Below are 57,671 nucleotides of genomic sequence, written 5' to 3' on the forward strand. Positions count from 1 at the left end.
GTCATCATGGACTGGCCCATTTCTTCCGCGCGCATCTGGCGCGGGCCGGAGAGCGTCTCGTCGCGGTGCATGCCCATGAGTTCGATGGCCACGTCCTGGGTCAGCGGGTGCGTGCGGCCTTCCTTTCGGCAGCGCACGGACGCGCGGATGATCGCCCGCGAGACGAGGTAGCGGTCGGCACGGCCCATGCGTGCGACCTCCTGTTTTTCTCCGCCGGTGACCATCATGATGGCGGCGATCAGCATCTCGCCCAGGAGATCGCGCCGCTCCGTCCCTTCGTCATCTTGGTCTTGTCCAGGCGTGGCCGTTGCGGCCTGGGTGCCCGAGGGCTCCTCATCCAATTCGCCGATCAGGATGTCGATGCCCTCGTCGTCCGGCACGCCGGCGTTGACCCGGGCCTGCTGCTCGGCCGCGTTGTAGGAGGACATGACATCGGGATCGTCCAGCAGCCGCAAGGCATGCACGAAGGGCGGCAGCGATACGTCCGCTTCGCTCGTGAGCGTGACATGGTGGGTGGAGAGGCCCATGCCCTTGAAGTACGCGAGCAGCAGCTCGAAGGAGCGGCCCGCGTCCACGATCACCAGGCGAGGCTTGTGGATGGCCATGGTCATCATGGCCAGGTAGTTCAGCGTGGCCGACTTGCCCGCGCCCGTAGGGCCCAGCACGAGCATGTGCGCGTTCTTCTTGCGGTCCCGCCGGTTCAGCGGATCGACCCAGAGCGGCTCGCCGCCGCGGTTCCAGAACCACATGCCCGGGTGGGGAGTCCCGCGCGCCCGTCCATACACGGGCAGCAGCGCGGCGGCGTGGGAGGCGAAGGTCAGGCGTGAGCGGCGCAGTGAACGGTTGTCGAATGCCGGATCGAAGTTGAAGGGCAGCCCACGCATGAAGGTGTCCAGGGGCACCAGGTCGTGCTTGGAATCGATGAACCGCAGGCCCGAGGGCACGAGCAGCGCATTGACCTGGGAGATCTGCTGCTCCAGGTCGGCGGTGTCGTGTCCGCTCACGTAGAGCGTCATCATCATGGGGTAGAGCTTGTCCCCTTGCACCATCCGGGCAAGGACCTGCTCGCACTCGCGGTGCGTCTCCATGGCTGCAGCGGACTTGGCGCGAGAGGCATCGCGGATGCGCTCGATGTGGCGCTCCAGCTGGTGCTGCGGTTGCACGGTGAGAGAGATGGAAAGCATGGCGCCGGCGGGCAGGCGGTCCAGGCGCGCGAAGCTCTCCTTGCCGCTTTGCAGTTCGGCCGAGAAGTGGCCGATCTGCGGCTGACTGCGCATGCTCTGCAGAGCCAGTGCCTTGACGGGCAAGCCATCGAACTCGAACGTGCCGGCCGCCAGGTCGGACTTCGGGGGCGAGAGGTTGAGCAGGTCCGACAGGTCGCAGCCGAACAGGGGCGCTTGGGGCCACCCCGTGCCCTCATCGGTGGGGTAGGGCGCCTGGCGCAAAAGGTCGGTGGGCGTGCTAGCCCAGGGCACGGCGCGGTTGAAGAACGGCAGCAGCCATTCGTACAGGTCGCGGCCGGTGCAGCGGCGCGCGGCGACACCCGCCTCGCTGAAGGTGGACATCAGGGTGATCGCCACCGACTCGATCTGCGCGGTGGGCGGCGCCGGGTCGTCGGCCAGCCCGGCGAAGCGCTTGTAGATGCAGCAGCGCACGCGCCGCACCTGGCCGCGCCAGACCTGGCCCGTGACCAGCGTGTCTGTGAACAGGCCCTGCGGGCGCGAGACCAGATCCAGGTGCCTGGACATCTCGGCCAGGACCGACTGGGTGAAGCGCGAGTCCAGGATCGCACGGCATCGCTCGGGGTAGTCCTTGTGCTGTTCGGCGATGTAGTCGCTCAATGCGCCCGCCAGCGGTCCCAGGTTGCGATCGTCGTTGGCGAAGAACTGCACGATCCAGGGCGATGCGTCCGATTCGGGCAGCGCCTGCAGGGCCTCCTGCACCTTGAGGGCATGCTCGGCCAGGAACTCCGCGGCCTGCGCCTCCGTGGGGATGGCCGACAGCTCGAACATCGCGCCGAGGGTGGCGCCATCCTTGAGTACGAACACCTTGTCCTCGCCCTGGTAGGCGACGTAGGGCAGCATGTCGGTGAAGGAGGGCGGGCGCAGGGCCATGCGCCGGCGTTGCCCCACCGTTTGGCCGTTGGATGGGGTGGTGGCGGCTGCGCCGCTGGCAGGTGGGCCTGGAGCGCGCTTGGGTCGGATGAAGTCAAGGAGCATCGTGCGTGGTTGTCGTGGGCTAAAGGCGTGATGTCAGCGAGAGGGACGGGTGCCGGCTTTACCTTGCACAGCGCTAACGGCCCGCAGGTCCTGCTCGACCTCTCCCGGCAGCGCGTAGAAGGTCTGCTCGTACATCGGGAACGTGGTCACATAACCCGGCACCGGGTAGGTGCCGCGAGCCAGATGCGGATAGACCACCATGACGAGATCGGGGTTGGGCACGCGGGCGAAGCGCTGGCGCATGGGCTCCAGGGCGGACCAGTAGCGCTGGGTGTCGGCATCGCCAGCGGCGATGGGCCTGGCGGACGACGCCTCGCGCAGGCGGTCCTGCGCGGTACGGGTGCGGGCGGTTTGGGCCCCCTCGTCATCCTTGGGCGAGGCCTTGCCGCGGTAGATGTCCAGCACGGTCGGGCTACCGCGGGTAACCTCGTTGATGGGCGATTCCCGGTTTCCTGTGACCGAGCAGCCGGTGCCCAGCAGGACCAGGGACAAACAGGCTGCAGGCATCAGACGTGATGTCGTTGGGATGAGGTCATTCGAGACCATGGCGTTCTCCTCGTGCGATTTGGGTGCCCCCCTGCTGGCGATGCACCAGGCGGCGGGCGTTGACGGCTTTGTCCAGGCGGATTTCCTGGTCCAGGTGGATGACCAGTTGCTTGCCGGACGGCACGATCACGGCATCGAAGCTGTTGCGAAGGCGCTGGAGCATCCACTGGGTCACTTCGTCGGTGGCGCCGCTCACGGCCTGGCCCATGGCAAAGCGCCCCCGGTCGCCCGTGATCGAGGAGGACGTCGATCCGTCGTTGTTGTTGCGCTGCGTGCGCTGCGCGTCGGCGAAGGCCTGGCCGGCCACACCGAGGCCGCGCAGCATGCTGATGTCGGTGAGGTAGCTCGCTGCGTTGGTCACGAACTTGCCCGGGATGCACGGGTTGCCGTGCAGGTCCGAGATGAAGCCGATGTCGCCGCCAGATGAACCGCCCGATCCGCTCCCCGTGGAAATCCCGCCGCCCCGGTTGCGGGAGGACACGGTGCGCACGGTGCCGTCGTTGAAGACGAAGGTGATCGAGCGCACCTTGCCTTCGGAGCAAGACAGCGCCATGTCCCCAATGGCAACGCCCGTCACGATCATGCCGGCGATGTCGGGCGGCAGCTCCCAGCCGCTCGCGGCGAGGTTGTCGCGCCCGACCATGGCCTTGAACTGCATGGGGTCCGTCACCCGGCCATCGATGGGCACCCGGCCGATGAGGCTGGTCATGGCGGTGACGCCCGCCAGCGTGGAGTTCTCGGGCAATGTGAAGAAGGGGATGTCCTCGGCTTTTTGCGCGGCGGCTCTTGCGGCCTGCGTGGCGGGTCCTGCCGGCCCTGCAATGCCGGCGTCGCCGCTCGCCTGCGTGGTTCGCACGAACCGCGTCGTGGCCACGGCGCCCGATCCGCGCGCCGGGTCCACGTGCGCGACGTAGCCCATGGGAGTCATGAGCTTGTACTGGACCACACCGGCGGCCGAATCGGCCTGGGCAGCGGCACCGGCATCCGACCAGCCCGCCGCACCGGCACGCGAGCCTGGCACGGCCTGCGATCCCGTGGACGGGCCGCGCGTGGTCGACGAGCTGGACGAACTTGGCGAACCAGGCAGGCCCTTCATGAGCGTGTCCGCAGCCTCTGCGGCGGTGTCGATCGCGTTGCCCAGGGCGGATTTTTCGGCGGAGGGGGGATCGATGGCGGTGGCCTGTGGTGCCGGAACGGAGGCGGCACTGGGGTTGTTGGCCTGCGCCGGGCTACCCGCACCTGCGTTACCACCCGTACCCCCCAGGCGCCGGTTCTCCTCGGACAGGCGGTTGTTGGTCTCGATGATCTTGGCCACGTCCTGGCGCAGCTGCGTATTGCTGGCCACCACGGTGGCGAGTGTCTCGGCCGGCGTGTCGTTGTCGGCGCCGGTCGCCTTGGGGAGGCCGGCCTTGGCCCTGGCGGGATCGGGGACGGCCTTCATAGGCGCGTCCGCCTTCGGCTGGGCGGGTCCGGAGAACTGCTGGTACAGCACGCCGATGATGACGGCGGCGCCGACGGTGCCCAGGACGGGAATGATTTTGTTGCTGGTGGTGGCCATGGGCTCGCTCTCCTGTTACAGGCAGGCCTCGAAGGCGCGCTCGCACACCAGGTACAGGGCGGTGGTATCCCAGTCGCTGCCGGCCGGGCCGATGCGCCCGTGCTGCGCGGTCGCGGAGATCCAGCGTCCCCGGAGGTCCTCCAAAGGCAACTCCAGGGGCGTCCTGGCGCGGTTGGTCACGCGCACGGCCGTCACGTACAGGTTGCCCGAACGCCATTGGCCCAGGGGCGCGGCCTCCACCTGGGCGCCACGCAGCAGGCCGGTGACGGGCTGCGTGCCCACCTCGACCTGGCGCACGCCGGGCAGGTCGTAGGCCAGGCGCCGCGGTGCATAGAGCATCCGCGCCGCATACCGGGTGAGCTGCACCATGTCGGCCGCGGGCTTCTCCGGCTCGGCCTCCTTGGCCGCGGTGACGCCCCCTGCGGCACCGGCGGTGGCGGTTGCCGCGGGGCCGGACTTGCCCGGCTCGACCACGAACACCTCCAGCTCGGAAGTGGCCGAAGCCGTACTCTCGCCCGCAACGAGATCCATCGGGATCTGCTGGCCGCTGTCCACCAGTTCCGCGACGATGCGCAAGGTGGTGAAGGGGACCAGGGCGGTCGCATACAGCGTGCGGTCGATCACCTCCAGGCGGGCCACCGACTCCATGTCGCGCGGGACATGCAGGGCAGCGGGCGCCGGCAGCGTGATGAGCCGCTCACGGCCCACGGGCAGGGGCACGGCGATGGGCGCGCGCTCGAAGACGGCGCGCTCCACGCCGGCGCGGGCGGCAGCGCCCGTGGCGGGTGGGCGGCGCGTGCGGGACGCGGACGACGATGTGCGCACGGCCTGGGCGGCTGCCCGTGCGGGCGAACCCGCTGCGGTTCCGAATGAGCCGGACTGCGCGCCGGCAGCCTCGGGAGACAGATCCTGACCCAGATCGACGTCGTTCCTGCCCGCTGGCTTGCCGCCACCTTGCGCACTGGCGTCGATCATGTCTGGCGGGACGTTGGCCAGGGAGAGTTGTCTGACCTCCTGCGCATGCGACAGGGAGGGCAACATCGAACCCGCCAGAACCGCGGCCAGCGCAGTGAGTCGGTAAGTGAATCGGTGCATGGTGCGTTGAAACTTCATTGGGAAGCGGAGGAGGATGAGTTGCTGGGCGCGCTGGACGAGGTGCTGGCAGGAGCAGACCCGACAGCGCCCTGGGCCTGCAGGGGCGTCGCCTGTGGACTGTTGGGGTCCGCGCGCTGGTCGGCCGTGCGCGGCAGGGCCGCGGGCGTGAGGGTGGTGGGCAGCTTGGGCGCGGCCTGGCCGCTGCGCACCGCCTGCACCTCGCTCATCTCCAGGCGCGCCGGACGGTTGGCGCCATAGCAGTCGATTGCCATTCGCCAGGGATTCTTCTCGCGGTCCACGTCGTAGCGGACGATGCGCAGCGGGTAGCGGATGAACGCATCCTTGACGGGCTGGCCCCGGAAACTCTCCATGAGCTGCATGTCCAGCAGCACGGTCCAGGCATCCGGGCCGTCCGCGACCACGCGCGCGCTGGAGTAACCGAAGCCGGGAATCTCCGTCATCTGCCGCGTGCGCGAGCGCAACTCGCCGCTGTTGTAGCGCGACTGCATGTCCGCTTCGAGTTGGGCCCGGCAGGCTGGCGTCACGAAGGCTTGCAGGGAGAATATCTGCGAGCCATAGTCCTTGGCGCCATCGGCCTGCCAGCGGTTGACCTGCTGCCAGATGTAGTAAGCGAAGCCATAGACGTTGGTGTCGGGCACGGGCGCGTTGCCACTCTCCACGTGCACACTGTCGCCGGCCTTGACGTTGGGCGCCAGGTGCAGGTCCAGGTTCTTGGGCATGGAGTGGGCGTAGTACATGCCCAGGGCGCCCATGGCTGCGACGATGAGGATCGCGTGGCGCAGCGTGGCGTTCTGTGCCCGGGCCGATGACAGGGCGTCGAGGTAGGGATTCATGGTGTCGGTGGCTCAGTTGATCGGGCGGATCAATCCGGTCGGTGAGGTGTGTCGGCAGGGGACTGGCCGTGCGGATCCCTGCGCACCTCCCTCGGTGGCCTCAAGGAAGAGGCGAGGGATCCCTCGAAGGAGCGCCCCAGGTCCCACCAGCCCTCGTGCCCGATGAAGCGGCACCGGACCCATCCCCGGCGAGCGGCCCACAGGTGCAGGTACTGGGTGTAGTAGCCATCGGGCCGGCCGCGCTTGATGCGGGCTAGCCAGGTCGAGGAGAACCACAGCACCGCCATGGGCCCGAAGATCGCGAGCATCAGCATGACCTGCCACAGGCCCGTGAACGTGGTGACGATGGCGCCCATGAACAGACAGGCAGCGAGTGCCGCGGCCGCGATCACCTTGGCCTCGGTCGTGGTCATCCCGTTGAAGATCGATGGCTCGACGTTCACGTGAGCGGTCAGCGGGGCCCCGCGCGAAGCTGCAAAGTGCTGCGGTGCGTCTGGATGGCTGTCGGGAGTGCGGGGCATTCAGCGCGACTTGCCGGTTCACTTGATGGTTTCCAGCGCGTAGGTCACCATGATCACCATGAACCCACCGAGTACGCCGGCCATGATGAAATACTCCACCAGGTCGGCTTTTTCCGCTTTTCCAGCGGTGTAGGCGCGCCATTTCGAGATCGCACCGGCAACGACATGGATGAATCCATAGCCCACGATGACGAGGCCGAGAATGATGAGGCCGGCCTTCATCAGGGCCCCCATGTTGCCCAGCCAGTCGCCCTCGGCGACCGTGCCGCCGCCGATGGCCTCGCCGGGCTTGGGCATAGTGGGCAGCGCTGCCAGGGCGGGAGTGCAGATCAGGGCCACGGCAGGAGCGAGCAATGCACGGGCTGCGCGGTCCCGGGCGAGGGACAGGGTGTTGCGGGCGAGCGCCTGGAGGCTTTGCAGACGGCGCAATGGGGACAATGGCATATGAATGGGTCCTTCAATGAAAGTGGGATGGAAAACGGTCGCGGCTAGACCACGACGTACAAGACGAGCGAGAGCAGCACCATGGCCTTGACGCCGGCGATGGTGGCCTGCACCGCGGTCACGCGCTCGTGGCGGTAGGCATCCATGAGCTGCATCACGATCCAGGCAAAGAAGGTCAGGACCACGGCGCTCACGATGAGCGTGAGCGTGGTCTTGAAGGTTGCGGGATCGGCGCCCGAGCCGGTGCGAAAGGCCTCGCGCATGGTCTGGTTCATGGGGGTGTCCGTGCAGTTGGTGTGCGGCAAGCAGGGATCACTGGCGGTAGTCGCCGCGCAGCGGCGCCACGGGCCGCGGCTGGCGAGGGGTGTCGGTGTGCCGCTCGATGCCCTCGCGCAGCATCTGCAAGTCGCTGGCCAGCCAGTCGTAGCGGAACTTGACGCGCTGGCCGGTGGGCGCATCCTGCGCGGCGGTGGCCACCATGGCCTGCACGCGCTCGATCTCGTGCGCGATGCGCGCCAGGTGCTCGCGCTCGGTGTCCTCGTCGCCGGCGTGCGCGGGAACGGTTGCGGCCGCGCCCGCCGCCAGCAGCAGGGCGATCAGCCAGGCACTGCGGCAGCGTTGGCCAGTTTCGTGGGAGGGCGGGGATTGCATCATGGTTCTCCTGATGGGTTCAGACATATTTCTTGAATGCCGCCACGGTGGTCGAGAGGGTGGCGGCGACGAGGACGGTGAAAACGAGGACCATGTAGGCGGGGTTGAAGCCGCCGAAGGGCCAGGTGAGATAGAGGCCGAAGCCGCCGGTGAGCGACCAGGCGGTGTAGCGCTTGGCGTGGTGATAGACGAAGGAGCTTTCCCGCCCGCCGCCCCAGCGGCGCAGATCGCGGCGCACCAGGCCATCGACGGCCCCCACCAGGCAGGCGAGGATGAAGGCGGGCAGGGCGAAGAGCGCCACCGACATGCGCAGCAGCACGTCCTGCGCGACGTACATCGACACCAGCGCCCATTGCGACAGGAGCTTGCCCATGGAGCGGCTGACCTGACCCACACCCTTGGACAAGGGACTGCCCTCCCGCGGATTGCCACCGACTGCGGCGGTGGCGTGCGATGGCGTGGGCTCAGGCGCCGCCTGCGGACCGTTGAAGCGCGCATACCAGCGCAGCACGCCGAGCCGCTCATAGGGCATCTGCACCCACCGCACGATCCGTTGGGAGAAAGCCACCGTGTCGGGCACCAGGAGGCTGCGCGGCGCGGCGGCGATGTATACCAGGTCCTGCTCCACCAGCGTGCGTGCATGGACCACTCCCTCGTCCTTCCACAGCAGGTACATCCCGCCGATCTCGATGAGGATGCCCACGAACCAGGAGAACAACGCCACGAAGGTCAGGCCGATGCCGATCTCCAGCACGAGTTCGACGGGGCCGCGCGTGCGGGGGCGCACCGGTCCCTTGGGAGGCGCGTCGCTCATGACAGCTCCTTCATGATCCGTGCCTCATGATCTGGCCCAGGGCCGTGCTGGTCATCGCGGCGTCGTTTGCCCCCGTTGCATCCACACCGTCTTCGCCTGCATCCGAGTCCTCGTGCGCCAGGTCGGTGGCGATCAGGTCCGCGGCCGCGGCGCCCAACGGCTGCGCGGCCATCCAGTCGCCCATCCAGTCCGTCTCCTTGGCCCATTGCTCGCTGGTGCGGTAGCGGTTGCGCATGTCGCTGGCCACCTTCTTGAGCGACTCGGGAACGAACGGATCGTTGGTGGAGTCCGCCAGCGGGATGCGAATCTTGAAGCGTCGGTTTCCCTCCAGCAGCGCGAACGCCTGGCCCTGCGGCAGGCTGAGAAGGTCGGCCGCCTCGATCATCGCCACCTTGGTGGTGGTCACGATGTCGTCGTTGCGGGACGTGAAGTCCACGCCCGTGCCCTGCGCCGCCGTGTCGGTGACGCCGGACATGGGCGTGAGGTGCACGACCTCCACTTGCGGCACCTGCTCGGCCAGCAGGTTGGCCGTGGTGACCGAACGCACCCGCAGCATCACCAGGTGATTGAAGTTGTCCAGGATCTGCCCGGCCTTGGCCTTGTCGCCCACGCGCGCCTCGATGTCGAACATCGACTGCGTGTAGGCCGTGATTCGAAAGCCCGACCCGCCCAGCTTGTTGACCATGGGTACGAATTCGGGGCCTGCGATCTCATTGACCTCATCGAAATGGCAGCACACGGTGGGCAGTTGCAGCTTGCCATCCGGGTGGTGCGGATCGAGCCCGGTCTTGTAGAGCTTGCCGCCCACGCTCACGAGGTCGGCCAGCATGGAATTGCCCACGGCCGAGGACACCACCGAGTCGGACAGGGCATCCAGGCCCACATAGACGATGCCGCCCTGGCGCATGACGGTCATCCAGTCGAAGACCGGCCGCTTGTCGCTGGCATCGAAGTAGTCCGGGGAGATCAGCTTGCCCACGGCTCCGGTGGTAAGTTTTTCCAGGAACGGCCCGAGGCTGGCGATGATCTTCTCGTAGAATGATCGCTCGTAGCTGAACGCGGCAGCCAAGCCTCGCAATACCGTGTCCTCGACCTTGGAGTCCCTGATCCAGAGGAACATCGCCACCAGATCGGGCGTGCGGTCGGCCAGGCTGCGCGGCACGGCCGGCCCACCCTTGGTGCCCACGACCGCTTCGAGGGCGGCAACGCGCTTTTCCCAGTCGGTGTGCTGCCCTTGCGCCGCCAGGCGCGTGAAGATCATGCGGGCGTAGTCCATGAACAGCCCGTCGATGCCGGTCACATCTTTGAGCAGCGTCTCGTAGGTCGGCACGCGCCCGAGCGCCACCTGGGCCTGCGCCACGATGTTGGTGAAGCGCCAGGAGAACTCTTTGAACGCGGCCGAGTTGCCGGAGGACGGCAGGGCATTGGTCGCGCGCGTGGCCACCTCGGTGATGCGCGCGAAATTGCCGATACCGTTGTATCGCGCGGAAATCTCGGGGTAGCCCAGATGGAACAGGTAGAACTGGTCCAGCCGGCCTGCGCGGGCGGCTTCCGCGTACAGACGCAGCATGAGTTCCGCATCGCCCTTGGGATCGATCACGATGGTCACGTGGCCGGCGTGGATGTCCTGGGTGGCGAACATTTCCAGCATGCGCGTCTTGCCCACGCGCGTGGTGCCCATGACGATCATGTGGCCGGAGCGCGAGGACTGGCGCATCTTGACGGGGCCTTCCTGCAGCGCACCCACGCCGTGCAGGATGGGCGAGCCGCCCAGGTCGGGATGGGAGCGCAGAGGATTGAACCAGGCCTCGCTGGACAGCGCGCCCGCCAGGGCACGCACCAGGATTGTGGGTTGGGAAGGGTGGGAAGGCCGGCCCAACTGGGAGGGCTGCGTGTGCAGCTTGGCCTGGAGTTCGGCATTGAGCTTCGTGCCCCAGCGGCGCCGGGCGATCTCGGAGGCGCTGGGTTTGACGAACGGCTCCGCTTCCGTGCGCGTGGCATCCCGCTTGCGCTGGGTGTGCAGTTGCGTCCACTCGAAGCCCTCGCCCAGGTAGTACTCGTCCTTGCCCACCGGAATCTTGGAGGGCGAGATGCGCGTGACCTTGTAGTACTTCATGAAGTGCTGGTAGCGCAGGATCTGCAGCGCCTGGCGCAGGCGCTGGTAGCCGAACGCGAAGGCGATCACTGCCGCCACCCAGCCCAGCAGGGGCGGCATCATGAGCGCCCAAGGCGCGACGACCGCCACCAGGGCCACGCCCCAGGCCATGGCCACGCTCCACAACTCGATGGGCGGGCGCAGCAGCGCCTCCAGGACCGCGTGGTTCTTCATGGCGTGCCTTTCCCGAGATCGTCATCGGCCCCGTCGAAGATGATCTGGCGTGCCCGGCCATCGAGGTCGATGAAGACCGGATAGACCGTTATGCCGGCCGCGCGCATGCGGGACTCCAGCCATGGGCTCTGCGCGGGCGCCACCGGCACGCCGGCTGCGGTGCGCTGCAGCGCCTTGAACTCGTCCTCGCTGCCGGCTGCGACGACCACCACCGAGGCGCCGAGCGCGCGCAGACGGTCCTGATGCAGATGCAGCCACTGCAGCGATGCCCAGTCGGTGCCCATCACCGCGATGGGTTGGGTCATCCAGCGGGCGTTGAACACGGAGATGCCCTCGATCGCCAGCACGCCCTGGCGCAGGCTGGAGCGCAGCGGAAACGTCATGCCCTGCATCACGCCTTGCTGGTCCTCGCCGCCCACGATCGCGGCGAGGTAGGGTGCCACCGGCACGGTGGCATCGCTGCCATGGATCTGTTGCAGTGCAGGCTGGCCGGCGTTCGCAGCAGCGGTCCACATCACTGCAGAAGCCAAAAGCATTGCATCAAGCCTGCGCATGCGAGCCTCCCAAGGCCAGACGTGGAGCGCTCTGCAGCAGAGCGGCCACGGGCACGCCCATGCGCCCCAGTCGCTGGAGCACCTGATCGGCATAGCGCGCGCCGCGCGAGAGGGTCTCGCGGGTGTTGTCCGAGCCCGTGTGATAGAGCGCGATGGCGCGGCGCCAGTTGCCGCCTGCCTCGAAGTGCCCGCGCAGGATCTGCGCGCCCACGGCGAGGTTGGGGTAGGGATCGAGGGCGCGCTCGGGCTGCTGGAGCTTGTCGCCATGCCAGTGCCAGTTGACCTGCATCGCACCGATGTCGATGTTGGTCACGCGGCGGGCGATGAAGCCCTTGAGCGCGGCCAGCGTCTCGGGGTAGTCGGCGTAGCGCAGTCCCTGGCCCCGCACGCACAGCGTCCAGGGGTAGGGCAGGGTGCGCTCGCCGAACTTGAGCTTGGATTCCTGCAGGGCGACGCCGAAGAGCAGCCAGGGCGGCACGCCCATGCGCGCTGCGGTGACCGCGTAGGCCTTCGGCGGGTGACTCTGCACCATGGATGCGGGGCGGATGTCCGGGCGCATGTCGTTCAGCACGGGATCGATGCGGCGCGTCGGCGCAGCCACCCCGCGGGAGATCTGCGGCAGTGGCGCGCCCGTCGGCTCGATCCGCTTCACGTCCTCGGGGCGGTAGGGCAGCCATGGGCCGATGGGTTCTGCGCCCAGCACGCAAGCGGGCATGCCTGCCAGCAAGCCCAGCACCATGGGACGGCGTTGCAGCATCGTCTGCATCAGCGGGCCTTCGACGCCTTCGGCGTGCCGGTGCCGGGCAACGTATCGACCACCAGGGAGCGCGGCACATTGAGCATGTCCGCCGCGCCGATGGGTGCGGCCACCTTGGCCTGGCCGCTGAAGTCCATGACAGGCTCATTGGGATACATCCGGGCCATGGCCTCCGTGAAGGCGGCATTCCAGGCGAGCGAGCGCTCCACGTCCGCGTGGAAGGTGCGCGCGAACATCTCTGCGTATTTGCGGCGCTCCGCATCGCTGCGGGCATGGATGCCCAATGCCTCGACGGGCGAGAGGTTCTCCACGGAGAACGACTTGCGAGGGCCCTGCAGCAGCACCTTGGCGCGCAGCATCTCCTCGCTTGAGAGGCCCCAGATGGAGGCGATGAGCTGGTCGTTCTCGTCCAGCACCGTGCCCGCACGGTCGGCGCCGCCGCGCTGGCTGGTCACCTCCTGCGTGCGCTGCTGCTGTGTCTTTGGCTGTGCGACGGCGGGCGCTGCAGCACCCAGCGTGATCAGGAAGGCGAGGGACCAATGAACGATGGCAGCACGCGAATGGATCACCAGCATGTCACTGACCCTCCACGGACAGCTGGACCAGACGGCCCTGGCCCACGTCGAACGTGGCGCGGCGCGCGGCCACGTCGATGGATTTGAGGATGATGCCGTTGTAGGAGTCGCCCTGTTGCAGCACCCGCACGCGCTGGTCGGCGGTCTCTCCGGTGCCAACGACGATGGAAGGACGCCCGTCCCAAATGTCCACCGACAGCAACTGGCCGGCGAGCTTCGGAGCCTCTGGCGGAGCAGCGGCGGCAGGCTTGGCGGCTGGAGCGCGGGGCCGGACCAGTTGGCGTGTGCCCGGAACGGCGGCAGCGGCGGTAGGCGGTGCCTGGTTCGCAGTGCGCTGCGTCAGCAGCGTTTCGATGCGGGCGAGCTGGGACTCCAGGCGATCCAGGCGCTGATCCTGGGCGTCGGTGGGTGCCGCCGCGCCGGCATCAACGGTGCCGGGTCTCGGCATGCTGGCCAAAGTAGGTGCGACGTCGATCGCGGGCAGTTCCGGATGCGTCGGCTCCGGCAAGGCCTGCGGCACCACCGCGCTCGCGGTCGCCATTGAGGCCGATGCCGGCGGCGGCGGCGCCGCGGCGAGGCTGGCCGCAGTCGAGACCGGATCGGCCTGGGCTACATCAGCCGTGGCCGCAGGTTCGGCCGGCTGGGCCAGTGCGGCCGGCTGGGCCGGTTCGGGCGCCAGCGGGACATCCGAGCGCATCCAGCGGCCGTAAGCCGTCCAGGCGATCAGGGTCAGCAGCAGGACCAGGATCCCGGTGGTCGCCTTGCCGAATGGTCGGCGCCGGCGAGCACTGGCATCCGCTGGCGCTTGCGGGTCATCTGCCAGCGGCATCGCAGCGGTGTCTGGGTGCCATGCCCTGGCGGCATCCTGGCCATCGATCGGCTGGCCGTCCTGACGATGCACGTCGTCCTGGTGGTCCAGCAGGAGGTCGATCTCGTGATCCCGATGGGCGCGCTGGCCAGGATCTTGCGCCGTGTCGCGGGCCATGTGCGGTTCAACGTGCTGCTGCATCGCGGGTCTCCTGCGCAGTGGTCGGTGCGGTGTTGCGTGTAGCGTCGAGCGGCGTTCCCGTCAACGACTGAGCATCTCGGTCGGGCACGGGCTTCGTGATCGCACCGACCGAAGCCGCGGTGGTGCTGGCCTGCGTCAGTTGCGCATAGGCAGGCGTCACGGTGAACCAGAGACGTCTTTGCACCGGATCGTGGTGCCACTGCCAGGTGGTGCCCAAAAGGAGATCCAGGATGTCCTGTACCCGGTAGGGGCCCAGAACGCGCTGCGACTCGGGCAGCGGCAGCATCAGGAAGCGAGCCGCTTCGGGCGAGAGCGCCGCGACGTCCACCATCTGCCAACCCGTGCGCAGGAGCGTGTGGCGCACGGCATCGCCCACGGTACGCACCTGCTGGCGCGGGAACGTGATGGTGGCGAACACGGCGAGCGGGTCGCTGGCGCTTGCCACCGGCACCGCCTGCTGCGTGCTGTAGCGGCCGGTGCGCACCGATCCATCGCCCACTGCCTGCGCCTGGGCCGGCATCGCCAGCCAGCCAAGCACTCCCATCGCCGTGCCCATCACCGCAACCCGTGCCGCTGCACTTGCCGCCTTTGCGTGCGCCTGCCCCATGAATCCACCACCTGTAGAGAAAACGCCCGCAAGCCAAGAGACTGCGGGCCAAAGACGTCACCCATCCGGGCAAACGTCGCCAATGGCCGGCAGTGTCTTTTTTGTAGGTAGTGGCCTCAAGCCGAAACCCTCCGCTACGTGGCGGACGGTTTACGCTTGACGGGCGTTCCGCACAGTGGTAGGCAATAAAAGCTGCGGAATTCCGTGAAATACCGCAGGTGAAAGGCGCATGCAGGAGAAAGGCGCCCCCCGAGGGCGGGGGCCTACGGGCAAAGGGTTTCCTACTGGAGCAAGGGGCGTATCCAAAGGGCGTGCGTCCTCCTAAATCGTCGGACGCACGAAAGGGCCTACGGGGACAGGGGAAAGGGCTTTTACGGGCGATGAGTCATGGGTCGGCGGCGGGGCGCCTGCCCATGATCCCGAAATACCCTGCGACAGCCCGGGCAGCACGGCAGTTATGCAGTTTGCGAGCGGTGAGTGAAAGGGCTTGCGAGGCCTGCCGAGTTGGAGGCCGTCATGTATTATTTGTATGTTGTATATAAATACTACATACAACATGTGCGAGTTTCAGCCATACGCCGTAGAGGTGGGCCAGCCTATCGCCGACTGATCGGGCCACCGTCGAATTGCATAAGGACCAAGCGTCGGGACCTCTGCCTCAGCTCTGGCCAGCAGCACTGTCGCAGCAGAAAGAAAAAAGCCCGCACGAGGCGGGCCAAAGGGGTGGAGTAATCTGTTTCAGTGCCAGAGCTTGGCGATGGTGGCGAACAGCCCGACTGCCGCGAACATGCCGCAGATACACCATTTGATGATTTCAGCATTAGCCTGGGATCTGAGCAAAAAAAGCTTGCAGCAGCCCAGCATCCATTGCTTTCTTTGAGGCAGTCCGCAGCTAAATCACTCGCCATGGACTTCGCGACGGAGCGAATGAGTTCCGCATCTTCGTGAAGTCATTGCTCAACTCCCATAGCATGCTCTTTTTCATCAAGGATTATAGCCGTGGGACAATGCATTTCAGCACAGAAAAAATCGTTTTCAGGAACCGGGTCTCCACCGCGTTCGAGTGATGCCTCGACATCACCGGGGCGCCCGACTCAAGCATCAACCTCCATGAATCGGGGAGCGCTTGATGGATTGCGCAATAGAAGCACGCCCGCCTCTAGCGAAGAGAGCGTCAAGGTTTCTCACCACCGCCTGGGACGCCGCTTTAACATGCAAACGCTTGTAATGGTTCCCAAAGAAATGTACCAGTCGGAACGGAACCACCAGAATTCCCCCATTAAGAACAGGAACAATTCAATCTATCCTCCCTGCGTTCGCATCGACACACCCGCGAATTCAGTGCCTCATCGCTACAGTTTTGAACTCCATAAAGGCGTGACGGTGAAAGTCGCAGGCTTCAACGGTACGGTGCCCAATACGGAAAGTACAAGACACCTGTACAGCACTGGAACCAGTCAGCCAAACCAGCTCGTGGTTACTGACAATATGACAGCATGTATTGCTGTAGCTTGCGCTTCAGAGAATTTTGACCCATACACTGGAAATTCCCTGCCAGGCGCAAAAGTGCGCGTGTTTCATTTGCTTCCATTTGTGCATGATGAATTGATGCCAGACGAAGTTCTTGCATCCATTCGCGATTACATTGAGGAAATCAAACAGCAGGGCCTAACGATGCGGGTCGCCATGCATGGCGGTGATGCAGATGGCGGCATCTCAACTGGCACGGCAAGAGCACTGCAATTTCTTTTTGCACAGCAAAACGTACCAATTGAATTTGACGAGACCTGCGAAAACCGCCTGACAAATACTCCGCTTGGCGCGGTGATTCGAGATGATCATTCTGTGCAGTTTGTGACACAGATCGTGGCGGTGTAAGACTGAGCATAAACACGAATGAGAAATCAACGCTCCCGCCCTGGCGTAATCTGGATCGTCCCCACACCCGTCGCTCGCCGAGGCGAGAGCCAGTGCACCCACAGTCCCCGCATCCAGGCGATCGCATACAGCACGCACACCACGAAGATGCCCCACTGGCTGGCTTTCCAGGCGGCATAGAACCAGAAGGGCTGGCCCAGCATCCCGAAGATGCAAGCCCATCGTGCCTGCGCTGGATCACGCGACTGCGAGAGCCAGGCAGCGGCCGCGCCCATAATGGCGATGGCGATCTGGTCCATGGCAATCAGTCCAGCCGGACTTCGAAGTAGCCTTCCTCGGCCTCGCCTTGCAACTCAGCGAAGCCGGCCTGGCGCGCTGCCGCAGCCGCCTTCGCCCAGCGGTTGATCGTCGCCAGGGCCCGAGTGCGGGCTTCGGGCGAAGCATCATCGTCCTCCTGCTCCTGAATGCGTTGCACGGATGCGAGGGTGTCCACGACGCCCTCCGGTCCACCAAGCAGGCGTTCCAGTGAGCGGGCGTAGGCGGCCTCAGCCGCAATGCGCTCGCTCGCAGGCAGGGTGGGGCAGTCGCGCAGTGCAACCGTGTATCGGGTTTCGATGGCGTTCATGGCGCTCTCCAATGACTGTATGAAACACCAGTATATCGATACCGCCTTTCGGCGGGGTCCCAATTTCAGGTCTCGATCAGTGCCGGCGCAAGAATCTTGCGATGCAGGGGACTGACATGCCGCCACTGCATGCCCACGCCTTCCACCCAGGCATCCAGTAGTTCCGGGGTTACGTCCTGGTCGGCGCGCATCTGCGCGGCCACCTCGGCGATGGCTTGCTGATAGCCACGCCGGTAACTGCCCTCCAACTGCGTGTCGGCGGGACCAATGTCCGCCCCAGGACGCATCGCACCACCCAACAAGCCGGCCAAGTCCAGACGATTCAATCTCATAGAAAACTCCCTTTTGTAGTTTGTAGAACCCGGTCGATCACGAGGTTCTGCCGACCTCGTTCGCACGGGCGATGGCAAGTATCACATCCCGTGCAATGCGTCGCGGAGCAGCTGGCAGATTGAGGAATGCCTCCACTGCGGTTCGGTCGTCAGGTGCCATGGGTCGTGGCGAGTTGGATGGTTTGACCGAAGGGCTTTTGGCCCCATGCATGAGTTCGTGCACCGGCACTCCCAACCAATCGGAAAGCGCCTGCAGCTTGGGGTAGCTGGGAATGGTCTCTCCCATCAACCAGCGGCGCACGCCATGCAGCGTGATCGGCTTGTCGGCCGGGCGCCGGCTGTTGAACTCGCGCTGTAGCACGGCGGGCTTGGCCGCATAGCCAGCGTTTTCCATCGCCTGTCGCAGTGTTTGAGCGAACTGCTGCTTCATGTCAGGCGACTGTTTCATGGTCGGCATTCATTCCCTTTCTTTGTTTCATGCATGCTTAGCAGAACCGGACCGGCCAAGCAAGCGTAAACCCTCCGCGACATCGCGCAGGGTTCTCGCTGGCCTGCCTGGCCCGTTGTCAATACAGTGCTGCGCCATCATGGAAGAAGCACTGGACCCAGAATTCTCGCCGCCCAGCCCTGCGCGGCAACCGCGACTGAGGGCGCAGCACAGCAACCCCGCCCCCAACGCGGGATGGCCGCACTCCGGCCGCGATGCGCTGGATCACGCCCACGCGGTCTACGCGATCGTGCAGCATCTGTCCTCGCTGGGCCTGGCCAACTGGACATCAAGGCTGCTGCAATGGCTGGGCCGCTACGACGGGCTGGAGCGCCACCTAGAGGACTGGCAAGCACCCAACATCTGCGTTCGCGACGTGTTGCTCCGGCATGTCTGCCGCATCCCCGGTGAAGCTGCCGCAAGTTTGGATGTTCGGGTGGCCCACGCCCGCCGGCTTGCCATCGTGCAGGATCTGCTAACCCTGGACTTGGTACGCGTGCGCGCCTGGTGGGGCAATGAACACCGGCCCGAGGCATCCGCTTGCTTGTGGAGTCCGCTGGAGCAATGCTGGCTGGACTTCATCGAGATGCCGCATGTGGACGAGGACTGGCTTTGCGTCGATGACAGTCGGCCGGCATCCAAGCCATGGCTTGAGCAACTGTCGCGCTACCTGCTGGCGCCCGCATGAAGCGATCGCTCGAATGGCTTCGCAGCCGGTGGGTGGATGCAGGCCTGATGCTTGGGCGTCAGGGCGTGCCCGCTCGTGCAACCCTTCCCGCCGCGGCACCCACACCGTCCACACCCAGCCCACCCAACACGCCGCGACGCATCGCGGTGGAGGGCTCGGAGCAGGGGTGGCTGCGCCTGCTGCCCGCCGATGAGCTGCTGGTGTGCGTGAACGCGGACAAGGCCATGCAGGACATGTGGCGCCAGTCGCGCCTGGCGCACAGCGTGTGGCAGCGCGATCTGCTGCCCGCGATCCACCGCTACGCAGAGATGGTGCAGCTGATGCCGGCGTCCGAGGCCCATCACCACGCGCATGTGGGCGGGCTGCTGGCCCACACCCTGGAGATGCTCCTGGCGGCCATGACCTGGCGCAACGGGCACTTCCTGCCCGAGGGCGCCCCCATCGAGCAGATCGACGCGGAGCGCGACGAGTGGACCTACGTGGTGTTCTTCGCTGCGCTGCTGCACGACATCGCCAAGCCCATGACGGATCTGCGCGTGACCTGGCGCACGCCCGGGGCGACGGAGCGCACCCGGTGGAATCCGATCGGGGGACCGATGACGCGGATCGAGCCGGGCAGGGCGGCAGAGTACCTCGTGGAGTTCGCCCCCAAATCCGCAAGGGACTATGGCGCGCATTCGCGCCTGGCGGTCACGCTGCTGGGCCAGATCGCACCGGCCACGGCGGTGACGTTTCTCGCGCGCCGGCCGCACACGCTGGAGGCGCTGACCCGCTTCCTTTCGGGGACGAAGGATGGGCTGGTGGCGAGCATCGTCGGCCGCGCCGATCAGGCATCGACCCAGCGGGCTTTGCTGCACGGCAGCCGGGCGCGGTTCACCACCAGCAATGCGATCCCGCTCATCGACCTGCTGATGAATGCGGTCAAGGCCATGCTGCGCGCGGGCACCGCGCTGCCGCTGAACCGCTCGGGCGCGGCGGGCTGGGTGCATGACGGCTCGATGTGGTTCGTGGCCAAGCGCCTTGCCGATGGCGTGCGCACCTGGATCAAGGACCATGCCCCCGAGGAAGCCGTACCGGGCGAGGCCAAGAACGACCGGCTGTTCGACACCTGGCAGGAGTACGGCTGCATCGAGGTGAATCCGCACAGCGGCCAGGCGATCTGGTACGTGACGGTGCAGGGTCAGGCCCAGGATGCAGCAGGCAATGCCGACAGTGCGACAGACCCGCAGGAAGCTGCCGCAACGCCTCAGGACAAGGCTGCAGCAGGCTACAGCCACTCGCTGACCATGCTGAGGTTTCCATTGGCCAAGCTCTATGACGATCCGAGCCAGTACCCCCAGCCGATGGCCGGCCGCATCGTGGTGCGGGACAAACGCAAGGATGAAGCAGCAGGAGAGGGCGACCAGGAGGATGGGGCAGGGCAGGTGTCGGTGCAGCAGGGCGCCGAAAGCGCTGATGCAGCGCGTGCATCGAGGCAAGCCGGCAAGGATGCGGCATCCCACGCCCAGGAGGCTGGAGCAAACCGCAACAAGTCCAAGGCTGCGGCAACTTCTCAAAAGCCCAACGAGAACCAGCTCAAGGCCCCAGCGTTCAACCGGCCCAAGCCCAAGCCTGCAGCAGGATCGAACGGCAATGCGCAGGAGATTGCGGCAGATCCTGCAGCGGCCACACAGGCAACTGCGCCAGCACCAGCTGCTGCCGTACCAACCAAACCGCCTGCACAGGCGAAAGCACCCCAACGCCCAGAGCCCACATTCCCGCCCTTGGATGATGTGATCCGCATCGGGGGCAAGGACGATGGCTTCGACGTCGATGATGGATGGCTGGACGAGGACGACGACGTGCGCACCGCCGCGCCCGCGCCTGTGCGTTCCAGCACGCCGGCAGCGCTGTCCAGGCCACCGCCGGTGGCGCCCAAGAATGCGCCAACGCCGAACGGCAAGAAAGCACCTGCAGCGCCTGCACCGGAACAGCCCGCGCCCAAATCAAAGGCTGCATCAACGTCGAAGGTGCCCGCAGCGGCACCGACGCCGGCGTCCCCGCGTGACACGGCACCATCGACGGCCACGCCCCCGCAGCGGCCCGAGGCCGGCTTCGTGCGTCCGCTGTTCGGCTCGGCCCCTGAGACTTCGGCGCGCACTCAGCCCACGCCCGTGGTCCTGGCGCCGCACCTGCCCGAGCTGCCGCACGAAGCTGCCGCCCGCAAGGTCGAGCCCAGCGAGGTCGCCATCGCCTTCATGCGCTGGCTGCAAAACGGCTTGGCAAGCCGCGAGATCAAGCACAACGAGACCGGCGCCGCCGTGCATTTTGTGGAAGAAGGCATGGCGCTGGTGTCGCCGCTGATCTTCAAACTCTACGCCCGAGAGACCGGGCCCGCCGATCAAGCCGACGCAACGGGCCTGCAGGTGCAGCGCGAGGTCATCAAGGCCGGCTGGCACCGCATGACCTCGGGCCAGGGCAAGGGCCGCGTGAACATTTTGCGCTACCAGGTCATGGGCCGTGGCGGCGCCAGCGTCGGACGGCTCGCTGCCGTCGTCCTGTCCGAACCCGACCGCTGGGTCGTGCCGGTGCCGCCACCGAACCCGGTACTCAAGCTGGAGTGATCAACCATCACACACCGAGTCAGTTTGAAGTCAGAAAAGAATCGTCTGGACACAAAGCCGGCAGTTCGACGATTGACACGGCTAGCTGGATGCACCTACAGTCCACACCGTGCGATTCAGCGGAGGAGTTGGTCGTAATTGCATCATTTGCATCTATCTGTCGGGATATTGATCCCATTTTTTAATATCTACTGACTAGATACGATGGATATTATGTAAAATTACTAAAACATGATGCTTGCGTGATCTGCTTTGAGTCTCACCATGCCACGCCCGCCTTGCATTAAGCTGAGCAAGCCCCTGCATCTGCACCATCCGCAGTTTGCTTGACCACAACGATATGGAGACAAGCCATGCGCATTTCACATCCGGCGGTACTCAGCCGCCGTCGCCTCGTCCTCTCGGGCTCTGCCGCAGCCGTTTCGCTTCTGCCATGGCGTATCGGGAGTGCCCAATCCACCTGGCCTACGAAACCACTACGACTGGTGGTCCCATTTGCGCCCGGCGGCAGCTCCGAAATCGTAGCCCGCGCGGTCGCTGCAGAAATGTCCAAGACCATCGGTCAGAACGTATTCGTGGACAACAAGCCGGGCGCTGCAGGAAACATCGCCATGCAGGAAGTCGCCAACAGTACCGATGAGCACACTTTGATCCTGGGCCACATCGGCACGTTGGCGGTGAACCCCTACATCTTTCCGAAACTGGCATACGACGCCAACCGCGACTTTGCTCCCATCACGCTGGTATCCAAAGTGCCGAGCTTGTACGTGGTGCATCCGGACCTGCCGATCAAAAGTCTGTCGGAGTTCATTGCTTACGCAAAAGCCCGCCCTGGCCAGCTCAATTACGGTTCGGCGGGAAATGGCAGCGCTGGCCATCTGGCATTCGAGTATTTGAAGATGGTGACCGACACGTTCATGTTGCACGTGCCTTATCGGGGAACGGGCCCCATGCTCACCGACCTGATGGCCGGACGTCTGCAGGCTGCAGCCGTGGGCGCACCTGCCCTGCTGCCTTTCATCAAGGCCGGGAAATTGCGCTGCATTGCCACGGGGACTGCACAACGGCTTCCCCAATTGCCGGATGTGCCCACGGTGGCTGAACAGGGGTTCAAAGGCTTCGAAATGACCCAGTGGTACGGGCTGATGGCTCCCAGCAAATGGCCCAAGGCCCATCTGGCGAAACTGGAAACCGAGGCCGTCAAGGCAGCGCGAAGCTCTCTGGTCAAGGAGAAGCTGTCTCAGGAAACGGCTTTGGCGGTTGGAAACACCAGTGCGGAATTCGACGCCTTCATCAAATCAGAACAGGCGCGCTGGAAACCCGTCATTGCGCGCGCCCAGATCAAACCCGAAGGAATGGGCTGAAGATCAGCTAAGCACGGCGAAAAAAAGGCCACTGACTCGTGTCGATCGAGAAATCGCTGGACTCTTCATCGCCACGAAACTCAAGGCGATTGAGGAAGGGGTCCAAAACGACTGCCGTGAAGCCTCCAGGATCGAGTTGCAGCAATTCGATGGACACGCCTTGGTGTACCCAGCGCTCGCACAGCGAGAGAAAGTCGCCCTTCAGGAAGATGCTGCACAGCGATGACGGCTGGAGCGCGTTGATTTTTTCAACGTGTTCCACGAACTTGAGTTGCAAACGCACCAAGCCGTCTTCTGCCACCCAAAACTCGCTATAGCTTCTTTTGAACCCGAGGTCTTTCTCGTAGAAATTTCGCGCTCTTTCTTCGCCATGCCGCGGTATGGGCACATGGATCCACGTGGCGATGTACTCGTTGGAAAAAGAAGAACCCATTCAGCATCCCAATTTGGATTTCGGCCGGCCGCTCACAGGCGCCGCTGCTCGCGCGGCAGCAATGGCCGCCGCATTCCCTCTCGCTGGTTTGACGCCAAGATCCGTCAAAGCCTGTTTCTCCGCGAGATAAAAAGAGCTTCGATTTTCTGCGCCATCGGCCCCGATATCGATGAATTTATAACCTTCTGCATGGCGATCATTGATCCAGTCAATATTGCCTTGCACGGCCTTGCGCTCCCATTCGTAGGAACTCATGGCTTCCGTGGAGGCGCCACTGGAACGGATGACTCCAGGCCAGTCCTTCTTGATCGTTCTGAACTCGTGTCCCGACAGCCGCGGGTTGTCTCTCATCGCCTTGGCATAGGCCTCCACCGCGCCCTGACCCTCGCCGATGATGACGTACTTTTCCAGGCCCCAAGGGTCGGTCCACCGCAATGGATTGTCCGCATAGAGATGCAGATGGCTGCCGCCCGCCAGTCCGATGGGGTCGGCGCTGATGAAGCGCCCGATGTCCGGGTCGTAGAAGCGGAACGTGTTGTAGTGCAGCCCCGTGTCCCGGTCCAAATACTGGCCCTGCAGCCGCAGGTTCTGCTCGATCGCCTCGCCCCGGCCGTGCGCCTGCGCCTCGGGGATGGCGCTGCCGTCGATGCGCACCGCCTCCCACTGCTCCTTGAGCGCCCCGCCCCAGGTGCGGTAGCTGGCGCGCCAGCGCACCTGGCCCTCGGGGTCGGTCAGTTCCTCCGGCACGCCGGAGGGGTCGGCATGGAAGTAGTAGATCTGCGCGCTGTCCGGCGCCTCTTCGCGTGGCGCGGCCTGTTCCCAGGCCCGCCCCGTGACTGGCACAGCCGTCTGCGCAGCTTCGGCCACCCTGCCCCCTTGCGCATCGATGCGCGCCAGCGGCACATAGCCGCCCGGCTCATACACATAGCTGGTCACCCGCGTCCCGCGGCGCTCTTCGATCAGCCGCATCCCCTCCCACACGAACTCCGTCACCCCGAATGCGTCCTCGCTCGCCACCCGCCGCCCCAGCGCGTCGTAACGGTAGCGCGTGACCTGCCGCGTGGCCTCGGCCGTGCCCGGGCGGCGCACCGTGGTCACGGCCACCAGTTGGTCCTCCGCATCCCACTCGAAGTGCTGAAGCGTGTGCCGCCCGCTCTTTTTCTGAATCAGGCGGCCCAGGCCGTCGTAGGCGTAGCGCTTGTCCTCGTACACGCGCACGAGGTTGTCGCGCAGGTAGCCGCGCGAACCGGCGCCCGCCGGCCCCGCTCCCACCCCATGACTTGCCTGCGAGTCCATCAGGTTGCCGGCGGGGTCATAGTCGAAACGCTCCTGCGTCCGCTCGGTGCCTGATGCGCCCGATGCATTCGGCGCGCCCTGCCCGGCCCCCGGCCCCAGGCGCAAGGCCTGCAGCACCCGCCCGGTGCCGTCGTACTGGAAGCTGCTGCGCCCCTTGTGGCTGTGAACGCTGTCGCGCAGTTCGCCCGCCGCGTCGTAGCGGTATTGCTTGAGCAGGCCGGTGGCATGGCTGGGGCCGTGCTCGGCCAATTCCACCTGCTGCTGATGCCACTCGCGCTCCCAGCCCGCCGCCTGCAGGCCCGCATCCGAGCGCGTCCAGCTGCCAACGCGCCGTCCGAGCGGATCGAGCAGATAGCGCGTGCCCAGGCTGCCCTGGCTGCGGTGAACTTCGCGGTGCAGCGCATCGCGCTCGAAGTCGGCGATCAGCCGGTTCGCCTCGCTCGCCGGCAAGGTAGTCAAGTCATCGCCTTCTTCTCTTGCAGCTTCGGCGGCCTCTTCAACTTCTTCTGCCGTCAGCGATTCCCGCAGACCGAGGTCGATGCGGTGCAAGTGCCCCGAGCCGTAGCGCAGGTAGTTCAGGCTGCGCTGCAGCACCCGGCCGCCTGGCCGGGCGACGGCAGGCAGTTCGGTGCGCGTGCGGTGCCCGAGTGCGTCGTGCGCATGGCGCAGGCGGTGGGTGTGCCCGGTGACCGCATCCGTGGCGTGCTCGGCCACCAGATGGCCCACGGCGTCGTATTCGAAGCGCACGGTGTGCAGCAGTGCTTCCCGAGCGGGCCCTTGGTGGCCATGTTCGCCCTCTCCTGCTCCCACCACACGCAGGCGCGCGGCCTCCACCACGCGTCCCGCGGCATCGTGCCGGTAGCGCAGGATCTGGCCCTGGCAGCGCTTTTCTATGAGGCGCCCGAGCGCGTCGCGCACGAGCTCGGTGCGCCGCACAGGCATGGCGCTCCGCGCTTTGGCGCCTTGTGCCAAGGTGCCTTCGGCGGCCTGGGCTTCGATGTCCCCGAACACGTCATCGCCCCCGCCCGCGTGGTGGGTAATGGCGCTGACCTGGCCGTCAGGGTCGTATTCGAGCGCGATGCGCGTGCCGTCCACGCGCACTTCTTCGATGAGCCGGTCGCCCGCGTCGTAGCCGAAGCGGTAGCTGGCGCCGTTTTCTGTCGTGAACTCGGCCATGCGGTGCGCCGCGTCGTAGCGCACGCCGCTTTGCCGCCCCTCGGCGTCCACGCGCCACAGGCGCTGGCCCCGCGTGTTGTAGCCATAGCGCGTGGCGCGCGAGAGTGCATCGGTGTGCTGCAAGAGGCGCCCGGCGTTGTCGTGCGCGAAGGTCTGGCTGCTGCCGTCGGGCAGGGCCACGGACACGAGGCGCCCGCGCGCATCGAAGGTGCTGCGGGTGACCTGCCCGAGCGCGTCGGTGACACGTTGCAACTGCCCATGCCCGTCGTAGGCGTAGTGGGTGCTTTGCCCGGAGCAGTCGGTGTGGCGCATGAGCAGCGCGCGCTCGTTCCACACGAGGGTGCTGCGCCCGCCCCGCGCGTCGGTGATCTGCACGGGCAGGCCGCTGGCGTCCCAGGCGGTCTCGGTGGTGCGGCCGTCCGGCGTGGTTTCGGTGGTGGGCAGGCCACGGTCGTCGTATTCCCAGCGCCAAGTGGCGCCGTCGGGCCCGGTCACGCGCAGGGGCACGAACCAGCGGCTGTCCCACAGCGTGCGCGTAAGGTGGCCCAGCGGGTCGATGACACCGATCTGCAGGGCGTTCTCGTCGTACTGGAAGGTGATGGTGGCGCCGCTGGGCCGGGTGCAGGCGAGCAGTTCGCGCCGCTCGCTCCAGCACAGCTGCCAGGTGTGGCCCAGGGGGTTCTGGTATCGGGTGAGGTTGTGATGGCGGTCCCAGCGCCAGCTCTGGCAGCGGCCCAGCTGGTCGGTGGCGGTCGTTTCGCCGCCGCCGGATTGCGCCCCCCCGTTCGCAATGACGTCCTCGCCGGTTAGGGTGTAGGCGATGTCGTAGGTTTCGCCGTCCTCGGTCCAGTGGCGCACGACGCGGCAGTCGCGCAGGCGCTGGCCCTGGGGGCCGCGCGCGCCGTCCTGGCGCTCGGGGCCGCTGGCCTGTGCGGCGCTCTCCCAGGCGTAGTGGCCTGCAAAGCCGCCGGCATCAACCTGCAGGACCATGAGTCGTTCGGTATAGGCGAAGCGCCGGGTGAGGCTGCGCGTGCGGTCGAGCACTTCGATGAGCTGGCCGGGCGCGGGGTCTTCGGGCGAATGATCGGGGCCCTGGCGATCCTGATGGGGACTCTCGGCCGCATAGCGGTAGCTGGCCAGCAGGCCCAGTTGCTCGCCGGGGGCGGCCTGCACCAGTTGAATGGACTGCACTTGGCGGGACTGGCCCGCGTAGTCCAGCCGCAGCACGCGCCCCAGGTGGTCGGTGAGGCCCGCCAGGCGCCGCGCGCGGTCGTAGCGCAACGCGATCCAGTGCCCGAAACGGTCGCGCAGGCGCAGGAGCTTGAGGACATGGGTGCCGGGCTCTTCGGGCGCCGGGCCGAATTGCTCGTGGATGTGGTCGAGGCCGCTGACTTCGAAGTGCCCTCCGGCAGTGCACCCGACGATGAAGCCCTCGCCGGTATTGAAGAGGGCGTTGCCTGGCTCGACCCAGGGCAGCTCGATGTGCCGCCCCTGCGGATTGACGTAAACGAGGCGTCCGGCCTGGCCGCTGCCGGGCGCTGGGCGCACGACATGCAGTTCGATGTCGTAGGGCACGCTCCAGCCCTCGCCGTGCACGGTGTTCTGACGGTGATCGTGGTTGCTGTAAAAGCGCCGCCATTCGATGGGCAACGGCCCGGGGAGCACGAAGTCGGTATCACGGCTGCCGTCCAGGACCTTACCGCCCGTCGCGGGATGCACGGGATAGCCGATCAGGGACCGGAACCCGCGCCCCAGCCACTCGCCGGCCATGCCGACGACGGCGCCCATGGCCAGGCACCCCACTCGCCCCAGGAAGTTGCCGCGCCCCATGGCCAGGCCGACACCGATCTCCAGCGCGGTCTCCCACCACAGTTTGTCGTCGGCGACGTTGAGGTAGGCGGTCTTGTTGCCGCCGAAAAAGACGGTGTCCGCGCCGGTGGCGATCTGCGCGGCGCACATGAGCTTGTCGCCCTTGCGCGCAGCGGGAAAAGTTTCGATGAAAACGCTGTCTGTGCCCTCGGCGATGAAGTTGGGGTTGGGTGAGGAGTGCTTGGTGCAGGCGGTGAAGTCGGCGACGGCCCGCATGGCCAGGCGTTTTTCGATGAGCACGGTGCCCGCTCCCTGCATGCCCAGCTTGCCCGTGATCTCCAGCTCACCGATGTCCTCGGTCATCTCCTGGATCTTCTTTTCCTTGTAGCTGCTCCAGCCAGTCGCCCCTCCGATGAAGCCGGCCAGCAGGCCGCACGCCAGGATCGCCCCGCAGCCCATGGTGGCCACCGATACCCCGGCCAACAGCGCAACCGCCCCTGCCACCAACAAGGTCTCCACCATCCCCGACGCCAGCCGCAATCCCACCCGCGCCAGCCTCGACCACACCGACACGTGCCCGATGTCGTCGCCCAGCCTCGCCGCCGCCAGTCCGCCCATGTTTTGTCTCCATCTTTTTTCAAGCCGTGCCTTCAGGCACGTGCGTTTGGGTCGTCGCCCCGTCGTCACTCACGCAAGACGAAACTCCCCAAGACATCGCCCACCATCTTGTGGTGCTCATCGGTGAAAGGGACCGGCAGCGAAAACGTCAGGCTCAGCACCTGGCGCGTGTCCGGCAGCAGGAACAGCGACTGCACGTGGTAAACCGTTTTGCCCTGCTGCTTGTAGCTCACTGAAAACTTCGAGCCGCCGATTTTTTGGCCGGCCCCCAAAAATGCGGGCTCGATCTCACTGCGGGTGAATTTGCTCACTTGCCGGGAAAGATCGTTCAACTGGCGCTTCAAGAACTCCGGAGGCGTTTCGTCCGCCTCCAGCGGATCCTTCGAGATCGCGATGGTCATGCCGCCGGAGCCGGGCTCGGGCGCCAACAGGTGCATGGTGCGGTCCGTCACATGGAGCGGTGCCGTGATGTGGCCTTCTTGGAAGTGATAAAGCATGTTTTTTCTTATGAAATGAGACCGCAGGCTGAGATCTCAGCAATTGAGGTTGATCTTTTTCCCGAACTGGTCGAGGTCGTCCTGGAAGTTGAAGACGCCTTTCACGCCATTGAGCACGATCGTGCCATCGGCCTTCAAGGTGATGGACGCGGCGCCGCACACCAGGGTCACGCTCTCTCCCGCCACCTGCGTGATGTTCTTGCCCGCGTTCACGAACACCGTGTCGCTCTGCGCATTCACCACCACGTTTTCCTTGGCCAGCACGTTGGCGTTCAGGCTGGTGGAGGACAGCGATATGTTCTGCTCCGCCACCAGATTCATGTTGCCGGTTTGGGCCACGGAGGCCACGTCACCGCCCGAGACCATGTTGCTTTGCCCGCCCGAAGTCACGTGCGTGAGCATGCCAGCCTTGGCCAACTGCGTGAGTTGCGCGCCACTGGAAATGGTCACGTGCTGCTGTGCATGCACCGACGTGCTCTGGCCCGAACTGACGACGATGGGCTTGGGACTGATCATGCTTTGCCCTTCCGGGCTCACGATGGACACGATCGGCTTGGTGATGTCCTTGGACAAATCCATCAGGCCACGCGCATCCGGCATGGCCGGGTCGGTGTTGGTCGGCATGGCCGTTTCCGCACCCCCTCCTCCATCGCCACCCGAGCGGGAACTTGCCATCTTGGCCAGCGAGGCCAAGCCGCCCGCCGCGCCCCCGGTCATGGCCGCGATGCCCGCCCCCATGCTGGCGATCTGCGAAGACTTGGCATCGGCCAATGCGCCGATGGTGGCGTTCACCGACGAAACCGCCTGCCCGGCCTCCTGCATGAGTGAAGAGGTGCTGGCGAGGGTCGCACCCAACTGATCGAACCCGTCCGGGTTGTTGCTCGCCACCTTGGAGGTGAAGTCCTGCGGATACGTGGTGATCAGCAGGCCCTTGTCCGCCCGGATCGACCCCCACAGGTCCGTGCGCAGCTCGAACCCGTACCCGCGCTGCGAGCCGCTGCCCTGGTGCATCAGGTACCCCATGTTCAGGTACGTGTTGCCGTAGGTGTTGGACAGCTCCAGGTGCTCGATGCCCTTCTTGTCCTCAAAGCGCAGCATGCTCGCCCCGCCCCCGCCCTTGCTCCAGTTGGTGAGCGTGCCCGACTGCGTCTTGTTGTCCGGCAGCTTCCACGGCGGCATCTGGATGCCGTTGTACACCCGCCCGGTGATGATAGGGTAGTCCGGATCGCCGTTCAGAAAGTCCACGATGACTTCCTGCCCGATGCGCGGGATGTGGATGCTGCCGTAGTTCAGGCCCGCCCAGGGGTGCGACACCCGCACCCAGCAGCTGGAGTTCTCGTCCATGGCCCCGATGCGGTCCCAGTGGAACTGCACCTTCACGCGGCCGTACTGGTCGGTCCAGATCTCCTCGCCCGGCGGGCCCACCACCACCGCGGTCTGCGGGCCGGTGGTCTTGGGCTTCGGGGTGATGCGCGCAGGCGTGTAGGGCAGGCTGGTGGGCTGGGCCTGCAGGGTGAACTTCTGGAACGAGCCCTCCTCCTGCGGCGTGCCCTTGGTGCCCGGCGCCACGGCGCTGACCTGGGGGTTTTCCTTGAAGTGGTACTCCAGCCCGGTCAGCAGGTATTGCTGGTTCTGGTCCTCGCGCGGGTGGTTCTCCAGGGTGAAGGTGTAGCCGGGCGCCAGCGCCCGGTGGCGCGACTCGCCCCGCACGGTGCTGTGCCCGGTCAGGCTGGACTGCAGGCGCGAGCGCGCGTAGTTCTCGCCGTCGCCGAACTCGGTGTACCCGCCCGGCCATTCGTAGATCTCGTGGCTGTCGTGCGCGTGCCCCGGCGGGGTCTGGCGCATGTTGGACAGGTCGGCCTTGGGCTTCTTGAAGTCGTAGTCGTCGTTGTAGTGCCGCCCGGGCTTGATCTCCTGCGCCAGTTGCCAGGCGTGGATGTTCTCCTTGTCGGCGACGGCGGCCTTCTCGGGCGGGTAGAACGGGATGACGGCGGCGCCCGCGAGCGGGCTGTGTGAGGCGACGATGTCGTCGGCCAGGGTGAGCATGTGCTGGCCGGCGCTGTGCTCGTGGAAGTAGTAGATGCCCTCATGCTCCATCAGGCGCGAGACGAAGGCGCAGTCGGTCTCGTTGTACTGCACGCAGTAGTCCCAGGTGCGGTAGCTCTGGGTGAGCTTGCGCTGCAGCGGGTAGCCGTATTTGCCGAGCACCTCTTCGATGATGTCGGGCACGGTCTTGTTCTGAAAGATCTTGAAGTCGCTTTGCCGCGTGGCCAGCCACAGCCAGGGGCTCAGGCGGGCCTTGTAGGTGTAGAAGCGGTGGTCCTGGCCCTGCAGCCCGAAGCGGGTGACGATGCCGTCCAGGTAGCGCGTGCCGCCCCCTTCGGTCTCCACCACGATGGTGGCGCTCTTGCCCAGCAGGGCCTTGGGGTCGATGGATTTGCTCTCGCTCAGCAGGTCCACGTCCAAGGAGAACAGCTCGGAGAGCGCTTCTTTGCCCTGCAGCTGGCGAAACTGCAACTGCTCGCCCAGGGGCGTCTGGATGGTGACTCGGCGTGTCATGAGGAATGCCGGCCATGCCGGATTTGTAACGGAAATGGATGCGCGGATAATATCCCTTTACGTCTTATCACCCTCTGCCGATTTGACTCAAAATGTAATCCCCGTGGATCAATTAGCGATTTATCTTGATTAGATCAATAGGTGTAATTACTTATGATTTAAAACGATACCAATAATATTTAAATTATCAGATTGGTATCAGTTAGGAAAAACTCACACCCGTTCATTGCGCGCTTACCCGTGGCTTCACGGCGGTTGGAGAGGTGCTCCTCGTTCCACAGGTTGTTGGCCTTGACCAGCGACTTGGCATACACCTGCCGCCCCGCGCCGTCGTACAGGATCTGGTCCGTGCGCTCGGCCACGCCGTAGCCGGTGTAGCTGGCCATCCGGTTCAGGTCGTCGTAGACGTAGTTGTAGGTTTTTTCCAGCTTGCCGTTGGGTGAGCCTTCTATCGGCCCGCCGCTGTAGGTCTGGTCCTGGGTCCGGTTGCCGGCGTAGTCGTAGCGGTACTGGTGCGTGTCCACCGCACCCGTGACCGAGGACACTTCCTGGCTTCGGATCTGCCGGTTCATGGTGTCGTAGCCATACGCCGTGGTGCTGGTGTGGATCACCTGCTGGTCCTGCACCACCACGTTCGCCGGCTGCGACTTCGCATCCGGGCGGATGGTGTTGATCACGTGCGTCGTCACCTGCGAGCGGTTACCCGCCAGGTCGTATGTGATGCGCACGTCCGCGCGGCTGTCGAACACCGCCCGCAGCCGGTTCTGCGCGTCGTACACCAGGTGGTTGTCCTGGTACACCACGTTGTCCAGCACCCCGGAGGACAGCAGCGTCTTTTGCGCCATCTTCTCTGACACCCGGTTGCCCGCCAGGTCGTAGCCGTAGTTGGTGGTCTGGCCCAGGTTGTTGTCCCGTATCTCGATCCTCTGGCCTGCACCGTCGTAGCGATAGTCCAGGCTCTTGCCGGCCCCATTGCCCTCGTGCGTGAGGTCGCCCGCCCGGTTGTAGGTGTACTGGAAGTCCACCGTGCCGCCGCCCGTCTTGCCGTCCGTGCGCCCGATCAGGCGCCCAAAGGTGTTGTAAGTCCAGGACTGGCTCATACCGGCCGCATCCGTCTGGCCCACCTTGTGGCCCACCGCGTCATAGCGGTAGCGCATCTGGTAGGCCAGCGGTGCCACCGGGGTGTTGTCGACCCCGGGTTTCTTGAGGGGGGCTGTGACCTTGACCGTCTCCTGCCCGCTCAGCACCACATTGCCCGCCCGGTCGTAGCGGTAGCGCGTGGCTTCGTTATTGCCGTTGACCACCCGCACCTTGCGCCCCGCTTCGTCGTACTGGTTGGTCTCCAGCACCGTTTGCGTGATCGCGCCGCTGATGTCCACGCCGTTGTAGGCGTGCAGTGCGCCGTCCGCAGGTGTGGCGGTGTTGACCGCCCCGCCCGTGCCATTGACCTCGTAGCGCGAGATGCCCTGCGCCAGCGACGTCTGCTCCAGACGCGAGAGCTTGTCGTAGCTGTACTTCGTCACCACCGTGCGGCTGTCCGTCACCCGCTCGGCCGAGGACACCTTGTCGCCGAAGGCGTTGTACGCGCTGTCGATCCGCCCGCCGTCGGCATGCCGCTCCTGCACCACGTTGCCCGCCAGATCGCGCACCTGCGCGTTCAGGTTGCCGTTGGCATCGCGCAGGCCCACCTGCCGGCCCAGCCTAGTTCGGTGACCCGCTCGCCGTGACGACCCACTGCATGCCCTTCGCTGACCAAACGATCCACTTCGTTGCGCAATGACGCCGCGCCTCGCGCGTTGATATCGAGGTCCAAGTTGCCGCTGCGGCCGAACTTGGCGTTCAACTCCATACGACGAGCCGCCGCCGCACTGAGCGTCCGCGCCTCTGCCATCTCCGTGCGTATCATCCCCACCGCTCCGCCTCCGGGGATCAGGCTCGCTCCCAAGTTGAGAACGCTGTCGATTCTCGCATTGCGCTGCTCGACCGGGTTGAGGGTTCTTCCCGTGGCAAAGTTGTAGCGGTCCGAGCGTATCGATGCAGCAATGGAACCGGCAGTGTTGACAACACTGCCCACCACCTTGCCCGTGATGGTGTTGTTCATCACATGCTGGACCTCTGGAGAGAGCCAAGTGCGTTCCCATGCCGAAGGCTGGTAAGCGCTGATGGAGCCGTAACGCGCGATCCTGGCCGCATCGACCTCTGATGCATTGAGCCGGTCGAACTCGTCCATCTCGGCCTGCGTCATCTTGCCGCCGACCACCGTGCCCCCATCAAGATCACTGCTCCCATTGGGAATCCAACGGTCACCGCTGCCGATGCCGGTCGACCCCATCCCGTCCGCCTGCCGGATCGATTCCATGGAACTGGCGTCGGGCCGATTGGCTATTTCGAGCATGCGCGCAATGTTGCGATCCCGGTCGCTTTGGCCCATACCGCCGCTGTATCCTGGCCCTGCAGCCAGCAGCACGTCATCATCCCGGCCATAGACATTCGGATTGCCGAAAGAATCGACCATCTGGTCATATTCGGACTGTCGCTGTGCCAAGGCATCCTGGTTGGGCAATTGGGCCCCTGTGCCACCCAAGCTGTATATGGATTCCGGCTGTAGCTGGCTGCCCGCTGCCAAGCTCTGCCCCAAAGCATTGCCAAACGCATCGGTCGCCACCTGCTGCACACTCACCCGCCCGCCACGCATCACTGCCGTCACCATCCCACCAGCGAAGCCTGACACCGCGCCCCGCGCCAGATCGGTGCCGAAGCCGCCGCCCAAGCTGCTGAAGGCATTTGCGCTCTGCAGCGCTTGTCCCACCGAGGCCCCAACGCCAGCGCCCACCGCACCAGCGGCCACGCTCTTCCAGTCGAATCGCTGCTGCAGTCCTGTCACCACGCCCACTCCCTGCGAGATCGTGCTGGACACGGCTTGCCGCAGCGCGGCATTGGCAAACACGCTATCGGTGGTGGGCAGCAAGCCAGAGGCACCCAGGCCGCTGGTTACGCCACTGCCCAACGCGCTGAGGGCCACACCCTTCCAGTTGAACCCGTCTTGCGCACCGATGGCATTGCCAACGATCTGGCTGGCAATGGAGCCCATTGCACCTGCTGCTGCAGCGGTAGTAACGACGCCTGCAGTGCTCATGCTGCCAGCCACAAAGGTACCGACAGCGCCACCCAGCGTGCCACCGCTCATAACCCCCATTCCAGCCTGCATGGTAGTCAAGAGACTTCCAGAAGCACCACTCATAAGCCCTGCGGTATAGACGCTCACCACGACGGCAATGGCCACCATGATGATCTTGCCCAGTCCCCCACACCCGCCCCCGCCCTGCCCCGCAGGCGCCGGCAGGTTCGGGTCCATGCTCCCCGTCACCCGGCTCGGGTCGTACGGCTGGAACGTGTCCACGTTGTTCGCGTTCAGCGCCAGCTTGGGCACACTCAGCGTCTGCCCCGCTGCCAGTTGCCCGTCCCCCGACACCGCCAACCCATTGGCCTCCGCAATGCGCCACCACAGCTTGGCATCGCCAAGCACGTTGCGCGCGATGTCTTTGAGCGTCTCCCCGCCCACCACCGTGTAGGCGATCGCGTCCAGGTTCGCCCCTTTGAGTTTGAGCGGCGCCGCGTTCAGCCGGAACTCGGCCGTATCCACATACTTCGGGATGTCTCCTGGGTTTGGCGGGTTCTCGCTGTCCGGCGCGTCGCCGTAGCGGGCCAGGACCTCGCCATTGGCCACCAGCTGGCGCTGCACGTGGCCCGGGTTGACCGAGTCGCCCACCCAGCCGCCCAGGTAGCCGCCGGGCTGGTTCTGCACGCGGCCCGTGTGGCCCGCGCCCTGGTTCACATACACCGCATTGCCCTGCGCGTCGTTCACGAACGCGCGGTTGAACCGCTCGTCGGCCGCGCCCGTCGTCTGCTCGATGTTGCTCACGAAGCCGTTGGCGTCGCGCCAGGTCTTCGTCGCGGCATCGGGGGGCTTGGTGCCGTTAAAGACGCCGCGCCAAGTGCTCGCGCCGGTCTGCTGGTAGCTGCCGTTCAGGGATTGGTAGTCGTACTTCGTGGTGGTGGCGTTGCCCTGGTCCCCATCGCTCACCTGCCGGTTGCCCAGGAGGTTGCCCGCCGCGTCGTACCCTAAGCCCGTGACGCCATCGGCATCGTGGTAAGCCACGTCTGTGCGCTGCGTCACCGCCTTGGTGTTGTCGCGCCGCACCACCATGTGCTGGTCTAATTTCCCCAGACACCTTGATAGGTGGAATCCACCTGGACGAGGAACATGACCAAGAGACAAAGACGGACATTCAATGCGGAGTTCAAACTGCAAGTCGTGCAGATGGTTTGCGAGCGCGGCCTGAGCGTTGAAGATGTCTGCCGCGACATGACGCTGGGCGAGACAGCCGTGCGGCGGTGGCTGGCGCAGGCCAGTCCAGCTTGGCCAGCCGCAGCCGGCTCTGTACCATGCCCAGCGCCTGGCGCAAAGGCTGACCGAACAGGCACTTGATGCTCAAGCAGGACTGGATGGCTGTTTCCGAGAAGGTCGGGCTGCACCCGCGCTTGCCGGTCGGCGTAGCGAACCACTGCATGCTCTCATCGAGCCACATAGTCAACGATCCTCGCCTTGAGCGCCGCGTTGTACTCATTCCAGTTCGTCGTGCGGTACTGGCTCCGCTGCCTGTTCTTCGCTTCTTTCGCGCCGTCAGTCCACGGGCGCCGGTCAAGCGGGGCAATTTTTGCAACAAAGCCGCTCCAGACTCGACGTCCACAATTGAACCTACCTCGCGAGATGCTCCCCCGAATCTGCCCTTAATTCGCGACCACTTGGTAGCCGCACCAGCCATACCGCTTCCAGTATTGCCAAATCATCTACTTGGGAATCGAAAAGATGCCCCCTCACAGCTAATATGGCCGCCGCCTATTTCAACGTTCGTCAGCGTTTGAAGAACAAAGGAGGGCTTGCTCGTGGAATCATTGTATTGGAACAAGTAGCCCATGAACTCAGAAGGCAAAATCTTCAACAGCACGCTTGCCAACAAATCTGGCTGTTCCTTAAGCATCTGCTCAAATGGTAAGTATCCAGTTTGTTGAAGGCGTAGATAGTCTCCTTCAAGATCTTCTTCAAAGCCCTCATCCTCAGCCTCTCGTTCTATAAAAATCCGATAGAAGTTTGAGAAACTTTCGATGGCATCGATGAAGTCGACGGTAAAACGGTACGCAATCGCATATTGAGGCGAAAGGGCCTTGCCAAAAGAATGAAAGTCGACAGCAACAGTCAAACAGTCGACTACCATGTTACCAATCTCACAATGCCGCATCACAGACCTCCTCCGGGCCGAACGATGGTAATGGTTCCATCTGGATGGAACGAAATAAATCCCGAAGGACCGAACGGCTGACCCGCGCGCTCCGGGGGAAACGGACCTCGTAAACCAGACCTCTGGAAGAATTCTTGCGGGCTGATGATTGGGCCACTCGGTGGATTATTTCCCGAGAAGATTCGTATCCCTCGTTCCGACTGCAGTAGACCTTGCGCATCAAAAGCATCAAGGATTCGGTCAACTTGGTTGTTCTTCATCTTCGCATTGAAGCCGATATCCAGGTCACTATCCAATCGGAATGTGCCTTCACCAAAATATGATCGAACTCGGCTACCGCCCAACACCACCTCCACAGGCTTGTTCGGATTGAAGGCCGCATCAAGCAAGGCTCTAGCCTGTGTTGCAGAGAGTCCGGGAATCATGGATGAAGCCAATTGCGCTTGCTCGGATACACCGCTAGTAGACAACACGGTTCGTTGCGCGCCAGCACTTCCGGTACTGCCAACTCCATCTACAAGCACTCCCCCAAACTGTGAATTAAGTCTTCGAGGAGCTGCCAAATTTGCCCCTGCATCCTCCATCGCCATGATCGCCCCCGTGCGGGCAGCGCTACCCACCGCGATGCTGCTCCGTACTGCTCCAAAACCGCCAGCAGCAAGTCCGCCTATGTTCAAAGCAGTTTGTCCTGCTAAGACCTTAGCACCTAATCGATCGCCCTTGGCATTGAGTGCGCCGATCTGCTGCGAGTTGAGGGGGTCCATTCCCTGCCAGTTACCCGTGACCGCTCTGAGTGCAAGTCCGGAAATTTGCCTAGGCATGCCAATGGCAGATTGGACCAGCGCCGTATTGCGAGCGAGAGCGTCTTGGGCTGAACTGTTGTGATTTGACAGCCAGCCACCCGTCACAAAATTGCCAATCGCCCAGACCTGATCAGATGCGAATTGAGCGCCACCATGCACCCAGCTCGCTACCGATATCAACGGTGCAACCCCTGAGGTGAGTGCTTCGTCCAAAGTGGCATTGCCTGTCGTGTCTTCGCGCTTTGCTCTGACTTCAACCCCACCAGGAATTTTTTCAACCATCTCCATCCAACCGGGTTCCGTTGAGTACCAGCCATTTGAACTATCACTTCTCTCGGGGACCTGCAAGGAGCTTTCAGCAGCATAACGACTTGCATCGGCTACCTGCACCCCAGGTGTATTGCCGTAATTGGTGGGATTCTCAAATGCATTGATCCAACTCTTCAGCCCGCTATTCTGTTGAGCTAGGCTTTCCCCCAGCGCATTGCCAAACGCATCGGTCGCCACCTGCTGCACACTGACCCTCCCGCCCCGGGCCACGGCCGTCGCCAAGCCCGCCGCAAACCCGCTCAAGCCTGCCTTTGCAAACAACTCAGGTCCCGCGGCTTGGGGCAGCCTCATGCCATTGGCATCGGTCAAGCCCAGCGCATTGTTCATGCCCCAGCCCACGCCAGCGCCCACCGCGCTGGCAGCCACGCTCTTCCAATCGAAGCGGTCCTGCAAGCCTGTGACAACCCCTATTCCTTGTGACATGGCATTGCCCACTGCGGCGCGGGCAACCGACACGTCGAAACCGCTGCCACCCAACAAGCTGGTACCTGCCAAGCCACCAGCGATGCCACCGCCAATGGCAGAAAGTGCAACGCCCTTCCAGTTGATATCGTCCTGCAAGCCCATTGCAATGCCAGCAACTTGACTGGCAATCGAGCCTGCGACCGCCCCCATCCCAGAAGCAAGAGCGGCGCCAGCCGCTGTCAAGGTAGTACCTCCCACCGTTATGCCGGCTGCTCCCGCAGCTGGTGCGAACGCTGTACCCAAAGCGCTAGCCGCTGCACCGGCCGTATAGATCGTCACCACGACGGCAATGACCACCATAATGATCTTGCCCAGGCCCCCACACCCACCCCCACCCTGTCCCGCAGGCGCCGGCAGGTTCGGATCCATGCTCCCCGTCACCCGGCTCGGGTCGTACGGCTGGAACGTGTCCACGTTGTTCGCGTTCAGCGCCAGCTTCGGCACGCTCAGCGTCTGCCCCGCTGCCAGCTGCCCGTCGCCCGACACCGCCAGGCCATTGGCCTCGGCAATGCGCCACCACAGCTTGGCATCGCCCAGCATGTTGCGCGCGATGTCTTTGAGCGTCTCCCCGCCCACCACCGTGTAAGCGATCGCGTCCAGGTTCGCCCCCTTGAGTTTCAGCGGCGCCGCGTTCAGCCGGAACTCGGCCGTGTCCACGTACTTGGGGATGTCTCCTGCGTTGGCCGGCGGGTTCTCGCTGTCCGGCGCGTCGCCGTAGCGGGCCAGGACCTCGCCATTGGCCACCAGCTGGCGCTGCACGTGGCCCGGGTTGACCGAGTCGCCCACCCAGCCGCCCAGGTAGCCGCCGGGCTGGTTCTGCACACGGCCCGTGTGGCCCGCGCCCTGGTTCACGTACACGGCGTTGCCCTGCACGTCGTTCACGAAGGCGCGGTTGAACCGCTCGTCTGCCGCACCGGTGGTCTGCTCGATGTTGCTCACGAAGCCGTTGGCATCGCGCCAGGTCCGCGTGGTGGCGTTCGTTCCACCGCGGGTGGCGCTCGAGCCGGTCTGCTGGTAGCTGCCGTTCAGGGATTGGTAGTCGTACTTCGTGGTGGTGGCGTTGCCCTGGTTGCCATCGCTCACCTGCCGGTTGCCCAGGAGGTTGCCCGCCGCGTCGTAGCCCAGTCCCGTCACACCATCGGCATCGTGGTAGGCCACGTCCGTGCGCTGCGTCACCGCCTTGGTGTCGTCGCGCCGCAGCACCATGCGCGTGTCCTGCAGCTTGCCCGTGGCGTCATAGCGGTTGTAGCGGTGCTCCTCGTTCCACAGGTTGTTGGCCTTGACCAGCGACTTGGCATACACCTGCCGCCCCGCGCCGTCGTACAGGATCTGGTCCGTGCGCTCGGCCACGCCATAACCGGTGTAGCTGGCCATCCGGTTCAGGTCGTCGTAGACGTAGTTGTAGGTTTTTTCCAGCTTGCCGTTGGGTGAGCCTTCTATCGGCCCGCCGCTGTAGGTCTGGTCCTGGGTCCGGTTGCCGGCGTAGTCGTAGCGGTACTGGTGCGTGTCCACCGCACCCGTGACCGAGGACACTTCCTGGCTTCGGATCTGCCGGTTCATGGTGTCGTAGCCATACGCCGTGGTGCTGGTGTGGATCACCTGCTGGTCCTGCACCACCACGTTCGCCGGTTGCGACTTCGCATCCGGGCGGATGGTGTTGATCACGTGCGTCGTCACCTGCGAGCGGTTGCCCGCCAGGTCGTACGTGATGCGCACGTCCGCGCGGCTGTCGAACACCGCCCGCAGCCGGTTCTGCGCGTCGTACACCAGGTGGTTGTCCTGGTACACCACGTTGTCCAGCACCCCGGAGGACAGCAGCGTCTTTTGCGCCATCTTCTCCGACACCCGATTGCCCGCCAGGTCGTAGCCGTAGCTCGTGGTCTGGCCCAGGTAGTTGTCCCGGATCTCGATCCTCTGGCCTGCACCGTCGTAGCGATAGTCCAGGCTCTTGCCGGCCCCATTGCCCTCGTGCGTGAGGTCGCCCGCCCGGTTGTAGGCGTACTGAAAGTCCACCGTGCCGCCGCCCGTCTTGCCGTCCGTGCGCCCAATCAGGCGCCCGAAGGTGTCGTAGGTCCAGGACTGGCTCATGCCGGCCGCGTCCGTCTGGCCCACCTTGTGGCCCAGCGCGTCGTAGCGGTAGCGCATCTGGTAGGCCAGCGGTGCCACCGGGGTGTTGTCGACCCCGGGTTTCTTGAGGGGGTCGGTGACCTTGACCGTCTCCTGCCCGCTCAGCACCACATTGCCCGCCCGGTCGTAGCGGTAGCGCGTGGCTTCGTTATTGCCGTTGACCACCCGCACCTTGCGCCCCGCTTCGTCGTACTGGTTGGTCTCCAGCACCGTTTGCGTGATCGCGCCGCTGATGTCCACGCCGTTGGAGGCGTGCAGTGCGCCGTCCGCAGGTGTGGCGGTGTTGACCGCCCCGCCCGTGCCGTTGACCTCGTAGCGCGAGATGCCCTGCGCCAGCGATGTCTGCTCCAGCCGCGAGAGCTTGTCGTAGCTGTACTTCGTCACCACCGTGCGGCTGTCCGTCACCCGCTCGGCCGAGGACACCTTGTCCCCGAAGGCGTTGTACGCGCTGTCGATCCGGCCGCCGTCGGCATGCCGCTCCTGCACCACGTTGCCTGCCAGATCGCGCACCTGCGCGTTCAGGTTGCCGTTGGCATCGCGCAGGCCTACCTGCCGGCCCAGCGCGTCGTAGTAGATCTTCGTGCTCGCCCACGATTGCGCGAAGTTCCCGTCCTCGTGCAGCCGCCGCTGCTCCACCACCTGGTTGTTGGCGTCATAGCGCAGCGTGGCCGTGCGCACGAGCTTGCCCGCGCCCAGCCCTTGCGTCTCGTCGATCGCCACCACGTTGCCCCAACGGTCGTATTCCCGTGCGGTCACCGGCCGGGCGCTCAAGCCGCCCTGCACCTGGGTCTGCGCACGCAGTTGCGGCACGTACGCAGGCGTCGTGTCCGCCATGGTCACCTGGCCATTGGCTCCGGTGGAGGGCACGGTGATCGCCACGTCCGTGCGGGCGATGTAGGCCTTCTGATTGCCGCTCGCGGGGTGCTCGATCTCGATGCGGATCTGGTAGGTGGTGCCCCCGTTCAATCCATCGAGCACGAAGCCCTGCAGCGCCGCGCCACCGGCGAACTGCGAGCGCCCATCGCCCTGGCGGAACAGGTAGGGCGCTGGCGTGCCGCCGGGGATGCCGGGCGAGGCCGTGATCTTGACCCGCACGCCCGCCTCCTGCTGCGGCCATTGCAGCACCGCGTGATCGGTCCCGTCGATGACCGCGCGGCCCATGCCCACGCCGCCCACGGTCTGCGTGGCCGCCGTCACAGCCCGCAGCATGAAGGTGGAGGTGATCTCGTATTCGCTGGGGGTGGTCAGGTAGTCCCCCAGGCTGCGCCCGCCCACCGCATTGCCGTTGTAGACCGAGTACAGCGCCGTGGTCCCATCCACCGGCACGCTGGAGATGTAGCCGTCGTTCTGGTACGCGTTCTGGTACCAGGTGCCCGGGTTGAAGTGGAAGTTCGGATCGCTCTTGGGCTCCGCATAGATGGGCAGGTAGCTGCCCACATCCGCCGGGTTGGCCGTGAGCCGGAATACGGTGTCGCCGCCGTAGATGTACTGGTACAGCCGCTGGTTGGACCCCGTGGGAGAGGTCTGCACGTACCCCAGGATGCCTTCCTTGACCATCGCAGGCGGCGCTCCCGCCGCCGCGTCCCGCGCGATGATGCCGTCGAACTCGGCAATGACGTTGGCATCGGCCGTGGAAATGTGGTGGGCGTTGCCTTGGTACAGAAAGTAATAGCGGTACAGCGGCTTGCGATCCGCCGCCGGGCTGTCCCAGAGATAGCCCACGATGCCCAGATTGGTGACGTTGTTGTTGGCCATCACGATGGGGGGCGTGGTGTCGCGCACCGACATCGCCTGCGGGATGGTCACCACGCCCTTGGCCCGCTGGGCGGTGCCACCGAACGCATTGGTCACCACGATCTCGTATTCGTACACGCCCGGGCTCATGTCCAGCGACACGCCCTGCATGCCCACCCCAAACCCGCTGGTGCGCCCGTCGCCATAGGCGACTACGCCGGTGCCGACCGTGCGCGAAGCCGTCCACACGCTGCTGCCCTGAGGGCGCCAACGGTAGACCACGCCCTGGTTCTGCGCCGGCTGCGGCCACTGCAGCACCGGGTAGGCCCGCCCGTCGATGGTCGCCCGGATCACGGCAACGCCCTGCAGCGGCGGCGCGCTGTCGGCGTCGGACACGCCATTGCCCGTGATGGCGAAGGTGCCCGTGCCGACTTCGCGCACCGCATCGCCCTTCGCGTTGGTGACGCGGTACTCGTAGCCACCGGCCGCCAGCCCAAGGCCGCCCAGGTCGATGCGGTGCGCCGAGCCGAACGTGCGCAGGTTGGAGGCGTTCAGGGTGCTCTGCACCCACTGCGTGGTGCCGGTCCTGCGCGTTTCGATGCGCAGCGTGCTCACCACGTCCTGCGGCAGGCTCACCTCGATGCTCTGGCTGGGTATCTGGCCGTAGAGCATAGTCACCTGCCCCACGGGGGTGCTCTTGGTGCCGCCGAAGACCGGGTCCGTCTGCGACTGCGTCTGCTCCTTGCGGCCCAGCATGAGCGCGCTGCGCTCGCTCAGCGAGGTGGTGTACAGCCCGTCGGTCCACTCGCTGTCCACGCCGCTCGTGCGGTTGTGCTGCAGGGCGTAGAGCTTGGTCATCCCCTGCTGCGCCATCGCTCCCGCATCGTTGCCGGGAGCGGCGACGTAGCCATCGATGCCCCGGCTCTCCCAGCCGCTGCCCAGCAGCCGGTTGCGCTCGGCGACGCTGGAGGTGTAGACCGAGATGTCGGTGCCGGCCTTGCCCAGGCGGTACAGCTCCACCAGGCCCGGCCCGGGGTTTTGCGCAACGTACCCGGCAATGCCTTCGTCCAGCCAGCCCGTGCGCTGGTTCAGCAGCGCTTCGCGGTCCGCCGGGTTGGCACTGAACAGGTGGGTGTCGTTGTAGCGGTTGTAGTAGCGGTAGATGGGCTTGCGGCCCTCGCCCGCCTCGTTCCAGATGTAGCCCGGGCTCGCGCTTTCCGTCCAGTTGAGCTCGACCGCGCTCGCGGTGGGCTGCTGCACGTCGTACAGCGTGGCCCAGTTGCCGAAGATGTCGAGTTTTTCGACCTGGATCTTCTGGATGGATGCGATGCCCCGGGCGATGCCGGCCTCTTGCGACAGGGGCGATTCCCACTGGAACGCGTAGCCGGTCATCGCCTCTTCGGCGCTCACCACGATGCTGCGGGTGACGGATTTCTGCGCCTGCAGATCGGGACTTTCCTGGTTGCCGTATTTGTAGCCCTCGGACAGGTATTGCAGCGTGATGCGCACGTCCCCGCTGCCCAGGTCCTGCAGCGAGCGCCACACGAGGTTCACCTGGTTCTTGCGGCTTTGCCCCACCACGCCGTTGGCGACCTCGCTCTGGGAGATGACCCCGTACAGCAGGTTCTGGCGCGTGGTGATGGCCATGGTCTGCTCGCTCGCGCGTTCGGGCGCGAGGGTCTGCACCAGGCGGCCCAGCACGTCGTAGCGCATTTCGGTGCGCCGGAACTGCTCGCCCACTTCGGCCTGCCCGCCCAGCGCCTCCATGGCCGTGCGGTAGCCGGCCAGATCGATGCTGCCGGAGGCCACCAGCTGCAGGGTCTGCTGGCCTTGCAGGTTGTAGGCGAGCACTTTGGCGACGCCGTCGCCGGCATTGCTGCGCCAGGCGCGGCCGGCGTTGTCGTATTCGTAGGTTTCATCGCCCTGCAGCGCTACCCCGGCGTCCAGGACGCGCTTGCGCGTGACTTCGCCGAACGCGTTGTAGGTGAGTTCGGTGTCCCCCAGGCTCAGCTGGGTGGGGTCGGTGTTGCGTTGCAGCGGGGCGTAGGTGTGGGTCTGCCGCCCCAGCGCGTCGTAGGCGTACGCGCGCCACAGGCTTTGCATCTGCCGGGTGCCCGCATCGTCCAGGTAGGTGACGTTCTGCCACTCCTTGGCCAGCCGGCCCTGGGCGTCGTAGGCGTAGTAATGGCTCTTGTTGTCAGCATCGATGGTTTCGATGGTGTGGCCTTGCGCATCAAAGCGCGTGATGCTGGTGCGGTCTGCTCCCCCTGCGGCGCTGCGGCTGTAGCTGGCGCCATCGCCCGAGAGGGTGGCTCCGCTTGCGTACTGCGTGGTGGTCACTGCATTGCCATGCGCATCGCGCTGGAATTCGGTGAGCGGGTTGACGGGGGCCGCGCCCTGGCCGTTGGCGGCCACGCCGACGTTGATGGCCGGGGTGATGGTGGCGCGCACGCGGCCCAGCACGTCGTAGTACTGGTAGGTGGTGCCGCCCATGGCGTCGGTGGTGCGCGTGAGGTTGCCCAGCGCGTCGTAGGCGTATTGCGTGACGAGATCGCCCGTTTTTTCTTGGAGCACGTCGCCGATGCTGCCCGCCCCCGCGTTGGCGGCGGTGTAGGCCACGCCGCGGCGGGTCTCAGTGGTCTTGCGGTTGAGCAGGTCGTAGCCGTAGTCGGTCACGCGGTCGCCGCCAGCGGTGTTGGGAACGCTGGCAGCGGTGCTCTGGGCGCTGGCGAACTCCACGCGGCGCGTGAGGTTGCCGGCCGCATCGTACGCCTGGGTGGTGACGTAGCCCAGCGCATCGGTGGTGCTCACGCGGCGGCCCAGCAGGTCGTAGCCGTGCCGGGTGCTGACCCAGCGCGAGGCGTCCAGGTTGACGGCGACGGAGGTCAGGTCCCCGAAGGCGTCGTAGCCGTTTCGGGTGGTCTTGCGGCCCGCGGTCTGCACGCCGGTCTGGCTGTCGTAGTAGAAGACGTAGGGTTCCTGCACTTCCTGCACGCGGCCCGCGCGGTCGTAGCCGGTGAGGATGTCCCGGTCGGCGCTGCCGGGCTGCACGGCCTGGCGCACTTCGATCTCGCGCAGCAGCGGCACGCCGCCGGCAGGCAGCGCAAGGCCCTTGTCGTAGCGCACCAGGCGCTCGGTCTCGCCCCAGGCATTGCGGGTGTAGCCAGTGACGTAGCCCAGCGCATCGACGTCGTAGGCCACCTGGCCTGCGCGGTCGTAGGCTTTGTAGCTCCACGCGGTGCTGCCCGCGGCCCGCCCGGCCACGGCGTTGCCCAGGGTGTCGTAGCGGGTCTCGCTGCTGATCTCGGCGACCACGGTGTCGATGCGGCTGCCGGCGGCGTTCCTGCCGTTGTCCAGCAAGGCACTGGCGCTTTCCGCCTGGTACACCGGCACGGGCGGGAAGATGGTCTTGATCTGGCGGCCCAGGGCGTCGTATTCGTAGCGCGTGGTGCGCGCCTCCGGCCGGCCAGCCGCTTCGGTGCGCTGGGTGAGGTGGCCCAGGGCGTCGTAGGCCATGCGCGTGACCACGCGCGCGGGTCCGTCGGCCAGGACGACTTCGGGCGAGGTTTCCTGCACGAGCAGCCCGGCCGCGTCGTAGGCATAGCTCCAGGTGCTGCCGGCCTTGTTGGTGAAGGACGTCTTGTGGCCCAGGCCGTCGTAGGTGGTGGTGCTTTCAGGCTGTTGCGGCGCATCGGAGCTGGCGATGAGGTTGCCGGCCGCGTCGTAGCGCATGTGTTCGATGCGGTCGACGGCTGTGCGCACCGGCTGCGGCGTGAGCGCCAGGTCGATCTCCGCGCGCCCCAGGCTGTGGAAGTGCTCGCCGGTGCCGTTGACGTTGATCTGGTACAGCGCGGCGTTGCCCTGCCCGGGCGCGACGTCGATGTAGCCCATGATGCCGTCATCGATCCAGCCCGATTGCTGCTTGGCGTTGGCACGCAGCTCTTCGCTGGCGGTGTAGTAGTGGTTGGTGCTGCCGTCGCCGGGCGGGCGCAGGCGATACAGCGGCACCTTGCCGGGGGCCGGGGCGCTGTCCAGGTAGCCGACGTTGCCTTCGCTTTGCCAGCCGTTTTGCAGCGCCCGGTCGCGCTCGGCGGCATCGGTGGTATAGAAGTGGTCGCTGCTGCCGCTCACCCGGCTCAGGCGGTACAGGGGTTTTCTGCCAGGGCCGTCCGCGGTCTGGGTGTAGCCGGTGATGCCTTCGTCCAGCCAGTGGTCCGCGTTCTGCGCGGCCATGTAGACGGTGCGCTCCGTGAGGCGGCCCACGCCGTCGTAGGCGTAGCCCTGCAGTTGCCCCAGCGCGTCGCGCGCGAAGGCCAGCCGGCCGGCCGCGTCGTAGTAGTTGCGCGTGACACGGTCCTGGGCCGGGCTGGCGGTGAGGTAGCCGGCGACGGCGCTGCCGGCCAGCACGCCCTGCTGCGCCAGCGCGGCATCGAGCGCCGCCAGTTGGGTCGCCGTGAGCGCCACCGCGCCTTGCCGGGACCACACGACCTGACCGATGCCGTTGTAGCGGCGCTCGGTGACGGCGCCTTCGCCGTCGATGGAGACGGTCTCGCGGTTGGCGCGGTCGTACAGGTGGCGCACGGTGCGGTCGGCATCGCCCGCCACGGCGGTGGGCGCCGCGAGCAGCGCGCCGCCGGCCACCTGGTTGGTGTAGGCGCTGGCGCGCGCGGCGTACCGGGTCTCGCGCGTGAGGTTGCCGGCCGCGTCGTAGCCGTAGGTGGTGACGGCGCCGCTGGCATCGACCTGGCTGGTGAGCCGGTTGGCCGCGTCGTAGACCTTGCGCGTGAAGCGGTCCGACAGGCTGGTCTGAGGCACGTTGACGAGGATGCCATCGACTTCGCTGCGCGAGGTGGTGTAGCGGTTTTCGTTGGTGCCCTGGCGGTTCAGCCGGTACAGCGCGGTGGTGCCCGCCACGGGCGCGGTGCGGATGTACCCCACGATGCCACTGCCCTGCACGCTCCAGCCGGGCAGGGTCTTGACGAAGTCCAGGTTGGCGCTGTCGGTGGTGTAGTAGTAGCTGCCGTCGGTGTGGCGCGCCAGGTAGAGCGCGGTGTTGCCGGCAGCGGCCGCGTCGTCCACGTAGCCCAGCAGCGCGGTGCGGATCTCGTTGCCCTGGGCGTCCAGCGGGTACAGGGCGTGCTGGCCCGGCTGGGCCGCGCTGCCCAGGAACCCGATGGTGCCTTCGTCGCGCCACTGGAAGGCGCCGGCCGGGGTGGCGTACTGGGTGGCCTGCAGGAGGTTGCCGTTCTTGTCGTACAGGTACTGGGTGACTCCGCCTACGCCGTCGGCGCTGAAGGTGACGCGGTTGGCCGCGTCGTAGCGGTAGCGCACGTGCTGGTCGCGCGCCGCATCGAAGATCTGCACCAGGCGCAGTTCCATCTCCGATTCGCTCGGGCCGGCCGACAGGGGCTTGGCGGCCAGGTCCAGGCGGTTGGCGTAGCTGATGCGCTGCGTGACGTTGCCGCTCGCGTCGTAGCGCTGGGAGACGACCGCGCCGGTGGCATCGATGGTGTAGCGCGCGCGCCCGATCGCGTCGTAGACGGTGCGGGTGACGGCATCGGCCGCGCTGGGCACGGGCTGCGGGTCGCTGCCCGGGCTCCAGGCGCCCATGTCCAGGCGATTGGCATAGGCGGTGCGCTGGGTCACCAGGCCGTTGGCGTCATAGACGAGGCGCACCACGTCGCCCGCACCGTTGACGGTGGCGGTGACCCGGTTGTCCGCGTCGTAGATGCGGTGCTCGGTCTGGTCCTGCGCGGCATTGGGGCGCTTGAGGCCCTCCAGCTGCGACTCTCCCACGTCCAGCGCCAGGCTTTCTGCTCCGGCAACCGGCTGCGCGTAGCGGGTCTGGCGCACCACCCTCCCCGCCGCGTCGTACACGGTCTCCGACAGGTTGCCCGCCGCATCCATCACGAAGCGCTGCCGCCCTTGCCTGTCGTAGGCGTAGCGCGTGACGTGGCCCTGCGCGTCGGTCACGCTCGTGACCTGGCCCGTGGCGTTGTAGGCGTAGCGCTTGGCGAGGTTCAGGCCCGCATGCGTGGCCGTGGACGGGTCCAGGACTTCCAGCACCCTGCGGCCCAGCACGTCGTACTGGTATGCGGTGACGGTGCCGTTGGGGTCGGTCACGCTCAGCCGACCACCCATGGCATCGTAGGTATACGTGGTGACGAGGTTCAGGCCGGACGGGTCCACCGCCTGGCGCACGAGCTGGCCCTTGGCGTCGTAGCTGAACTGGGTGGTCACGCCCTGGGCATCGGTCACGCTCAGGGCATTGCCCAGCGCGTCGTAGGTGTAGGTGGTGACCAGGTTCAGCCCCGCAGGGTCCACCGTGCGCGACAGCACGCGGTTGGCCGCGTCGTACGCGAGCACCGTTCGCACGCCATTGGCGTCCGTCGTCTCCACCAGCCGGCCCAGCGCGTCGTATCGGCCCGCCGTGCGGGTCAAGGGCGTCGTCGTGCCGGTCTGGTTGCCATCCGCGTCGTAGGCGTAGCGGGTGGTGCGCTCTTGCGCGCTACCCGCCGCTTCGGTGCGCGAAACGAGGTTGCCGAAGGCGTCGTATCCCAGCAGGGTCACGATGCTGGAGGTGCCCGATGCGCCATTGGCCACTGGCGGCGATGCTTCGCGCACCCGCCGGCCCGCCGCGTCGAAGGCGTAGGTCCACGTGGCACCCAGCGCGTTGGTCACGCTGGTTCGGTGTCCTAGTGCGTCGTAGGCGTAGCTCTCCTGGTAGCCCAGCGCATCGGTCTTGCCGGTCAGCCGGCCCGCGCCGTCGTAGCTGTAGCGGGTGTGGCGGTCCTGGGCAGAGGCCGTTCCGGACACCGACGCATATTCGATCAGATGGCTCAGTTGCCCCACCCCGTCGTACTCTCGTGCGACCACATAGCCTGCGGCGTCCACGGTGCGAGAGATGCGGCCTGCGCCGTCCACGAGTTGCGTGCTGACGCGGTCCTGGCCCGTGCTCTGCACTATGCCCAGCACGCGGGCCAGCGTGATGTCCCGGGGGGCCACCCCCGCCAGGTTGACGGTCTTGGCATATGCCGTGGAGGTGGTGAGGTTCCCGCTGTAGGCGGTCTGGCGGACCGCGCCCAGCGCGTCCACCTCCAGCACCTGCCGATCGGCCTGGTCGTAGGCCCACGACGCGGTGCGGTCGCCCGCCTGCGGGCGCAGCGCCAACGCGATGTTGGCCTGGTCGTAATTGGCAATGGCGGGCGAAAACACCGCGCCGCGCGTCGCCGTAGGTGCCGTGACGAGCGTCGCGTACTCGGTGCGCTGCTTCAGGTTGCCATTGCGGTCGTACACGTTTCCGGTAACCGAACCGCCCGCACCCACCACATAGATCTGACGCCCTGCCGCGTCGTAGACATAGTCGGTCGCCTGATCGCCGCCCGCCGAAGCCACGTCCTGCGGCTGCTGGCCGGTCGTGATCGGCGTGGCGAAACGCAGCGTCTTGACGACATGGCTATCTCCGTCGTAGCGCAACTGCGTGACCGATCCCGTTCCGTCGGCGCTCCAGACCAGGCGGTTGGCCCGGTCGTAGGCGCTCTTTTCCACCACATTGCCCGCAGCGCCCTCCTGGGCTGCGAGCTGGAAGATGAACGACTCGTCGTACGCATCGGCGCTGACGGTGATGGGCTTGGCATACCGCACCCGTTCCACGACGTTGCCGGCCGCGTCGTAGCGCAGCTTGGTGGCGGCGCCCGTGCCATCGACCGAGACGATCACACGGCCCAAGGCGTCGTAGGCCATGCGCACGCGCTGGTCCTGGTCGTCATTGGCCACAGGCTGCGGAAGGGTCCCGGGCGTCCAGCCGCTGGAGCCGCCGATGGTGATCCGGTTGGCGAAGCTGCGCTGCTCCATTACCCTGCCATTGCCGTCGCGCAGATAGATGGTCACCTCGCCAAGGCCCGTCACGACCGACTGCAAATGGTTGTTGGCGTCGTAGGTGCGGTATTCGATCTTGTCGGTGGCAGACGCCACGATGCCCGCGCGCACTTGCGAATCCCAGGTGCCCGGGCCGACCGATGCACCGCCGCTGGCGTACCGGCGCAGCACCGACGTGTCGGCGATGACCTGGCGGTATTCGGTGAGCTTGCTGATGCGTCCGAGGGCGTCGTAGGCCGTTTCCCTGACGTTGCCAGCGCCATCGATGGCCAGGGTCTGGCGGTTCTCGTCGTCGTAGAGGTAATAGCTCGTGTTGCCATTGGCATCCACGCTGCTCGTGAGGTTGCCCTGCAGGTCGTAGGTGTACAAGCGGGTCAGGTTCAGGCCCGCAGGGTCCACCTGTTCCCGCACCCGGCGGCCCAGGCCGTCATAGCTGTAACGGGTCAACGTGCCCTCGGGCCGCGTCACTTCCAGCGTGTGGCCTTGGGCGTCGTAGGCATACCGCGTGGACAGGGCCAGGCCCGCGGGGTCCACCAGTTGCTCGGTGAGCTGGCCTTTGGCGTCGTAGCGCAGCTCGGTGACGGTGCCGCCGGGTTGCGTGATGCGGATCTGGCGTCCGAGCGGGTCGTAGGCGAACTGCGTGGCGAGCGACAGCCCGCCCGCATCCACCGTCTGGGTAATGACGCGGTTGGCGGCATCGTATGCGACGGTGGTGCGTGTGCCGTTGGCATCCACGGTTTCCATCAGGCGGCCCGCGCGGTCATAGGACTTGGACGTGGTGACCGTTTCGGTGACGTTGGTGTCGAAGCGCCATGCCTGCGCCGATGCCCCGGTCGGGTTTCCGTCCGCATCGTAGGTGTAGCTGGTCGCGTTGCCGCGGGCATCCGAGACCTGGACCATGTCGCCATGGCGGTTGTAAGTCTGCTTCAGGAGCAGGCCTTCGTCGGTGCTGATGGTGACGGTTCGGTTCTTCGCGTCGTAGGCGTAGGTGGTGGTGTTGCCCTCGGCATTGACCTGCGAAACGATGCGGTTGAACGCGTCGTACTTGGTGGTCAGCACGGCCCACAGCGCGTTGGTGCTGGAGACTTCCCGGCCCAGCTTGTCGAAAGTCCGCGTGCGCACCCGGCCCAGCGCGTCCGTGGCGCTGATCTGGTTGCCGAAGGCGTCGTATTTGTAAGCGGTGACGGCGGCCAGCGCCCCCGCATCCCGGGTCTGGCCCGCCACCAGGCCGCGCCGGTCGTACCGGGTCTGCAAGACCGTATTGGGCGTGGACACCCCGGTGGGCTCGGTCCGCTGCGTTTCCTCGCGGAAGGCGTTGTAGACGTAATTCGTGGCGAAGCCGAGCGCATCTGTCGTGCTGGCCAGGGTGCCGGTCGCGTTGTAGGTGGAGCGGGTGATCTGATCAAGCGCGGGATTGGCCGCGGCCTGCAGCAGCGACAGGAGCTTGGCGTTGACCAGCCCGCCGGCTTGCGATCCGGTCAGCTCACCCGGGTTGATGCGCGTGCCATAGCGCACCTGCGCAGTGGCCTGGCCCAGGGCGCTGTAACGGGTCTCGGTGACTTCTCCCAGCGCATTGACGGTGTGCGTGAGCTGGCCCGCCGTGTTGTAGAAGAAAAGCGTGCGCAGGCCGTTGGTATCGGTGGTGCTGGTCCTGCGGCCGGCCCGATCGTAGGTGTGCGTTTTGGCGTAGCTGTTCCAGACGGCATCGATCTGCGCCTGGGTCTGCGCCGACGCCAGTTGCCGTGCCCCTTCGGCCGACAGCTCCGCCAGCAGCCGGCCCTGCGCGTCGTAGCGGCTGACCCGGGCGCGTGCCTCGCTGCCGGTCGCGACCGTGGTGCGGATGCGGTTGCCAGCGGCGTCGTAGGCATGCTCCGTGCGCGTTCCCTGGTAGTCGGTCTCGGCAGCCAGGCGCCCGAGTGCGTCGTATTCGGACAGGCGAACCTGATCCTGCCCCGAGGCCGCAGGACGCAACTGCGCCACCGGGGTCGCGCTGGTGATCGACGACACCACGGCGGCCTTCAGCGCCGTCGCATAGCGCGTCTGCTTCGTGGCATTGCCATTGGCGTCGTACTCGAACGTGGTCAGGTAGCTCGCGCCATCCACCAAGGCCACGAGCTGGTGCTTCTCGTCATAGACGCGGCGCTCGACGATGTCCTGGCTGTTGGTCGCGGGCTTCAGGTCCTGCAGCGTGCCGCTGGCGCGCTTGGCTGCATCGGTCAGCTTGGCGAACCGGGTGGTGGACGCCAGTCTGCCGGCCGCGTCGTATGCATTGAGCAGCAGATACCCCTCGGCATCCAGCGTGCCGGTGCGCAACCCGTCGGCGTCGTAGAAGTAGCGGGTGACGCGGTCGGCCGCCGCGTCGGCCACCGGGCTGACGGCGCTGCCCGCCGGCGTGCCGCCGAGCGAGGCCACGGCCACCGTCTTGGCATATTGGCGGGTCGTGACCAGCCGCGAGGCGCCGTCATAGACGTTCTCGGTCACGCTGCCATCGCTGCCGACGGTTTTCCAGAGCCGGCCAGCGCCGTCGTAGATGCTCCACTCGGTCCGGTCGGACGGCGCGCCGGCAGGGCGCAGCGCAGCCACGGCGATGTCGGCCAGGCTGCCATCGCCCGCCGTGAGCAAACGCGTGTCGACGGGGGTAGCGTAGGCAATGGTGCGCGTGAGTTGCCCCGATCCGTTGTAGATGTACTCCCGCAATTCGCCTGCCGCGCCCACATCGGCGGTCTTCCTGCCGGCATCGTCGTACAGCATCCAGGATTTGACGCCCGTCGCATCCTGGCTGAGCCGCAGGCGGCCCAGGGCGTCGTACACGAACGTGCTGGTGCCCAGGTCCGCAGCCGTTGCGTCGGAGCGCTGAAGGCTGACAAGGCGCCCGGCCCGGTCGTACGTCCGGGTCTCCTGCAGGCCGTTGACCGCCTGGTTGACGATCCGCGCACCCGCGTCGTCGTAGAGGGTGGATGCCAGTTGCCCCAGGCCGTCGGTGGTGGAGAGCAACCGGCCCATTCCGTCGTAGGCATAGGCCGTCGTCGCGCCCTTGCCGTCGATGGTCTGGATCAGGCGGCCCGCGGGATCGTAGACCTGCCGGACCACGGTGCTGCCGGCGGCCACGCCATTGCCGGAGGCATCGGTCGCCGAATAGGTGGTCGACGTCTGCACCTGGCCCCGGAAATCCAGCACATAGTCCGTGCGCCGCACCTGCTGCAGGTTCTGCTGCCCCGCCCAGGAGGCGACCGTGGCCGCGGTCGGCACGGCGTCACGGGCCAGTCCGGCCACCGCGTAGGCCGATGCATGGTGCTGCAGCACCGCGACCACCTCGCCATAGGCGTTGCGGCGGTATTCGGTGACGCGGCCCTCGGCGCTGATCACGAAACGCAGGTTGGTGCCGTTGGCATCGTCGTACACATAGCGCGTCGTGAGTGCCCCCGAGGGCTGCCCCGCGCCGTCGCCATCGGGATCCGGCTGGGTGTAGACCGTCTCCGTCAGCAGTTGATTCACCGCGTTGTAGGTGCGGGCCACCGTATTGCCCAAGGCATCGCGCTGCAAAACCTGATTGCCCCGCGCGTCGTAAGCCATGAACACCGCGCGCCCGTCCGCATCGGTCGTGCGGATCAGATCGCCAGTGGCGTTGTATTCGAATCGCTGCACCAGCGGCGCGCCACCCGTGCCCGGCGAGGCGATGCTGAGCAACTGCCCTTTGGCGTCATAGGCATAGGAAACGTTCTTGCCCGCAGGGTCGGTGACCTGCGTGGTGCGCGCGGCGGTGTCGTAGCTGAACCGGTAGGTCTGGCCCAGGGCGTCGCGCAGCGAGGCGACCTTGTAATCCGCACCCACCTGCACGTACTGGATGGCCAGCTGCGTTCCATCGCTCTGGCTGACGGTGGCCACCCGGTTGCTGTCGCCGTCGTAGGTGTAGCTGGTGCGGTAGATCTTGCCGTCGGCCGTGGAGCCATCCGCGGGCGTGAGGTCCACCGTGACACTGGCCAGGCGATTGCGCGCATCGTAGGCATAGCTGGTGCGAACGGTGGTGGCGTCTTGCCGGTCTGCCACGCGCACGCGCATCAGCAGTCCCCCGGCGTAGTCGTATACGACCGATTCCCCGCTCGCATTGACGACCTTCGCGATGTTGCCATCCGCGCCATAGGTGTAGGTTGTCGTGTTGCCGTTGGCATCCACGGTCTTGTCGAGGCGGCCCGTGTCCGCGGCGTAGTAGTCCCGGGTCTGCGTCTGGCCATCCGTCCAGATGAAGCCGGAGCCGGTCGACTCGATGCGGTCGTAGGCCCCCGCGCCATCGGTGCCGACATACCGGCTGGAGGCCGCGTCCCAGGTGAAGAGTGCGCCCCCGCCATCGCGGCCGATGAGCGTGATCGTGCTGCCCTGCTGGCCCGCCTGCCCGGCCAGCACCAGTTGCCGGCGATAGAAACCGGTGCTCCAGTTGTCCGAGTTGTCGTCGTTGAGCAGGCCCTGGCTGTTGTAGGTACGGACGGCCTGGTAGCTGCCCCCGTGCGCCACCAACTGATCGTCGGTGCCGGAAATCACCAGATTGCCGGTGGCCACATTGACAAAAACCTGCTCATTGCCACGCCCCTGGGATGCATTGCCCTGGGAAGCCCGTTGACCCAACGTGGCCAAGGAACTGTTGCCGAACCCAAGACTGTTGCCGCTGACGATACCGACCATCTCTACCCCTCGTTCGATGTTTAACCGGGGCAGGTCCAGTGACTAAGACGCCCCATCTCACCAACTCATCCATCGGAATGGAAAACCGTTGAGCGAAAGACCAACCAAATCGAGTGGGTATTGGGCGCAAGGGGACATGGGGGGGGCCGATGCAAGGGCCCATTCGGCATTGCGCCTGTTTCCTACACCCCCGCCTGGCGCGCCCCTGCTACCTTGCCATCCACCCAGGCACCAGCAACCACCGACCGTGGCGAAACCCCTCCACCCGCGCATCCGGCAACGCCGCCACGCCGGCCGCCAGGCGACAGGGTGTGCCTGACCCGACCCAATGACCCGCACCCCCACCACCCCCGACGCCCTCGCGCTGTATGAACAAAAGCGCGACTTCTCGATCACCCCCGAGCCGCGCGGAGGGGCGGAGGCGCCCGCCGAGGCGCTGCGTTACGTGATCCACAAGCACTGGGCCACCCGGCTGCACTACGACCTGCGCCTGGAGCTGGAGGGCACCATGAAAAGCTGGGCCGTGCCCAAGGGCCCGAGCTTCGATCCGGCCGACAAGCGCATGGCGGTGCAGGTGGAGGACCACCCGATCGCCTACAACCAGTTCGAAGGGCAGATCCCGGCGCGGCAGTACGGGGCGGGCAAGGTCATCATCTGGGACAAGGGCTACTGGGTGCCGCTGGAAGATCCGGTGAAGGGCTACCGGGCCGGCAAGCTCAAGTTCGAGATCCACGGCCACAAGCTGCAGGGGCGGTGGACGCTGGTGCGAATGCACTCCCGGGGGGCCAAGCAGGAGCGGCAGCCCGCATGGCTGCTAATCAAGGAGCACGACGGACTGGAGCGCCCGGCGGCCGAGTTCGACGTGGTGCAAGACATGCCCGACAGCGTGAGCGCCCTGCCCGATCTGCCAGGCGTGCCAGGCCAGGCGCCTCGGCCCGGCAAGGCGCGGGCAACGAAGGCCGCCCGAGGCGCCAAAGCCGCCCAAGCGGTCAAGGCCCCGTTGCCAGCCGAGCTCAAACCCCAGCTCGCCACGCTGGTCCAGGGTCCGCCGCCCGATCTGGCCGACTGGCTGTTCGAACTCAAGTTCGACGGCTACCGGCTGCTCGCGCGCATCGACCGTGGCAAGGTGCGGCTGTTCACCCGCAATGGCAACGACTGGGCTCACAAGATGCCTGACCTCGTGACGGCCCTGAAGGCGCTTCCCATCGACAGCGGCTGGATCGATGGTGAGATCGTGGTGATGGACCGCCAGGGCATGCCGGACTTCCAGGCGCTGCAGAACGCGTTCGAGAACGGCACCGCGGCAGGGCTGGTGTTCTATGCGTTCGACCTGCCCTTCGTGAACGGGGCGGACCTGCGCGCGCTGCCCGTCACCGACCGCCGCGAGGCCCTGCGCGCCATCCTTCCCGGGGGCGAGGGCCAGACGGTGCGCTTCAGCGAGGCCTTCGATGCGGCCCCGGGCCAGCTCATCGCCTCGGCCTGCCGGCTCGGCTTCGAAGGGGTGATCGGCAAGCGCAGGAGCGCGCCGTATGTCTCGCAACGCTCGGCGGACTGGATCAAGCTCAAATGCGGCCAGCGCCAGGAGTTCGTGATCGGCGGCTACACCGAGCCCAGGGGCACGCGCACCGGCATCGGCGCGCTGCTGCTGGGCGTGCAGGACGAAGACGGGAGCCTGCGCTACGTGGGCAATGTCGGCACCGGGTTCAACGAGCGCAGCTTGGCGCAGTTGCGCGAGCGCCTGGGGGCGCTGACAACCTCCAAGAGCCCGTTCGCCAACGCGGCCCGGGGCGCGGCCAAGGTGCATTGGGTGCGGCCGCTGTTGCTGGCGGAGGTGGCCTTCGCCAGCTGGACGCACAGCGAACGCATCCGCCACGCCGTGTTCCGCGGCCTGCGAGACGACAAGCCCGCCAAGGACATCGTGCACGAGCGCCCTCTTCCCGCCAAGGCGCTGGCCAAGTCCGCCACCCACGCCAAGCCCTCGCCCGCGCGAGCGGCCCCCCTGCGCGTGACCCATGCCGACCGCGTCATCGACCCGGAATCGGGCACCACCAAGATCGATCTCGTGCGCTATTACGCGCTGGTGGCGCCGCTGATGATGGAGCACCTGCACCAGCGCCCGGTCTCGCTGGTGCGGGCTCCGGCCGGTGTCGGTGGCGAGCTGTTCTTTCAGCGCCACCAGGAGCAAGGCAGCCTGCAGGGCGTGCAGCCGCTCAAGGCCTCGCTCTACCCCGGCCATCCGCCGCTGCTGGAGGTGGTGGGGCCGGAGGGCCTGCTGGCCGCTGCGCAGATGAACACGGTGGAGTTCCACACCTGGAATGCCCGCAAGGACCGCATCGACCGGCCTGACCGCATGACGTTCGACCTCGACCCCGGCGAGGGCCTGGCCTGGGAACGCATGCAGGAGGCGGCCACCCTGATGCGCGTGATGCTCACCGAACTCGGCCTGCCGTCGTTCCTCAAGACCAGCGGCGGCAAGGGCCTGCACGTGGTGGTGCCCATCCAGCGGCGGCACGACTGGGATACGGTCAAGGCGTTTTCGCAGGCCATCGTGCAGCACATGGCCCGCACCATTCCGGCCCTGTTCGTGGCCAAGAGCGGGCCCCGCAACCGCGTGGGCAAGGTGTTCGTGGACTACCTGCGCAACGGATTGAGCGCCACCACGGTCTGCGCCTGGTCGGCGCGCTCGCGGCCGAACCTGGGCATCTCGGTGCCGCTGGCCTGGAAGGAGCTGGAAACCCTGACGGGCAGCGCAGAGTGGACCGTGCGCAATGTGGACGAGCGGCTGCGCACCGGCAACACCCCCTGGGAGGGCTATGCCGGCGCGTCGGTGTCGATCGCGGGCGCCATGCGCCTGCTGCAGTTCACGCCGAAGGCATGAGCGGCGGCCGCGCGGCGGCGGCAGGGCCGGTCAGGCCTGCAGTGGTAGTTCGTCCGTTTCGGTGCGGGTGGTGCGGTGGCCCTTCAGTCCAAGCTTGGCCAGCAGCTTCACATCGGCCTCGCCCTCGGGGTTGCCGGTGACCAGCAGCTTGTCGCCGTAGAAGATCGAATTGGCGCCCGCCATGAAGCACAGCGCCTGCACGGCATCGCCCATCTGCTGACGGCCGGCCGACAGGCGCACGCGGGCCTTGGGCATGGTGATGCGCGCCACGGCGATCACCCGCACGAAGTCCAGCGGGTCCACCGGATCGCTGTCGGCCAGCGGGGTGCCGGGCACGCGCACCAGACTGTTGATGGGCACCGATTCGGGGTAGGGGTTCAGATTGGCGAGCTGGGCGAGCAGGCCGGCGCGGTGCACGGGCGCCTCTCCCATGCCCACGATGCCGCCGCAGCACACGCTGATGCCGGCGCCGCGCACGTGCTGCAGGGTGTCGAGCCGGTCCTGGTAGGCGCGGGTGCTGACCACGTCGGTGTAGTACTCGGGCGCGGTGTCCAGGTTGTGGTTGTAGTAGTCGAGTCCGG

Annotated in this window: 35 protein-coding genes and 1 pseudogene (2 of these 36 running past the window's edge); 6 read left to right on the forward strand and 30 right to left on the reverse strand. The window is 66.1% G+C overall.

The window, feature by feature from the left end:
• The 16 genes in view from AVTE2539_RS25045 to pilL2 are tightly spaced (at most 44 nt apart) and all read right to left on the reverse strand, a layout consistent with a single transcriptional unit that may run on beyond the window.
• On the reverse strand, positions 1 to 2,219 hold the 5' portion of the coding sequence (locus AVTE2539_RS25045) for a conjugative transfer ATPase (RefSeq protein WP_284414886.1). 670 nt of this gene lie to the left of the window's left edge; the window shows 2,219 of its 2,889 coding nt (coding positions 1-2,219); it begins with the start codon at positions 2,217 to 2,219; the stop codon falls past the left edge of the window.
• A 33-nt stretch (positions 2,220 to 2,252) separates the two neighbouring features.
• Positions 2,253 to 2,726, reverse strand: a complete 474-nt coding sequence (locus AVTE2539_RS25050; RefSeq protein ID WP_272552791.1) for a TIGR03751 family conjugal transfer lipoprotein — start codon at positions 2,724 to 2,726, stop codon at positions 2,253 to 2,255.
• 25 nt (positions 2,727 to 2,751) lie between these two features.
• Positions 2,752 to 4,323 (reverse strand): TIGR03752 family integrating conjugative element protein, encoded by a 1,572-nt coding sequence (locus tag AVTE2539_RS25055; RefSeq protein WP_284414889.1) that lies wholly within the window; start codon positions 4,321 to 4,323, stop codon positions 2,752 to 2,754.
• A gap of 15 nt (positions 4,324 to 4,338) precedes the next feature.
• Positions 4,339 to 5,418: a TIGR03749 family integrating conjugative element protein gene (locus AVTE2539_RS25060; protein ID WP_284414891.1), complete on the reverse strand. Its 1,080-nt coding sequence runs from the start codon at positions 5,416 to 5,418 to the stop codon at positions 4,339 to 4,341.
• Positions 5,419 to 5,432: 14 nt separating this feature from the next.
• Positions 5,433 to 6,272 carry a PFL_4703 family integrating conjugative element protein gene (locus tag AVTE2539_RS25065; RefSeq protein WP_284414893.1) on the reverse strand — a complete coding sequence of 280 codons (840 nt, stop codon included), beginning with the start codon at positions 6,270 to 6,272 and terminating at the stop codon, positions 5,433 to 5,435.
• Between the two features lie 29 nt (positions 6,273 to 6,301).
• On the reverse strand, positions 6,302 to 6,793 hold the full coding sequence (locus AVTE2539_RS25070) for a TIGR03750 family conjugal transfer protein (RefSeq protein WP_284414895.1): 492 nt from the start codon (positions 6,791 to 6,793) through the stop codon (positions 6,302 to 6,304).
• An 18-nt stretch (positions 6,794 to 6,811) separates the two neighbouring features.
• Complete coding sequence (locus AVTE2539_RS25075; RefSeq protein WP_284414897.1) at positions 6,812 to 7,237, reverse strand: DUF2976 domain-containing protein; 426 nt, start codon at positions 7,235 to 7,237, stop codon at positions 6,812 to 6,814.
• Positions 7,238 to 7,281: 44 nt separating this feature from the next.
• A complete protein-coding gene (locus AVTE2539_RS25080) occupies positions 7,282 to 7,512 on the reverse strand; it encodes a DUF3262 family protein (protein ID WP_284414899.1) in 231 nt (76 codons plus the stop codon).
• Between the two features lie 37 nt (positions 7,513 to 7,549).
• Positions 7,550 to 7,888 carry an integrative conjugative element protein, RAQPRD family gene (locus tag AVTE2539_RS25085; protein WP_284399660.1) on the reverse strand — a complete coding sequence of 113 codons (339 nt, stop codon included), beginning with the start codon at positions 7,886 to 7,888 and terminating at the stop codon, positions 7,550 to 7,552.
• A 19-nt stretch (positions 7,889 to 7,907) separates the two neighbouring features.
• Positions 7,908 to 8,702 carry a DUF4400 domain-containing protein gene (locus AVTE2539_RS25090; protein WP_284414901.1) on the reverse strand — a complete coding sequence of 265 codons (795 nt, stop codon included), beginning with the start codon at positions 8,700 to 8,702 and terminating at the stop codon, positions 7,908 to 7,910.
• Positions 8,703 to 8,712: 10 nt separating this feature from the next.
• A complete protein-coding gene (gene traD, locus AVTE2539_RS25095; protein WP_284414903.1) occupies positions 8,713 to 11,031 on the reverse strand; it encodes a type IV conjugative transfer system coupling protein TraD in 2,319 nt (772 codons plus the stop codon).
• Positions 11,028 to 11,567, reverse strand: coding sequence for a DUF2859 domain-containing protein (locus AVTE2539_RS25100; RefSeq protein WP_284414905.1), 540 nt, complete (start codon positions 11,565 to 11,567; stop codon positions 11,028 to 11,030). The genes traD and AVTE2539_RS25100 overlap by 4 nt, the downstream gene beginning before the upstream one ends.
• 4 nt (positions 11,568 to 11,571) lie before the next feature.
• On the reverse strand, positions 11,572 to 12,351 hold the full coding sequence (locus AVTE2539_RS25105; RefSeq protein ID WP_284414907.1) for a transglycosylase SLT domain-containing protein: 780 nt from the start codon (positions 12,349 to 12,351) through the stop codon (positions 11,572 to 11,574).
• Positions 12,351 to 12,917, reverse strand: coding sequence for a hypothetical protein (locus AVTE2539_RS25110; protein ID WP_284414910.1), 567 nt, complete (start codon positions 12,915 to 12,917; stop codon positions 12,351 to 12,353). The genes AVTE2539_RS25105 and AVTE2539_RS25110 overlap by 1 nt, the downstream gene beginning before the upstream one ends.
• Before the next feature lies 1 nt (position 12,918).
• The gene (locus tag AVTE2539_RS25115; RefSeq protein ID WP_284414912.1) at positions 12,919 to 13,926 is read right to left on the reverse strand and encodes a hypothetical protein; all 1,008 of its coding nucleotides are present in this window, start codon (positions 13,924 to 13,926) and stop codon (positions 12,919 to 12,921) included.
• Positions 13,910 to 14,470, reverse strand: coding sequence for a PFGI-1 class ICE element type IV pilus protein PilL2 (gene pilL2, locus AVTE2539_RS25120; RefSeq protein WP_284414916.1), 561 nt, complete (start codon positions 14,468 to 14,470; stop codon positions 13,910 to 13,912). The genes AVTE2539_RS25115 and pilL2 overlap by 17 nt, the downstream gene beginning before the upstream one ends.
• Positions 14,471 to 15,643: 1,173 nt before the next feature.
• Between pilL2 and xopAF the strand changes: the two genes are divergently transcribed.
• Positions 15,644 to 16,411 carry a XopAF/AvrXv3 family type III secretion system effector gene (xopAF, locus tag AVTE2539_RS25125; protein ID WP_284414918.1) on the forward strand — a complete coding sequence of 256 codons (768 nt, stop codon included), beginning with the start codon at positions 15,644 to 15,646 and terminating at the stop codon, positions 16,409 to 16,411.
• A gap of 26 nt (positions 16,412 to 16,437) precedes the next feature.
• On the opposite strand, the gene AVTE2539_RS25130 is transcribed toward xopAF, so the two are convergent.
• The 4 genes from AVTE2539_RS25130 to AVTE2539_RS25145 all read right to left on the reverse strand — a co-directional run bounded on the left by AVTE2539_RS25130 (position 16,438) and on the right by AVTE2539_RS25145 (position 17,798).
• Positions 16,438 to 16,716 carry a hypothetical protein gene (locus AVTE2539_RS25130; protein ID WP_284414981.1) on the reverse strand — a complete coding sequence of 93 codons (279 nt, stop codon included), beginning with the start codon at positions 16,714 to 16,716 and terminating at the stop codon, positions 16,438 to 16,440.
• Positions 16,716 to 17,036 (reverse strand): hypothetical protein, encoded by a 321-nt coding sequence (locus tag AVTE2539_RS25135; protein WP_284414920.1) that lies wholly within the window; start codon positions 17,034 to 17,036, stop codon positions 16,716 to 16,718. Before AVTE2539_RS25135 ends, AVTE2539_RS25130 begins: the two co-directional genes overlap by 1 nt.
• 65 nt (positions 17,037 to 17,101) lie before the next feature.
• Positions 17,102 to 17,368: a hypothetical protein gene (locus tag AVTE2539_RS25140; protein WP_284414922.1), complete on the reverse strand. Its 267-nt coding sequence runs from the start codon at positions 17,366 to 17,368 to the stop codon at positions 17,102 to 17,104.
• Positions 17,369 to 17,405: 37 nt separating this feature from the next.
• The gene (locus AVTE2539_RS25145) at positions 17,406 to 17,798 is read right to left on the reverse strand and encodes an XRE family transcriptional regulator (RefSeq protein WP_284414924.1); all 393 of its coding nucleotides are present in this window, start codon (positions 17,796 to 17,798) and stop codon (positions 17,406 to 17,408) included.
• A 157-nt stretch (positions 17,799 to 17,955) separates the two neighbouring features.
• Between AVTE2539_RS25145 and AVTE2539_RS25150 the strand changes: the two genes are divergently transcribed.
• The 3 genes from AVTE2539_RS25150 (at position 17,956) to AVTE2539_RS25160 (ending at position 22,510) form a co-directional block, all read left to right on the forward strand.
• Positions 17,956 to 18,543: a hypothetical protein gene (locus tag AVTE2539_RS25150; RefSeq protein WP_284414926.1), complete on the forward strand. Its 588-nt coding sequence runs from the start codon at positions 17,956 to 17,958 to the stop codon at positions 18,541 to 18,543.
• Positions 18,540 to 21,146, forward strand: coding sequence for a MobH family relaxase (gene mobH, locus AVTE2539_RS25155; protein WP_284414928.1), 2,607 nt, complete (start codon positions 18,540 to 18,542; stop codon positions 21,144 to 21,146). The genes AVTE2539_RS25150 and mobH overlap by 4 nt, the downstream gene beginning before the upstream one ends.
• A 353-nt stretch (positions 21,147 to 21,499) precedes the next feature.
• The gene (locus AVTE2539_RS25160) at positions 21,500 to 22,510 is read left to right on the forward strand and encodes a Bug family tripartite tricarboxylate transporter substrate binding protein (protein WP_284414930.1); all 1,011 of its coding nucleotides are present in this window, start codon (positions 21,500 to 21,502) and stop codon (positions 22,508 to 22,510) included.
• Between the two features lie 7 nt (positions 22,511 to 22,517).
• Here AVTE2539_RS25160 and AVTE2539_RS25165 read toward each other — a convergent pair whose 3' ends face one another.
• The 6 genes from AVTE2539_RS25165 to AVTE2539_RS25190 all read right to left on the reverse strand — a co-directional run bounded on the left by AVTE2539_RS25165 (position 22,518) and on the right by AVTE2539_RS25190 (position 35,105).
• Positions 22,518 to 22,943: a hypothetical protein gene (locus AVTE2539_RS25165; RefSeq protein ID WP_284414932.1), complete on the reverse strand. Its 426-nt coding sequence runs from the start codon at positions 22,941 to 22,943 to the stop codon at positions 22,518 to 22,520.
• The gene (locus AVTE2539_RS25170) at positions 22,944 to 27,842 is read right to left on the reverse strand and encodes an RHS repeat-associated core domain-containing protein (protein WP_284414934.1); all 4,899 of its coding nucleotides are present in this window, start codon (positions 27,840 to 27,842) and stop codon (positions 22,944 to 22,946) included.
• A 65-nt stretch (positions 27,843 to 27,907) separates the two neighbouring features.
• Positions 27,908 to 28,339, reverse strand: a complete 432-nt coding sequence (locus tag AVTE2539_RS25175; RefSeq protein WP_284414936.1) for a DcrB-related protein — start codon at positions 28,337 to 28,339, stop codon at positions 27,908 to 27,910.
• Between the two features lie 36 nt (positions 28,340 to 28,375).
• The gene (locus AVTE2539_RS25180; protein ID WP_284414938.1) at positions 28,376 to 30,898 is read right to left on the reverse strand and encodes a type VI secretion system Vgr family protein; all 2,523 of its coding nucleotides are present in this window, start codon (positions 30,896 to 30,898) and stop codon (positions 28,376 to 28,378) included.
• Between the two features lie 179 nt (positions 30,899 to 31,077).
• Positions 31,078 to 32,586: an RHS repeat domain-containing protein gene (locus tag AVTE2539_RS25185; RefSeq protein WP_284414941.1), complete on the reverse strand. Its 1,509-nt coding sequence runs from the start codon at positions 32,584 to 32,586 to the stop codon at positions 31,078 to 31,080.
• Positions 32,556 to 35,105: a LysM peptidoglycan-binding domain-containing protein gene (locus AVTE2539_RS25190; RefSeq protein ID WP_284414943.1), complete on the reverse strand. Its 2,550-nt coding sequence runs from the start codon at positions 35,103 to 35,105 to the stop codon at positions 32,556 to 32,558. Before AVTE2539_RS25190 ends, AVTE2539_RS25185 begins: the two co-directional genes overlap by 31 nt.
• 57 nt (positions 35,106 to 35,162) lie before the next feature.
• On the opposite strand from AVTE2539_RS25190, the gene AVTE2539_RS26320 reads away from it, so the two are divergent.
• Positions 35,163 to 35,387 carry a transposase gene (locus tag AVTE2539_RS26320; RefSeq protein WP_349817217.1) on the forward strand — a complete coding sequence of 75 codons (225 nt, stop codon included), beginning with the start codon at positions 35,163 to 35,165 and terminating at the stop codon, positions 35,385 to 35,387.
• Here the strand turns inward: AVTE2539_RS26320 and AVTE2539_RS25195 are convergent.
• The 3 genes and pseudogenes from AVTE2539_RS25195 to AVTE2539_RS25205 all read right to left on the reverse strand — a co-directional run.
• Positions 35,299 to 35,614: pseudogene (locus AVTE2539_RS25195) on the reverse strand (transposase); the annotation flags it as partial. The gene AVTE2539_RS26320 and the pseudogene AVTE2539_RS25195 overlap by 89 nt on opposite strands.
• A gap of 131 nt (positions 35,615 to 35,745) precedes the next feature.
• Positions 35,746 to 36,159: a hypothetical protein gene (locus AVTE2539_RS25200; RefSeq protein WP_284414945.1), complete on the reverse strand. Its 414-nt coding sequence runs from the start codon at positions 36,157 to 36,159 to the stop codon at positions 35,746 to 35,748.
• A gap of 38 nt (positions 36,160 to 36,197) precedes the next feature.
• Positions 36,198 to 54,212 carry a LysM peptidoglycan-binding domain-containing protein gene (locus AVTE2539_RS25205; RefSeq protein ID WP_284414947.1) on the reverse strand — a complete coding sequence of 6,005 codons (18,015 nt, stop codon included), beginning with the start codon at positions 54,210 to 54,212 and terminating at the stop codon, positions 36,198 to 36,200.
• Between the two features lie 328 nt (positions 54,213 to 54,540).
• Here AVTE2539_RS25205 and ligD point away from each other — a divergent pair, with 328 nt between their 5' ends.
• Positions 54,541 to 57,090 (forward strand): DNA ligase D, encoded by a 2,550-nt coding sequence (ligD, locus tag AVTE2539_RS25210; protein ID WP_284414949.1) that lies wholly within the window; start codon positions 54,541 to 54,543, stop codon positions 57,088 to 57,090.
• 30 nt (positions 57,091 to 57,120) lie between these two features.
• Here the strand turns inward: ligD and bioB are convergent, their stop codons facing one another.
• A protein-coding gene (bioB, locus tag AVTE2539_RS25215; protein ID WP_284414951.1) for a biotin synthase BioB crosses the window boundary here: on the reverse strand, positions 57,121 to 57,671 show its 3' portion. Its footprint extends 508 nt past the window's final position; 551 of the gene's 1,059 nt are visible here — the last part of the coding sequence; its start codon lies beyond the right edge, outside the window; its stop codon occupies positions 57,121 to 57,123.

It is taken from the genome of Acidovorax sp. SUPP2539, from assembly GCF_030158975.1.
Taxonomy (GTDB): Bacteria; Pseudomonadota; Gammaproteobacteria; order Burkholderiales; family Burkholderiaceae_C; genus Paracidovorax.

What these genes read in the sequence shown, in the direction of transcription:
- AVTE2539_RS25050 (WP_272552791.1), bottom strand. Translation starts at nt 2,726, where the DNA reads ATGCCTGCAGCCTGTTTGTCCCTGGTCCTGCTGGGCACCGGCTGCTCG.
- AVTE2539_RS25055 (WP_284414889.1), bottom strand. Translation starts at nt 4,323, where the DNA reads ATGGCCACCACCAGCAACAAAATCATTCCCGTCCTGGGCACCGTCGGC.
- AVTE2539_RS25060 (WP_284414891.1), bottom strand. Translation starts at nt 5,418, where the DNA reads ATGCACCGATTCACTTACCGACTCACTGCGCTGGCCGCGGTTCTGGCG.
- AVTE2539_RS25065 (WP_284414893.1), bottom strand. Translation starts at nt 6,272, where the DNA reads ATGAATCCCTACCTCGACGCCCTGTCATCGGCCCGGGCACAGAACGCC.
- AVTE2539_RS25070 (WP_284414895.1), bottom strand. Translation starts at nt 6,793, where the DNA reads ATGCCCCGCACTCCCGACAGCCATCCAGACGCACCGCAGCACTTTGCA.
- AVTE2539_RS25075 (WP_284414897.1), bottom strand. Translation starts at nt 7,237, where the DNA reads ATGCCATTGTCCCCATTGCGCCGTCTGCAAAGCCTCCAGGCGCTCGCC.
- AVTE2539_RS25080 (WP_284414899.1), bottom strand. Translation starts at nt 7,512, where the DNA reads ATGAACCAGACCATGCGCGAGGCCTTTCGCACCGGCTCGGGCGCCGAT.
- AVTE2539_RS25085 (WP_284399660.1), bottom strand. Translation starts at nt 7,888, where the DNA reads ATGCAATCCCCGCCCTCCCACGAAACTGGCCAACGCTGCCGCAGTGCC.
- AVTE2539_RS25090 (WP_284414901.1), bottom strand. Translation starts at nt 8,702, where the DNA reads ATGAGCGACGCGCCTCCCAAGGGACCGGTGCGCCCCCGCACGCGCGGC.
- traD (WP_284414903.1), bottom strand. Translation starts at nt 11,031, where the DNA reads ATGAAGAACCACGCGGTCCTGGAGGCGCTGCTGCGCCCGCCCATCGAG.
- AVTE2539_RS25100 (WP_284414905.1), bottom strand. Translation starts at nt 11,567, where the DNA reads ATGCTTTTGGCTTCTGCAGTGATGTGGACCGCTGCTGCGAACGCCGGC.
- AVTE2539_RS25105 (WP_284414907.1), bottom strand. Translation starts at nt 12,351, where the DNA reads ATGCAGACGATGCTGCAACGCCGTCCCATGGTGCTGGGCTTGCTGGCA.
- AVTE2539_RS25110 (WP_284414910.1), bottom strand. Translation starts at nt 12,917, where the DNA reads ATGCTGGTGATCCATTCGCGTGCTGCCATCGTTCATTGGTCCCTCGCC.
- AVTE2539_RS25115 (WP_284414912.1), bottom strand. Translation starts at nt 13,926, where the DNA reads ATGCAGCAGCACGTTGAACCGCACATGGCCCGCGACACGGCGCAAGAT.
- pilL2 (WP_284414916.1), bottom strand. Translation starts at nt 14,470, where the DNA reads ATGGGAGTGCTTGGCTGGCTGGCGATGCCGGCCCAGGCGCAGGCAGTG.
- xopAF (WP_284414918.1), top strand. Translation starts at nt 15,644, where the DNA reads ATGAATCGGGGAGCGCTTGATGGATTGCGCAATAGAAGCACGCCCGCC.
- AVTE2539_RS25135 (WP_284414920.1), bottom strand. Translation starts at nt 17,036, where the DNA reads ATGAACGCCATCGAAACCCGATACACGGTTGCACTGCGCGACTGCCCC.
- AVTE2539_RS25140 (WP_284414922.1), bottom strand. Translation starts at nt 17,368, where the DNA reads ATGAGATTGAATCGTCTGGACTTGGCCGGCTTGTTGGGTGGTGCGATG.
- AVTE2539_RS25145 (WP_284414924.1), bottom strand. Translation starts at nt 17,798, where the DNA reads ATGAAGCAGCAGTTCGCTCAAACACTGCGACAGGCGATGGAAAACGCT.
- AVTE2539_RS25150 (WP_284414926.1), top strand. Translation starts at nt 17,956, where the DNA reads ATGGAAGAAGCACTGGACCCAGAATTCTCGCCGCCCAGCCCTGCGCGG.
- mobH (WP_284414928.1), top strand. Translation starts at nt 18,540, where the DNA reads ATGAAGCGATCGCTCGAATGGCTTCGCAGCCGGTGGGTGGATGCAGGC.
- AVTE2539_RS25160 (WP_284414930.1), top strand. Translation starts at nt 21,500, where the DNA reads ATGCGCATTTCACATCCGGCGGTACTCAGCCGCCGTCGCCTCGTCCTC.
- AVTE2539_RS25165 (WP_284414932.1), bottom strand. Translation starts at nt 22,943, where the DNA reads ATGGGTTCTTCTTTTTCCAACGAGTACATCGCCACGTGGATCCATGTG.
- AVTE2539_RS25170 (WP_284414934.1), bottom strand. Translation starts at nt 27,842, where the DNA reads ATGGGCGGACTGGCGGCGGCGAGGCTGGGCGACGACATCGGGCACGTG.
- AVTE2539_RS25175 (WP_284414936.1), bottom strand. Translation starts at nt 28,339, where the DNA reads ATGCTTTATCACTTCCAAGAAGGCCACATCACGGCACCGCTCCATGTG.
- AVTE2539_RS25180 (WP_284414938.1), bottom strand. Translation starts at nt 30,898, where the DNA reads ATGACACGCCGAGTCACCATCCAGACGCCCCTGGGCGAGCAGTTGCAG.
- AVTE2539_RS25190 (WP_284414943.1), bottom strand. Translation starts at nt 35,105, where the DNA reads ATGGTGGTGCGGCGCGACAACACCAAGGCGGTGACGCAGCGCACAGAC.
- AVTE2539_RS26320 (WP_349817217.1), top strand. Translation starts at nt 35,163, where the DNA reads ATGACCAAGAGACAAAGACGGACATTCAATGCGGAGTTCAAACTGCAA.
- AVTE2539_RS25205 (WP_284414947.1), bottom strand. Translation starts at nt 54,212, where the DNA reads ATGGTCGGTATCGTCAGCGGCAACAGTCTTGGGTTCGGCAACAGTTCC.
- ligD (WP_284414949.1), top strand. Translation starts at nt 54,541, where the DNA reads ATGACCCGCACCCCCACCACCCCCGACGCCCTCGCGCTGTATGAACAA.